Below are 57,671 nucleotides of genomic sequence, written 5' to 3' on the forward strand. Positions count from 1 at the left end.
CTCTGCAGCTCCGCGAGCCAGGGGCGGTCTGGCTGATCTCTACCAGCATCCGCACGCGACTCGTCGTCGACGACGTTCGCCTCGACCGAACCGGTGCAGTTCTCAGCGGACCAGTCGAGCTGCTGGGTGACGACGTCCGCCTGACGGTCATCGCACGCGCGCAGGGTACGGCGGGGACGTTCCGGATACGACCCGAGGCAGGTGCCGCGCGGTGGTCCGTGACCGTACCGTCGCACCGGGTTGCTCTGGGCCGCTGGGACCTTGTGGGCGAGTACGCGATCGGGGCTGCGACGGTCGAGGTCCCGGTCGTCACGGCACGGATGCAGCTCCCGCTTCCCGAACGATTCGACACGCTCCGCGTCCTCGGGGACCGGTCTCGCAACTGGCGGGTGGTCCTGGAACGTCGTCGCGCTGCGGCTTCGCGTGCGGCGCTGAAGGTCGTTCGGCAGGTCGTGCCTCGGCGCTGAAGCCCCTCTTGAACGGGCGGCCGCACGAGGGCGCGTTTCCGGTCAGGATCCCGGCGTCGCATCCGATTGGTCAGCGCGTGCCGTGAGCGCAGCTTCGAGTGCGTCTGCGAAGCGGACCGACACGTTCCACGGTGACAGTCGCCGTGAGAAGGCATCGTGCGTCGTGACCGGCGCGTAGGTGTCCGGCGACGCCAGAGCCGCTGCGATCCCTGACTCTGGTTCTTCGGGATCGTAGAACGCGATCCAGTCCTCGCCTTCGAACTCATCGCGAAGGTGGGGCTCGCCCGGCAGGAGCGCTCGGACCCCGAACGTCGCGGCGAGGTGGAGGCTCCCCGAGTTCAAGATCGCCCGGTAGGGGTACACGGCGACGTCGGCGGCTCGGAACCACCGGTCGACGTCCTCATCACGGATGAACGAGTGGTCCCGGACGACCCGCACCCGGCTGGGGAGCGAGTCCTCGACCACGGCGAGGTCTTCTGGACGCGTCCTGCCCGCAAGGAGCAGGACCGTCCTGTGGGCTTCGTCGTCAGGGAGTTCGTCGACGGCGGCGAAGAGTGCGTCGAGCCCCTTGTACGGTCGCATCTGCCCGAAGAAGAGCACTGCGCGGTCCGTCGGCCCGATGCCGAGCTCACGGCGAGCGGACCGTCGATCCGACGTGTTCGAGTAGACCCCTTGGTAGCTCGGGTGGGGGATCTGCACGACTCGCTCGGAGGGGAGCGCGTAGTGCTCGGCGGTCATGTCCACCGTCGCCGGCGACAGCGCGTGGATGACGTCGGCTCTGACTGCGAGTTGCCGACACAGCTCGATCTCGGAGTCGCGGAACTTCGCATCGTGGGGGAGGACGTTGTGGATCGTCCACACCAGCAACACCCCACGTCGCTGCGCTTCGTCGACGGCGGTGACGAACCGGGCAAGACGCGAGCGTGCGTCCTCCGCGTCCTCCGCGCGCTGCACGACCGGCGCAGTCCAGTGCAGGTGGAAGACGTCGCCGGCCCCGAGACGCTCGAGGAGCGCGACACCGCTCGCGAACGCGGTCGCGTGCAGCATGTCGAAGCCACGGGTGCGTGGGGCGAGGTACAGGTAGTTAAGGTACGGGTTGTCCTCCCACGCGGGGAAGACGCCGATCCGGCGGGTGCTCAGCATTGCGCTCCTCGGTGGACTTCAGTTGGCGAACAAGACGAGCGACAGCAGTCTGCCGACACTGGGCCCGGCAGCCGCCAACGGCTCTCGTCGGTCGACCAGGTGCCACCGCGCGTTCGCCAACAGTGGTTCGTAGGACGGCAGCAGCTCATCAGGGAGAACGCCGACCAGGTCTCGCATGAGCTCCACGAGGACTTCGCGGTTCTCGATCGAGGAGCCCAGGCCCCGTGCCGCAGCGATGCTGGCAGAGAGTTCGGTCGACGCCGTGGCGGGGCCACCGCTCCCCAACACACTGAGAGCGGGGACCTCCGAATCCTGCAACGGACCACCGAGTTCCGTGAGCGTGAGCGCGGCACGCCCTGCCGCAGCGGGATCCGTCGTCTGTGCGCCACGAGAGCGGAGCACCGTCTCGAGGACATCGAGTCCGTCGGCGCCGTCGAAGTGGGCGCTCGTCGTCGCCACCGCGGCGGAACTCAGCGTGTGCAACGGATGGACAGCGGGACGGCCCGAACGCGCCGCGGAGACGTACCGAGGGGCTCGGAAGGCGACGTAGTGCTGCTGCGACGACGACGGGGACGTCGGATCACCGCCGATCGATCGCAGCCCCTTCTTCACCTGTGCGACGTAGGCCTCCGCAGCTGCACCCTCCAGACCCGATTCGGCCTGCATGCCCTCAGCCGACTCCGCGCCCCAGATGCGTCGGGCGATGGCGTTCCCGGCGGAGTCCACCGTCACCGTCGTTGCTTCGTGCGCAGCCTGGGTCGAAGGTGCCACGACGTCGTACAGTCCCAAACCGGTGGCTGCCCAGCCCGACAACGCCGCAGCGTCCGAGATCTCCGGCACGGCCTCGATCGCCCGGCCGCCTGCCCTGCCGTGCAGTTGCTCGACCGCACCGGCGTCGGCTTGCAGCGTGACTGCTCCCTCGGTGCCCGCGAGGTCGAGTGCGCCTTGCAGCACGGCGTCGCCGTCCGGGGACAGGTGGACGGACGTCGGCAGGGTGCCAGGGACCTCGCGGAGCACCGATGCGAGGAACCCGGCAGACCGTCGGGCTGCATCGACGGGAGCGGAACTCGATTCGAGAAGCGTGCCGAGCGATGTCTCGTCCGTGTCGACGAGGAGCGGCCGACTGCACTGCACCGTCACGCCGCGTCCCGGGGCGACCATGGTGATCTCCCGCACGACCGTCTCGGTGGACAAGTTCTGGGCTGTTCGCCAGGACAGGCCGGTTCGGGCGAGCAGTGCCTCAGCATTCGGCGAGTTGACGAGCCCGAAGCGATCCCTCAGGTCCGTGAGCACCAACAGGGAGTCCGAGAACGCGACGAATCCGGGTCCGTGCGCCTGCAACACCGGAACGGTCCCGAAGAGGTCGTTGCCGAGGCGCAGCTCGTGACGGGTCCAGGAGGCCTGCACGAAGGCGCCGGACGGGGTCGCTCCGCCGCGTGGTCGCGCACGGTCCGATCGCTGCCAGCCGGCACTGCCGAACGCCACGAACGAGGCGGCCTCGGACATCGCGACACCCGTGAAGAAGGATCTGCCTCGAATGGCCGAGGCGACGTCCGGGCTCACGATCCGGACGGAGAAGGTCCCGTTCAAGCGTGTCGACCACTGTTCGGACGCGGGGGACTTCCTGAGTCTCAGCCAATCGTCGATCGAAGCTGTGGCTGAGTCGTCGTGCACGACGATGAGGTATCTCGACACCAGACGATCCTACGGGCCGTCGGAGAGCGGGAGTGGCGTCGCCGTGCCGCGATGCCATCAGGACTTGAGCAATGCGCTATTCTCACGCAGTGTCGCATCGTCGTTCTGTGAGGATCGAGATCCAGGCCCTCCGCGCTGCGGCAGTGCTCTCGGTCGTCCTCTACCACCTCTGGCCGAATCGACTGCCGGGGGGTTTCGTCGGCGTCGACGTGTTCTTCGCCATCTCGGGATTCCTGATCACCGGGCACCTGCTCGGCGAGGTCGCGCGGACCGGACGGATCGCCGTGGGCACGTTCTGGGCGCGTCGGGTCCGACGCCTCTTGCCGGCCTCGTTGCTCGTGCTCCTCGCGACGGCTGTGGCAGTGCTGCTCGTCGTGCCGAGGACATACTGGACACAGTTCTCCCACGCGATCCTGGGCAGCACGCTCTACGCCGAGAACTGGGTGCTCGCCTCTCAGGCTGTCGACTACCTCGCCGCGGACAACACCGTCACGCCCGTCCAGCACTTCTGGTCCCTCGGGGTTGAAGAGCAGTTCTACCTCGTGTGGCCGGTACTGCTGCTCCTGACGGTCCTCGTTGCACGCCGTCACGCGCACCGGGGCGTCGTGGTGGTGCTCTCGGTGCTCTTCGCGGGCTCGCTCGCCCTCTCGGTGTACACCACGGCGACCAACCCGAGCCTGGCGTACTTCGGGACGCACATCCGGGTGTGGGAGTTCGCAGCAGGTGGGCTCGTGGCAGCGGTGCAACCCGGGGTGCTGCGTGTCGACGTCCGCGTGCGCTCGGCGCTCTCCTGGTTGGGCTGGGCGGGGATCGCCGCAACCCTGTTGCTGTTCACCGGGGAGACCCCGTTCCCGAGCGCCACCGCGCTGCTCCCGGTTCTGGCGACCTTGGCAGTGATCGTTGCAGGTGCGCCCGCCGCCGGAGACGAACGGATCGACCGTTGGACTCCGACCGGGTTCATGGGCTTCGGGCCTGTGCAGGTGCTCGGGGACCTGTCGTACTCCTTGTACCTCTGGCACTGGCCGTTGATCGTCATCGTCCCGTTCGCGACGGGTCGCCCTCTCGGCTTCGTCGACAAGGTCGTGATCCTCGTCGCCGGGGTGCTGCTCGCGGCCCTCACGAAGCGATTCGTCGAGGACACGACCCGGAACGCGATGCCGAGCGCGCGCCGCCGCAACGTGCTCACGTTCGGAGCAGCGGGCCTCGCGATGGCGCTCGTCGCCGCGGTCCCGCTCGGGACCGTTCAGTACACGCAGACCATTCAGGCTCGGAGTGCGGCAGCAGCCGACAAGCTGGCCTCGAGCGGTTCAGATTGCTTCGGCGCACCCGCGATGCTGTCGACCAACACGTGCGCCGATCGCCCCACGGCCGCTGCGCTGCTGCCGGACCGGGCGAGCTTGTTCGACGACACCGGGGGCGCTTTCTCCTGCTACCGCCCAGCGGGCCAGGCAACCCTCCAACGCTGTTCCTTCGGAGCGGAGGCAACCGACGCGAAGAAGGTCGCGCTGGTCGGTGACTCCCACGCAGCGATGCTCATCCCCGGGCTCCGCGACCGCGCCGCCCGAGCCGGGTGGCACGTGGACACGTTCGTCGGGAACGGCGGTGTCTGGCGCCTACCCGACTCGGTTCCGGCGGGAAGTGACCGGGACTACCTCCAGGCGCTCCAAGACGCTCTGGTCGGGGGCGGGTACGACATGATCCTGACAACCGCCCATCGAGACCTGCAGACGACCGACTCGCGACAGCGCACGATCGTCCCGGCGATCGACGGCGCCTGGCGGGTTGCTCAGGAGGCCGGGAGCAAGGTCGTTCCGATCCTGGACAACCCGGAGATCACGACGGAAGCACTTTCCTGCGTCTCAGATGCCCCGGCCGATCAACGGTCCTTCGACTCGTGCTCGGTTCCCGAGCAGCAGGGACTCGGGGGTGCTGATTACAACGGCCTGGCGGCCGACGCGGCGGGGATCGCAGCTGTGGACCTCCACCAGTACTTCTGTCGTGACGACGCCTGCCCGGTCGTCATCGGCGGGGTCATCGTCTACCGTGACGCCCACCACATGACGGCCACCTACAGCAAGACGCTCGCGCCGTTCCTCGTGGAGGCCGCCGAGCGGGACGTCGATTAGTGCGCGTTCGTTTCGTCGTCGCCGGACTCGTTGTGCTCGTCCTGTCCGCTGCGGCGGTCATCGCGGTTCCCATCGTCCTGGCCGCCACGCCACAGCATTCGGACGGGCGGATCGCCGCTTCGACAACGGCCTCGTCGGTGCCGTCCGCTGGAGCTCCGACGAGCACGCCCACGCTCGCACCGACGGGCGCACCGATCCGGGTTGCGGTTGTCGGAGACTCGCTCAGCGCCGGGGCGTCGGGGTACCTCGGCAACGGCCTCGACTCCGGCAGCTGGATGACCTACGCGCAGGGCGGTCGGATCGAGTACGCGGGCGGCTGGGCTCACGCGGGAGCGACCCCCGAGGAGATGGCAGCTGCCGTCCGACCGCTGAGCGACGTGGACGTCCTGGTGATCATCGCGGGAACCAATGCAGTCCGGGTCGGAGTGTCGTTCGAGCAGGAGCGATCCGCGTACGACCAGATCGTCAGGACGATCAAGCCTCGGCAGGTGATCGTCTCCTCGATCCCTCCCTACGTCCCCAATCCACGCGGCGGAGTCCGGTACAACCGGGAGCTTCGCGCCTACGTGCAGACCAGGGGGTGGGACTGGTTCGACGCGTGGGACTTCGCGCGTGACGGCAACGGTTGGAAGACCGGATTCTCCATCGACGGCGTCCACCCCGGTTCGATCGATGGCTACCGCGCTCTCGGCAGGAACCTTCGCTGGCACATCCTCGACACCGCCGGCTGACCGACGGCGTCAGATACTCCGAACGGCGTGCTCGACCTCGTGCAGGACGCAGCAGAAGGACTCGCCGTCGACCACGAAGGCATCACGTCGGGGAATCGGGTCTCCGCATTCGGCGCAGTGCACCACGGAGCGGTGTGTGATGCGTCCGAGGTGATCGACGAGTGACATGCCGCGACGGTACGCTGCGACCCAGTGCTCACGCCTCGGACAGGCTGGCAGAACGGACAGGCACCACCGTGAGCTGGCCGCGAGGCCGGGTTCACGGTCTCAGCCAAGCGCCCGGACGACCCGCGCGGCTCCGGCATCCGCCGAAACCGCCTCGGCGAAGTCCCCGTCCGCCACGACCTGCCCCGCCGCGAGCCACACGACGTTCCGCGCGCCCGGCTGCGGCACGAACGGCGGGACTCCCGCTCCCGAACCGCCAGCGACCAGCACCGTGACGTCGTCCAGTCCGCTCGACCCCCGGTACCAGGACGTCGGCAGGTCGACCTGCACGGAGTGACCGGCGGCCTCGAGCGCAGACACGAGCGCGCTGACGTCCGCCACCCGGGTCCCGTCGTGCTTCACCGCGACCCGGAGACCGGCCGCGCCGGCAGCACAGGCAGCACCGGAAGCGCCGGCAGCACCGGAAGCGCCGGCAGCACCGGAAGCGCCGGCAGCACCGGCCCGGTCTCGCGCCAGGATCGGCCGCGACGACCGCACCATCACGGCGTGCCCCTTCGGCAGCCCCGGCTCGACCCCGAGCCACCGCAGTCCGGCGGCCTCGTAGTGCCCTGCTGCGTCCGCCGCCGGGTACCGCCCGCGCCAGCGCTCGTCGAACACGCGCCGGTTGTCCACGCGGGCGTCGTCGCGACCGGGGGTGCGGCTCTCGTGGTGCACGACGACCGAGGACGGCACGACCGCGAAGGCCGAGCCGTCCGGTGACGCGGCGAGGGCCCGGAGGCACAGGTCGACGTCCTCGAGCCCGTTCGCGAACACCGGGTCGAACCCGTGCCAGCGGATCAGGTCGGCGGCCCGGAACGCAGCGGCAGCAGCAGTGATCGCCGAGAAGCGGCGACCACCGGCAGCACCCAGCCGGGCGGTGTCGGTCCCGGAACCCGCCAACGCCCGCGAAGCGTCGTACCGCGGGTGGTCGCCGAGGAAGTGCCACGGCAGCACCTTGTCCCCGCCGAACACCGTGCCCGCTGCCTGCACGACCCCGTCCGGGTACACGAGCAGCGGTTGCGCGCCGAGCACCGTCGGGTCGTCCAGCGCGGCGACGAGCGGCCGCAGCCACCCGGTCGTGACCTCGGTGTCGTTGTTGAGCATGACGACGGTGCCGCCGGTGGACCGGGCCAGGCCGAGGTCGCTGCCCAGCCCGAAGTTCCGGTTCCGGTCCTCGCGCTGCAGCAGGACCCGCGGCTCGTCGCCGAACCAGGCTCCGAGCACGGCGGACACCGAGCGGGGGGACCCGTTGTCGATCAGCACGACCTCGACCCGGTCGCCTTCGTGGTCGGCGGCGTGCAGCACGGCGTCCACGGCGCGCCGGGTCATCGTCCAGTCGCGGAACACCGGCACGACGACGGAGACCAGCTCGGCGTCGCGCGTCGGTACGGCGTCGGCGAGGGCGTCCCAGTCGATGCGGTGGCGGGCGAGGGCGACCTCCTGCCACGACGCGGGCTGCGCGGAGGAGAGCCGTCGAGGGTCGCGGACGTTGTCGTAGTCGACGCCGATGACGGGCACGTACGCGGGCACGCCGGAGCGCTTCCCGATGCGCAGTAGCCACTCCCAGTCGATCCAGCGGCGCAGGGTCTCGTCGAACGGCCCGGCGGCGGCGGCGACGTCACGACGCACGACGAGCGCGTTCAAGTCGATGAAGTTGCCGGCGAGCAGGTCGTCGAGCGTGCCGTCCTCGCCGCGGTACGTCTCGGCGGGGGCGGTGGAGTCGTCGGCGTTGTTCGCGCCGATCATCCGGACGCCGGTGTGCACGCCGGGTCCGTCCGTCTCGAGCAGCCCGGCGAGTGCGGCGGACAGGTGCTCGGGCCGCCAGGTGTTGTCGGCGTCGAGGAACGCGACGAAGTCGCCGCGGGCGGCCGCGAGTCCGGTGTTGCGCGCGGCTCCGGCCCCGCCGTTCTCCCGCTCGACCAGACGGACGCGCGGCTCGTCGGCGGCCATGCGCCGCACGACGTCGGCGGTCTCGTCGCCGGATCCGTCGTCGACGACGAGGAGCTCCCAGTTCGCGTGCTGCTGCGCGCGCACCGATGCGATCGCCGCGCCGACCACGTCGGCACGCCGGTACACCGGCATCACGACCGACACGAGCGGTTGCTCCGCGTCACGCCGTGCGACACCACGCGGGTACCGGGCGAGTGCCTCGGCGACGTCGGGTCCGTCCCACGTGGCCCGGTAGCGGCGCCGGGTCCGGTGCTGCGCGTCGGCGAAGGCGCGGGCAGCGGAGACGGCTGCGTCGCGTGCGGCGCCCCAGGTGGGTGCGTGGCCACGGCGGCCGGGAGGCACGGGGAGCGCGGTCGCGTCGGTCGCGTTCCGCAGGAAGTCACGGAGCGCATCGAGCGTGGACGCCGGGCGGTCGGCCTCCGGCACCGAGGCGGCGTACACGCCGGCGTCGAAGAGCGGTCCGGTCTGGAAGAGCTCCGGTCCCTCCTGGTGCAGGGCGTCGTACCAGGACATCGCGGGGACGGGCTGGTGCTCGCGCATCCACTCGTGCTCGATGAGCGGGTGCAGCGAGAGCCCTCGCTGCCCGTCGTTGTGCACGTAGAAGGCGATGGCCTCGACGTCGCTGTCGAACGTCCGTCCGGTCTGTGCTTCGAGGTACGCGCGGTCGAGGACACCGAACTCGGCGATCCGCCGGGCCCAACGGTCGAGCCGGTCCGTGACGGTCAACGGCTTCTCGGGGCCACGGAACGGACGCGCCAGGCGTCGCGCGACGCGGCCGAGGCCCTTCGCCTCGGCCATCAGCGGCGACCCGGCAATCGTGCGGCGACCTTGGCGATCGCCTGGCCGGTGCGGAACGAGCGGCTCGCGCGCAGGTCGTCGAGCTCGCGGCGGAGTCGGGTGACCTCGTCGGAGGCGTTCCCCGCTGCGACCTCGGCGGCGGTGAGGTCGAGGGGGAGCAGTGCTGCCCAGCGGCCCTCGAGGGCCTCGGAGCGCGACGCGAGCGGCGCGGTCAGGCGACGGTCGAGCTGCTCGCGCGCCGCGACGAGTTCGCCGCGGGTCGTGGCGACGACGTGCGGGTCCAGCAGGGCGGCGACCTGGTCGGCTCCGGCCCGGTGCGCTCGTGACGACCACGGTGTCGCGGCCTGCTCGGTCCGGACGACGACGAGCTCGAGCGACCGCCGGTTGGCGGCGACGACCTCGGCGGGCGTGGGGTCCACGAGGACGGTGACGGTGACGAGGTCGTCCGGGTTCGGGGCGTCGGAGGTGACCGTCCACCCGCCGGGGGCCGACGTGCCGGGGGCGAGCCGGGCCTCCAGGTCGAAGCCGTCCGCGAAGGCCGCGTCGATCTCGACGACCAGGCCACCGGCGTCCGCGACGTGCCGCAGGTCGACGGCGAGGCGGGGCGGGGGACCCGCGGGCACCAGGGTGTCGGCGAAGCGCTCCGTCGCCGTCGAGCCGTGCCGCTGGTAGGCGGCGACGGCGTCCGGCAGGAACGGGTAGCGGCGCTCGAGTTCGCGCTGGTGGGCCGCCCGCAGGGCGTTGCGGTTGCCCGAGAAGCTCTTGCCGCCGGCGTGCAGGACCAGCGCGCGGTTGGCGATCCGCGACGTCCAGCCGTGCTCGGCGAGGCGCAGGCAGTAGTCGTTCTCCTCGCCGTACCCGGGGGCGAAGGCGTCGTCGAACAGCCCGTGCTCCGCGATCAGCTCACGGCGGGTGAGGAAGCAGAAGCCCATCGCGACCGGCAGCACCTGCGAGACCGGCAGGAGCGGGGCGACCGCGCCCCAGACGGCCCGCGTGCGCTCCTCGGTGCGTGCGGCGCCGCGGTTCGTCAGACGGTAGGGGATGCTCGCGATCGTGGCGTTGTCGCTGCGCGCCGTGACGACGCCGGTGCGGTCCTCGTCGAGCACGTCGAGCATGGCGTCCAGGAAGCCCGCGGTGGGGACGGCGTCGCTGTTGAGCAGCAGGACTGCCTCGCCGGCGTCGTCGGTGCCGCGGGTGTCGTCGGTGCCGCGGTCGAGTTCGAGGACGGCGCGGTTGCAGGTGCCCACGAACCCGAGGTTGCGGTCGTTGCGCTCGTACCGGAACCCGGGGCGGTCGTCGATCCGCTCGAGCAGGGCGCGCTCGATCGCATCGGCGTCGGGGCCGCAGTCGTTGACGAGCAGCACGCGGTGCACGGACGTGTCGAGGTGCTCGACGAGCCCGTCCACGCAGCGCAGCAGGGACTCGAGGTCCCCGTAGACGGGGACGACGACGAGGGTGGTGCGGGTCATCGGGTGGACTCCTCGTGGTGGTGCTGGCCGTCGTGCTCGATCGCGGTGGCGAGTGCGTCGACTGCTGCGTCGAGCGGACCGCCGAGCGCGTGCTCGGCGAGCGGGGCGAAGCCGGTGGGGCCCTCGGCCGCGGCGCGGCGGACGGCGTCGGCCACGGCCAGGCCGAGCGACCGGGCGTCGGCGGGGACCGCTGCCAGGTTGGGGTGCAGGTGCTCCCGGGTGCCGCGGAACTCGTTCGTGACCACGCGGGCACCGGAGATCGCGCCGTCGAACGGCGGGTGGCTCGGGTGCGGACTGTGCTGCAGCGAGAGCACGACGTTGGTCGAGGCGATGAAGCGGAAGTAGTCGTCCCACGGCATCGTGCCGTGGCTCACGAGCTTGACCTCGCCGCGCCCGCCGTCGAGCTCGACGTCGCCGTGCTGCTCGCCGGCCGAGTGGAACTCCACCCGGATGCCGTCGGCCGCGAGCTCCTGCACCGCGACGCGCAGGGCGGCGACGCCGAGCCGGAACAGGTTGCGGTGCTTGCTCGGGCGTCCGTAGAACAGCACCCGGACCACGTCCTCGTGCCGCCGGGCCGCCGCGACGCGCTCGAGCAGCTCGACGTCCAGGTGTGGTGCGAAGGTGCGCTCCGGCGGCACGTCCAGGTCCTCGACATCGGCCAGGTACTTCCGCAGGGGTTCCGAGTTGACGAGCATGCGGAAGCCGGCGCGGTAGGTCGAGGCGGCCACGGCGTACTCGGTCGACCACGGGCTGAAGCCGGGCTCGTAGTCCTGCACCAGGTACGCCACCCGGTCGTGGGGGACGACCCCGGCGGTGACCGCGACGTCGAGCGGGTGCGCGGTCTTCCAGTGCGTGGCGATCCAGACGTCGTCGCGGCCGAACTCGGTGTCCAGGACGTCCTCGCGACGGACCACGCGGACGCCCGGGCGGCCGTCGACCCGCGACTCCGGGAACCGGTCCGCCACGAGCGCCTCGGCCGCGGCGGCACTGTTGCCCGGCGTCGTCCAGCGGACCATGACCACCCGGACCGACCGGTCCAGTCGCGCACCGAGGGCGAGCGCGACGGCCAACGCCGTCTGGACACCCGCGAACGCCGCGCCCTCGCGGAGCTCGTCCACCACGAGCACCACCTCGGGCTCGCGGTCCACGGTCCGGATGCCCGCCAGGGCGAGGCTCGTCTCGACCAGCCCCTCGAACGGACGGGCGGCCAGTGGTGCTCGGTCGCGCTCGCGCCGTGCCACGCCGACGTCCACGCGGGACACCGTCCGCCCCAGCCGCTCGCGGACGTCGTTGCGGTAGTGGCCGTCCCGCGCGTACCGCTCGTTCACCCGGACGAGGTCGCTGACGAGGCGCCGTGCCTTCTCGAAGTTCATCGACCCTCACGTTACTGGGCGTGGGGGTGCACCTCGGTAGGCTTGTCCCCTGATGATGCAGCGAATCGACCTCCGTGGTGGCCTGCCCGCCCGTGCCGAACTCCTCCGACTCATGCCGCGCGCCGTGGGCGACGTCTCGCACGCGGTCGACGCCGCCCGCGAGCTCGTCGAGGACGTCCGACACCGCGGAGCGGACGCGCTGCACGACCAGGCCGAACGCTTCGACGGCGGCGCCCCGGCGAACGTCCGGGTGCCGGTCGCCGAGATCGCGGCAGCCGTCGCCGGGCTGACCCCCGAACTGCGGGACGCGCTCGACGAAGCCATCCGTCGTGTCCGTGCCGCGAGCGCCGCGCAGGTGCCCGCCGGCTCCGTCACCACGCTCGCCGACGGCGCCGAGGTGCACCAGCGCTGGCAGCCGATGCGCCGCGTCGGGCTCTACGTGCCCGGTGGCAAGGCCGTCTACCCGTCGAGCGTCGTCATGAACGTCGTCCCCGCCCAGGTCGCCGGTGTGCGTTCGATCGCGCTCGTGTCCCCGCCGCAGCGCGACCACGGCGGTGCGGTCCACCCGACCATCCTGGCCGCGGCCGGGCTGCTCGGCATCGACGAGGTCTACGCGATGGGCGGTGCCGGTGCCATCGGTGCGCTGGCGTACGGCGTCCCCGCGATCGACCTCGAGCCCGTCGACCTGGTCACGGGTCCGGGCAACAACTACGTGGCCGCGGCGAAGCGCCTGGTGCGCGGCGTCGTCGGCATCGACGCCGAGGCCGGCGCCACCGAGATCCTCGTGATCGCCGACGAGACCGCCGACCCCGGGTTCGTCGCCGCCGACCTCATCAGCCAGGCCGAGCACGACGAGCAGGCCGGCAGTGTGCTGGTGACGACGTCGGCGACGTTCGCCGATGCGGTGGAAGCCGCCATCCCGGAGCGCACGGCGGTGCTCGGGACGGCTGCGCGCCTCCAGACCGCCCTGGACGGACCGCAGTCCGCGATCGTGCTGGTGGACTCGCTCACCGACGCCGCGACCGTGAGCAACGCGTACGGACCGGAGCACCTGGAGATCCAGACCGCCGACGACGACGCGGTGCTCGCCGACATCGACGCCGCCGGAGCGGTGTTCGTCGGACCGAGCACGCCCGTCAGCCTGGGGGACTACCTGGCCGGCTCGAACCACGTGCTGCCGACCGGTGGTCAGGCGCGCTTCGGGTCCGGCCTGTCCGCGTCCACGTTCCTGCGGCCGCAGCAGGTCATCCGCTACTCGGCGTCGGCGCTCGACGGGGTCGCCGCGCACATCGTCGCCCTGTCGACCGAGGAGCAGCTCCCCGCGCACGGTGCCGCCGTGACGGAGCGCACGAACCGATAGCCTGGGCGACGACATGTTCTGCCCCTTCTGCCGCCACCCGGACTCCCGCGTCGTCGACTCACGGACGAGCGACGACGGAACCTCCATCCGCCGCCGTCGACAGTGCCCGAACTGCGGACGACGCTTCTCGACCACCGAGACCGCGTCGCTCAACGTCGTCAAGCGCAACGGCGTCACCGAACCCTTCAGTCGCGACAAGATCGTCTCCGGCGTCCGCAAGGCCTGCCAGGGGCGCCCGGTCACCGACGGCGACCTGGCCGTGCTCGCGCAGCGCGTCGAGGAGACCGTGCGGTCGTCCGGCTCGAGCCAGATCGACGCCAACGACATCGGACTCGCGATCCTCGCGCCGCTCCGGGAGCTCGACGAGGTCGCCTACCTGCGGTTCGCCAGCGTCTACCAGGCGTTCGACTCGCTCGAGGACTTCGAGGACGCCATCAGCCAGCTCCGCCGCGACCACCACGCTGCGGGCGCGTCGGCGGGTGCCGCCGATTCGGCTGCGGGGGCTGCCGGTCCGTCGGCCGGTGCCGGCGCGTCGGCGGGTGCCGCCGGCTCGTCGGCCGGTGCCGGCGCGTGAGCGGCATCGCGGAAGGCCTGGTCCGCTCCGGGTACGCCGTCGTCTTCCGGTCGGTCTTCGCCAAGATGGACCCCGAGCGGGCGCACCACCTGGCGTTCGCCGTCATCAAGGCCCTGCCGCACGTGCCGTTCGTGGGCGGTCTGGTCGAGCGCTACTCCCGCCCCTCGGCGGCCGACGGCATCACGACGATGGGCATCCACTTCCCGTCCCGCTTCGGCCTCGCCGCCGGGTTCGACAAGGACGCCCGCGGCATCGGCGGCCTCGGCCTGCTCGGCTTCGGGCACGTCGAGGTCGGCACGATCACCGCGAAGCCCCAGCCGGGCAACGAGCGTCCTCGCCTGTTCCGGCTCATCGAGGACCGCGCGCTCATCAACCGGATGGGCTTCAACAACCACGGCGCCGGTGCTGCGGCCCGACGCCTCGAGCGCGCCCGCCGCAACCCGGGGCGGCCCGTCATCGGCGTGAACATCGGCAAGAGCCGCGTCGTCGCCGTCGACGACGCCATCGACGACTACCTGGAGTCGACGCGTCGCCTCGCCCCGTTCGCCGACTACCTGGCCGTCAACGTCAGCTCCCCGAACACGCCCGGCCTGCGCGGCCTGCAGGAACTCGACCAGCTCCGCCCGCTGCTGTCCGCCGTCCGCGACGCCGCCGGTGACACGCCCGTGCTGGTGAAGATCGCGCCGGACCTGACCGACGAGCAGGTCGACGCCATCGCCGACCTCGCGGTGTCGCTCGGGCTGTCCGGCATCATCGCCAACAACACGACGATCTCCCGTGAGGGGCTCACCGCGGATCCGGCCGACGTCGAGGCGATGGGTGCCGGGGGACTCTCCGGCGCGCCCGTCGCAGCGCGTTCGCTCGAGGTGCTGCGTCGCGTCCGTGCCGCGGTGCCGGCCGAGTTCTGCGTCATCGCCGTGGGCGGTGTGACGACCGAGCAGGACGTGCAGGACCGCATCGACGCCGGGGCCACCCTGGTGCAGGGCTACACTGCGTTCCTCTACGAGGGGCCGAGCTGGGCCACCCGCATCAACCGCTTGCGCCGCAAGCGGCTGCGCCGCGCCGCGCGCTGAGCGCGGGGGCGCGGGCGTGCCCGCTCGCCCGACTCCGTCGTCCTCCCGACTCCGCCGTCCGTCCGACTCCGTCGTCCCTCCAGGTTCCGAAATCTCGGCATCTCGCGGCCTGCAGCGGCCGTTCGTGGAACCCTGGCGACACGCACGCGGCGAGTCGTGGAACCTCGCCGACCACCCCTGGGACGGGAGGCACGGTGCGACCCCGCCCCGTGCCTCCCGTCCGCCGGTGCGTCGCCACGCCCGGATGCGGCCAGCGAGGTTCCGAGATTTCGGAACCTCGCCGCGCAAGCGGGGCCGCTGTGGAACCTCGGAGTCACGCACGCGGCGAGTCGTGGAACCTTGGCGGCACGCACGCGGCGGGTCGTGGAGCCCCGAGCCCCGAGCCCCGAGCCCCAACCCGAGCGGGGGGCCACGGAGCCGCGCGCTCCGGAACGACGAAGCGCCGCCCGGCGAGGCCGGACGGCGCTTCGGACAGCGGCGCTGGGGTCAGAGGGCGGGGTACTGCCCGCGCTTGACCTGGGGCTTCGGCAGGCGCAGGAACCGCAGCTGCCACGCCCGCGTCAGGATGTAGAGGAACGTGCCGCGCTGCATTTCGCCGAACTTGGTCGTGAGCTTGCGGCGCATCGAGAGCCAGAGCACCACGCAGTCGAGCACGAACAGGGCCACGAACGCCCAGACGAGCAGGAGCGAGTACGACGCGATCGCGGTCTGCGAGGCGGCGAACCCGACGATCAGGAACAGCACGAGCACGGGCATCATGATCTCGCCGACGTTCCAGCGCGCGTCGATCCAGTTGCGGACGAAGCGACGCTGCTCACCGCGGTCCTTCGCCGGCAGGTAGCGCTCCTCGCCGTTGGCCATGCCGACCCGGGCACGCTCGCGCTCGGAGTTGAGACGCGCGCGGGCGGCCTTCTTGTCGACCGGCGTGTTGCCGACGAGGGGACGGCGGTTCGCGGCCTCGCGCTCACGGCGGGACGGCGTCGGGCGGCCCTTGCCCTGCTCGAGGAGTTCTTCCTCGGTCGGGTTGACGGTCGTGTTGGTCTTGGGGGCTGCCTTCGCCACGGTGCGTTCCTAACGGCGTTGTGCGTGCGGGATCGTCCTCTAGATTACCGGGCATGACCGACACCGCACAGCCCAGCTCCGCGACCGACCCCGCGCTCCTCGACGCCCTGCGCGAACAGGTGCAGGGTGCACTGCCCACGACGATCGCCGATCTGTCCGCCCTGGTGCGTCTGCCGTCGGTGTCGTGGTCGGCGTTCGACCCGGCGAACGTGCGGGCGAGCGCCGAGGCCGTGGCGGACCTGGCGCGGTCCACCGGTGTGTTCGGCGCCGACGACGTCCGGATCGTGCGGTCGGCCGTCGACGGGGACACGGCCGACGCCGAGACCTCCGGCGCTGAGCTCGGCCAGCCCGCGGTGCTCGCCGTCCGCCCGGCCCGGAACGGCAAGCCGACCGTGATGCTCTACGCACACCACGACGTGCAGCCGCAGGGCGACGACGCACTCTGGGAGACACCGCCGTTCGAGCCGACCCTCCGTGGCGACCGTCTGTACGGGCGCGGCGCCTCGGACGACAAGGCCGGCGTGATGACCCACATCGCGTCGCTGCGGGCGATCCACGCGCAGTTCGGTGACGACCTCGACCTCGGCGTCGTGCTGTTCGTCGAGGGCGAGGAGGAGTTCGGCTCCCGGTCCTTCCGCACCTTCCTGCGCGAGCAGAAGGAGCACCTGGCCGCCGACGTCATCGTGGTGGCCGACAGCGACAACTGGTCGGTGGACGTGCCGTCGATCACGGTCTCCCTCCGTGGCAACGTCACGTTCAAGCTCACCCTGACGACCCTCGAGCACGCGAGCCACAGCGGCATGTTCGGGGGAGCGGCCCCGGACGCGATGATCCCGATGGTGAAGCTGCTCGCGTCGCTGCACGACGACGCCGGTTCCGTCGCGGTGGAGGGGCTCACCTCGTACGAGGCCGACGTCCCGTCGCGCACCGACGACGAGCTCGCCGTCGACGCGGCCCTCGTTGCGGGCGTCCGGCCGATCGGCACCGGCGAGGTCCTGTCCCGCATGTGGTTCCAGCCGTCCATCACCGTGACCGGCATGGACGTGCCGAGCGTCGCGAACGCCTCGAACACGCTGCTGCCGTCCGTCTCGGCCCGCGTCTCGGTCCGGGTCGCGCCCGGCCAGGACGCGCGCGAGGCGTACGCAGCCGTCGAGCGGCACCTGCGGGCACACGTGCCCTTCGGTGCCCGCATGGAGATCACAGAACCGGACAGCGGCGACGGGTTCCTCGTCGACACGGCCGGTTGGGCCGTCCAGGAGGCACGCACGGCCATGCGGGAGGGCTGGGGTGCCGAGGCGGTCGAGCAGGGCATCGGCGGCTCGATCCCGTTCGTCTCGGACCTCGCCGCGGAGTTCCCGGAGGCCCAGATCCTGGTCACCGGGGTCGAGGACCCGGACACCCGCGCCCACAGCCCGAACGAGTCGCAGCACCTCGGCGTCCTGCACCGGGCCATCGCGTCCGAGGCGATCCTGCTCGCCAGGCTCGCGACGCGCAGCTGACGGTGCTTACAATCGACGCCAGGCGCGGTGAACCGCACCGCCCGGAGGGAGACGCGCGATGAGCGACACCATCACCACCGACGCACCGGCGACCGAGGCAGCCTCGCACGGCGTCCTCCTGAGCGACGCCGCGGCCGGCAAGGTGGCGAGTCTCCTCGAGCAGGAGGGCCGCGACGACCTCCGCCTGCGCCTCGCCGTCCAGCCCGGGGGCTGCTCGGGCCTGATCTACCAGCTGTACTTCGACGAGCGCCTGCTCGACGGTGACGTCACCGCCGAGTTCGACGGGGTCGAGGTCGTCGTCGACAAGATGAGCGTCCCGTACCTCGACGGCGCGACGATCGACTTCGAGGACACCATCCAGAAGCAGGGCTTCACGATCGACAACCCCAACGCGCAGGGCAGCTGCGCGTGCGGTGACAGCTTCCACTGATCACCAGCCGATCCGACACGCGAGCGGGGAGCGACCGACACGGTCGCTCCCCGCTCGCGTTCGTCGGTGCACCTGGTCGCAGCGTGACCGGGGAAAACGGCCGGTCAGGAGTGCGGATCGCGGCGATGAGCGTGTCGGGTGTGCACGAGCGGTGGCGAGCTGCGAGTAAGCTAGGAGTGTTCCAATCAAGCTGGGAGCCAGCCAAGTGTCGCCTTCGTGCGGCTCGGCGGGTTCGGCTCCGAGCTCACGTCTTTGCGAGAGGTAACAGTGCGTTCGAATCGCCGTATACGTTGGGCGGCCGTCCCGGTGGCCGTCGGTCTGGTCATCGCACTGGCTGGCTGCACGCAGCAGCAGATGAACGGATGGCTCCCCGGCACGGAGGAGACGAAGAACGTCACCAACCACACGAGCCGCATCGTCGGCCTGTGGACCACCAGCTGGGTGGTGCTCCTCGCCGTCGGTCTCATCGTCTGGGGCCTGATCATCTGGGCCGCGATCGTGTACCGCCGCCGGAAGGGCCAGACCGGCCTGCCCGTGCAGATGCGCTACAACATGCCGCTCGAGATCTTCTACACGATCGTGCCGCTCATCCTCGTGCTCGGCTTCTTCGCCTTCACCGCGAAGGACCAGGCCGCGATCGAGAAGCCGTTCGACGACCCCGACGCCACCGTGCACGTGTACGGCAAGCGCTGGGCGTGGGACTTCAACTACATCAACAAGGACAACCCCGAGGACAGCGTCTACTACCAGGGCATCCAGGCCCAGGAAGAAGAGAACGCCAAGGGCGCCATCGACGAGTCGCAGCTGCCGACCCTCTACCTGCCGCAGGGCAAGAAGGTCGCGATCGAGCTCTCCTCGCGCGACGTCGACCACTCCTTCTGGATCATCGACTTCCTGTACAAGAAGGACATGCTCCCCGGCAAGACGAACTGGGAGTACTTCATCCCGGAGAAGCTCGGGACGTACCAGGGCAAGTGCGCGGAGCTCTGCGGTGAGTACCACTCGCTCATGCTCTTCCAGGTGAAGGTCGTCACGCCGGCGCAGTACCAGGACTACCTCGACACCCTGAAGGACCAGGGCAAGGTCGGGCTCCTCGGCGACGAGTACAACACCAACACGAACGAACCGAACAACAAGGCGCCGGTCGAGGCGTCCAGCGAGAACAAGTAGGGGCTCGTCAGATGACAACGTCTTTCGTCGGCCAACCGACCCAGACTGCTTCGCCGGACTTCCAGGCGTCGAAGGTGGGCCGGAAGGGCAACATCATCGTCCGGTGGATCACCTCCACCGACCACAAGACCATCGGGTACATGTACCTGATCGCGTCGTTCGTCTTCTTCCTGCTCGCAGGTGTGATGGCCCTGGTCATCCGCGCCCAGCTGTTCGAGCCCGGCCTGCACGTGGTCGCGACGAAGGAGCAGTACAACCAGCTCTTCACGATGCACGGCACGATCATGCTGCTGATGTTCGCGACGCCGCTGTTCTCGGGCTTCGCGAACGCGATCATGCCGCTCCAGATCGGTGCTCCCGACGTCGCCTTCCCGCGACTCAACGGCTTCGCGTTCTGGCTCTACCTGTTCGGCTCGCTCATCGCGGTCGGTGGCTTCCTCACCCCGCAGGGTGCGGCCTCGTTCGGGTGGTTCGCCTACGCGCCACTGAGTGACACGACGTTCACACCAGGGCTCGGCGGCACACTCTGGGTCTTCGGACTCGGCATGACCGGCTTCTCGACGATCCTCGGCGCGGTGAACTTCATCACCACCATCATCACGATGCGTGCCCCGGGTCTGACCATGTTCCGCATGTCGATCTTCACGTGGAACACCCTCGTGACGGCCCTGCTCGTGCTGATGGCCTTCCCGGTGCTCGCCACCGCGCTGTTCGGCCTCGGTCTCGACCGCGTGTTCGATGCGCAGATCTTCAACCCGGCCAACGGCGGAGCCCTGCTCTGGCAGCACCTGTTCTGGTTCTTCGGGCACCCCGAGGTGTACATCATCGCGCTGCCGTTCTTCGGCATCGTGTCCGAGGTCTTCCCGGTCTTCAGCCGCAAGCCGATCTTCGGGTACAAGACCCTCGTCTACGCGACCATCGCGATCGCGGCCCTGTCGGTCACGGTCTGGGCGCACCACATGTACGTCACCGGTGGCGTCCTCTTGCCCTGGTTCTCGCTCATGACGATGCTCATCGCGGTCCCGACCGGCGTGAAGATCTTCAACTGGGTCGGCACGATGTGGCGCGGTTCGGTGACCTTCGAGACCCCGCTGCTGTGGGCCGTCGGCTTCCTGATCACGTTCACGTTCGGTGGTCTCACCGGTGTGATCCTGGCGTCGCCGCCGCTCGACTTCCACGTGTCCGACTCGTACTTCGTCGTCGCGCACTTCCACTACGTGGTCTTCGGGACCGTCGTCTTCGCGATGTTCTCCGGCTTCTACTTCTGGTGGCCGAAGTGGACGGGCAAGATGCTCAACGAGCGCCTCGGCAAGATCCACTTCTGGCTCCTGTTCATCGGGTTCCACACAACGTTCCTCATCCAGCACTGGCTGGGCGTCATCGGCATGCCGCGTCGTTACGCGACCTACCTGCCGAACGACGGTTTCACCTGGATGAACCAGCTGTCGACGATCGGCTCGATGATCCTCGCGATCTCGTTCCTGCCGTTCATCTTCAACGTCTACGTGACGGCCCGGAACGCACCGAAGGTCGCCGTGAACGACCCGTGGGGCTACGGCCGCTCGCTCGAGTGGGCCACCAGCTGCCCGCCGCCCCGCCACAACTTCACGTCGATCCCGCGGATCCGTTCCGAGTCCCCGGCCTTCGACCTGAACCACCCCGAGGCAGGTGTGCCGATCGGTGTCGGCCCCGCGAAGGACGCCCCGGATGCCCCGACCTACGACGCCGCGAAGGGCGAGGTGAAGTAAGCCGATGCGCGCGAACACCAACCTGTTCTGGATCCTCTTCGGGTTCTTCGTCCTCGCGGACGCCGCGTACACGATCTGGGCGCTGCTCTACTACGGGCGCCCGGAGTGGGTCGGCACCGTTGCGATCGGCCTGACCGGCATCATGTCGGCGTTCATCGCCTTCTACCTCGGCAAGGTCATGGCGTCCCAGGGCGGCGTGCTGCCAGAGGACCGCCCCGACGCCAACATCGAGGACGGCGACGCCGAGCTCGGGCACTTCAGCCCCTGGTCGTGGTGGCCGATCCTGCTGGCAGCAGCGGTCGCCGTCTGCTTCCTCGGCGTCGCAGCCGGTCTGTGGATCGTCCCGATCGGCCTCGCCCTGGTGGCGGTCACCCTGGTCGGCTGGGTCTACGAGTACTACCGCGGCAACTTCGGGCACTGACCTGACGCTGCAACGCACCTGACACTTCGGGCGGCACCACATCCGGTGCCGCCCGAAGTGCGTCCAGGCGCTGCACACCGCAGCACACGACCCGGCGCTGCACACCACGGCACACGACCCGGCGCTGCACACCACGGCACACGACCCGCGCTGCACGCCGCAGCGCCCCACGAACTCCGGTCCCCGATCCGGAACAAACGGGCCCGCCCGCGGCTTGACTGGAGCGGACCTCCCCACCACAGCGAAAGGAGTCACCTCAGGTGACCGACAAGCGCACCCTCATCATCTTCGGCGCGACGGGCGACCTCGCCTCCCGCCTGCTGCTGCCGGGCCTCGGCACGTTCCTGCAGAGCGGTCGAGCGGTTCCCGTCCAGCTCATCGGCACGGGCCGCAGCGCCCGCAGCGCGGAGCAGTGGAAGGACATCGTCACGAAGTCCTTCGCGTCGCAGGACGTCAAGGGACCCGAGGTCGACGCCACGCTCGCGTCGACCCAGTTCATCCAGGGCGACCCCACCGACCCGGAGCACCTCAAGGCCCTGCTGGACGCGGCCGAGGCCGAGCCGATCCTGTACTTCGCCCTGCCGCCGCAGATCGCCTCCGACATCTGCGAGGCGCTCGAGCACGTGGAGCTCCCGGCGGGCACCACGCTGGCCTTCGAGAAGCCGTTCGGCACCGACGTCGCGAGCGCCAGGGCCCTCAACGAGACGGTGCTGAAGCTCGTCCCCGAAGAGCGCGTGCACCGCACCGACCACTTCCTCGGACGCACCACGGTCCTCAACATCATCGGTCTGCGCTTCGCGAACCGCCTGTTCGAGCCGATCTGGAACGCCGACAACATCGAGAAGGTCGACGTCTTCTACGACGAGACCCTCGGGCTCGAGAACCGCGCCCAGTACTACGACGAGGCCGGCGCGATGGTGGACATGATCCAGTCGCACCTGCTGCAGATCCTCGGCATCGTGACGATGGACGCCCCGGCGGACATCGATTCGGTCGAGTTCCGCTCGTCCCTGGCCCGGGTGCTCCGTTCGACCGAGCTCAAGGGCGGCGACCCGAAGATCGCGTCGCGTCGCGCCGTCTACACGGCCGGCACGATCGACGGCAAGGAGCTGCCGTCCTACCAGGACGAGGACGGCGTCGACAAGTCGCGGAGCACCGAGACGCTCGCCGAGATCTCGGTCGAGGTCGACACCGCCCGCTGGAAGGGCGTCCCGTTCACGTTGCGGTCCGGCAAGGCACTCGGCAACAGCCGGAAAGAGGTGCTGATCACCTTCAAGCCGGTGACCCGACTGCCCTCCGGCCTGAGCGGTCGCCCGAAGGCGGACACGCTGCGCATCGTCCTGAACCCGGACGAGATCGAGCTGACCGTGTCGGCCAACGGCGGTGGCAACCCGTTCGAGATGGGCCAGGTCACCCTGTCGTCGTCGTTCAGCGACGGCGAGCTGACCCCCTACGGCGAGGTCCTGAACGGCATCTTCCACGACGACCCGCTGCTCTCGATCCGCGGCGACGTGGCCGAGCGCTGCTGGGAGATCGTCGAGCCGGTCGTCAAGGCCTGGAAGGCCGACGAGGTCCCGCTCGAGGAGTACCGCGCCGGTTCGCGCGGGCCGGCGGACTGGGAGTCGTCGTCCTGACGGACGTGACAGTCGCGCCCTGAACGGGCGGAACGGCGGACGGGAGGCACGGTGCCAGCTGGCACCGTGCCTCCCGTCCGTTTCGTGGTCAGGACCACCGCATCAGGCGGGCCCGCCGGCGCGCTCGCCTTCGCCGGTCCACGAGCGGGTGCCACCGTCGTGCACGGGCAGCCGCGTGCGGTGCCCGGTCGACGCGCCCCGCGCCCGGGCGATGGCGTCCGACGCGGACACGAGCGTCAGGTGCGACAGCACCTGCGGCGTGTTGCCGACGTGGTGGCCGGTGGTGACGTCGACCTCCTCGGACAGCATCCCGACGTCGTTCGCGTACCCGACGAGCACGTCCATGAGGCGTTCGGCGTCGTCGATCCGTCCCGAGGCCGCGTACTGCTCGACGAGCCAGAACGAGCACGCCAGGAACGGGTGCTCTGCGCCGGTGAGGCCGTCGAACCCGGACGACGTCCGGTACCGCAGCACGAGGCCGTCGGAGCCGGTCGACAGGTCCTGCTCGATGGCGGCGACGGTGCCCGCCATCCGGGCGTCGTGGGCGGAGACGTACCCGATCTGCGGCAGCACGAGCAGGCTCGCGTCGACCTCGTCGGTGTCGTAGTGCTGCCGGTAGCTGCCACGGGCGGCGTTCCAGCCGTGCTCCTCGATCTCGGCCCGCACCTGGTCGCGCAGGGTGCGCCAGCGGTCGACGGGCCCTTCGAGACCGAACTCCTCGACCGCCGCGACCCCACGGTCGAACGCGGCCCAGATCATCGCGCGCGAGTGCGTGAAGTGCCGGCGCGGGCCGCGCATCTCCCAGATGCCGTTGTCGGGCTCCTGCCAGTGCTCCTCGACGTAGCCGAGCAGGGCGCGCTGCAGGGCCCACGAGTCGGCGTTCTCCTCGACCCCGAGCTCGCGGGCGTCGTGCAGCGCTGCCAGGACCTCGCCGAACACGTCGCCCTGGTACTGCGTGTACGCGCCGTTGCCGACCCGGACGGGCGTCGAGCCGGCGTACCCGGGCAGGTGCGGGAGCTCGCGTTCCGGCAGCTCGCGCTCCCCGGCGATGCCGTACATGATCTGCACGTCGGCGGGGTCGCCGGCGATGGCGCGGAGCAGCCAGCCGCGCCAGTGTGCCGCCTCGTCGCGGTAGCCGTGCGCGATGAGGGAGGCGAGTGCGAGGGAGGCGTCGCGGAGCCACACGTAGCGGTAGTCCCAGTTGCGTTCGCCGCCCGGGTCCTCCGGCAGGCTGGTGGTCACGGCGGCCACCACGCCGCCGGTCTCGCCGTGGGTCATGGCGCGGAGCAGCAGGAGGGAGCGGCGGGCGGCGTCGGCGTAGCGACCCTCGGTGCGCGCCGTCGCCATCCAGTCCGTCCACCACCCCACGGTGCGGTGGAGTTCGGCGTCGACGTCGACGGGCGCCGGGGGCTCGCGGTGCGAGGGGTACCAGGTGAGGACGGTGTCCAGCACGTCACCGTCGTGGATCGTCGCGGTGGCCGTGTGCCGGTGGTCCGATGCCCGGAACCGCGGGCCGCGCACGATGACCGACCCGGGCCCGGCGGTGGCGAGCAGTGCCGGGTCCTCGTCGCCGCCGATCTGGCGCACCCACGGCAGTGCGAGGGCGTAGTCGAACCGGATCCGCAAGGTCTGCTGCACCTCGACCGTCCCGCTCAGCCCGCGGACACGGCGGACGATGGACGGGCGGTGCGCGCCGACGGGCATGAACTCGGTCACCTCGACGACGCCGTCGGCCGTGGTCCAGACGGTCGACAGGACGAGCGTGTCGCCGTGGTACTTCCGGTGCGCGGTCGCCGTGGGGTCGGTCGGGCGGAGCGTCCAGTGCCCGTGGTCCTCGGTGCCGAGCAGCGAGGCGAACGTCGCGGTGCTGTCGAAGCGCGGCAGGCACGCCCAGTCGATCGTGCCGTCGCGACCGACGAGCGCGGCGGTCGAGGTGTCGCCGATGACGGCGTGGTCCTCGATGCGGTTCAGGGGAGTCGAGGGAGTCGCTGGTGGACGCTCGGCGTCGGCGGTCCGGTCCGGGTCCGTGTCGGTGCTCATGACCCGATCGAACACCCGGTAACCGAGCGCGGGGGATGAGCGGCCGGGTCGCCGGCCGTCTCTCGGCCGCGTGCCGTCGGTGTGCCTGAAACCTCGCTCAGGCCGGGTCGGAGGCGTCCGCCTCGGCGAGGCCGACGCGCGCGAGCTCGGACCAGAGTCCGGCGCCGTCCGGTGCGTAGACCCACGGCGCCGAGGTGTCGCGGGAGCGCTCCTGCGCCCGGGAGCGTCCACCGGCGAGGACCGCCTCGCTCGTGGACAGCTGTCGGATCGCGACGCCCGCGACGTTCTCGGGGTGCTCGCGGGCGAACTCGCCGTACAGCGACTCGTCGTGCTGGCCGTCGTCGCCCACGAGCAGCCACTGGACGTCCGGGAAGTCCTTCGCCAGACGTCGGAGGTTCTGCTGCTTGTGCAGTTGCCCGCTCCGGAAGAAGCGGTCGTGCGTGGGCCCCCAGTCGGTGAGCAGGAGTGTGCCCGACGGGTACATGTTGCGGGTCAGGAAGCGCTGCAGCGTCGGGGCGACGTTCCAGGCACCGGTGGACAGGTACACCGTCGGGGAGCCGGGGTGCTGCGCCTGCACGCGTTCGTACAGCACGGACATGCCCGGCACCGGGCGGCGGGCGTGCTCGGTGAGGACGAACGAGTTCCAGGCGGCCAGCATCGGGCGGGGGAGCGAGGTGACCATCACCGTGTCGTCGATGTCGGACAGCAGGCCGAAGCGGGTGTCGGGATGCACGACGAACACGTCGGCCTCGACGTCGCGGCCGCCGCCGGCCGACAGGCGCACGGTGCGCCAGCCCGGTTCGAGGTCGATCGGCACGATGGTGTCGACGACCCCACCGCGGTCGGTCTCGACGACGTGCGAGACCCCGCCGGCGGTGACGGTGACCTCGGCGTGGTCGACCGCGACGCTCGTGAAGCTCTTCCACCCGCGGACGCCGGCGTACGAGACGTCGGAGGCGAGACCGCGGCGGGTCAGCAGCACACGGCACAGGATCCGGACCCATCCGGGGGCGCCGTAGCCCGTGTAGGGGACGACGGTCGGGACCAGGCCACGGCTTCGGGCACGGTGCTCGCGGAACTCCTGGACGGCGTCCTCGATGCGGGCCGCGCGGTGCAGGAGCGGCTCGGCCAACGACGGCTCGTGGGGCGTCGGGTCGGGCATCGCCCCATCATCCCATGCACGACCCGGAAGTCCACGTCCCAGGGTGCCTGTGGTGAGTCGCAGCCACGTTCCAGCCGGTCTCTGCGAAAATCGTCCTCATCACACCAACCAACCGCGCTGGAGCGCAAGAGGAGAACACGTGCTCGTCACCGAGGTAACGAACGCTCTGCCGGGGGGATCATCACTGCTCAGGAACGAGCCGGTCCAAGCCCGCAGTTCGGCGCGCCTCGCGGGTCTGCTCGACGCTGCTGCCGCGGTGATCGACGAGATCGGGTTCGAGCGACTCACGACCGCGATGGTCGCCGAACGGGCCGGGGCGTCCATCGGCACCGTCTACCGCTACTTCCCGGACCGCATCGCCGTGGTCGAGGCACTCGCCATCCGCTGCACGCAGCGCCTCGCGGCGCGCTTCGTCGCGGCGCTCGACGCGAGCGGCGCGGAGACCTGGCAGCAGGCCTGCGACGCGCTGATCGACGAGACGGCGGAGCTCTACCGCACCGAGCCGGGCTTCCGCGCGATCCGCTTCGGCGACACCGCGGACACCGGGACCGGTGACGCCGAAGACCGCATGGGGGCGCTCGGCGCCGCCGTCGGGCAGATCATGCGCGACCGGTTCGGCCTGCCCGAGAACGAGCGCATCGCGCGGGCCTGGGTGGTGCTGGCCGAGTCCGGACACGCCGTGCTCGCGCGGGCGCACCGCGACCGTGCGAACCCCGACACCGCGCTCATCGCCGAGTACCGCGCGATGAGCCGTGCCCACATGGAGTCGGTGGTCGCCGCCGGCTGAACCCGGCGCGGAACCCGCCCCCATCCGACCCGCCCGTGCTCTCCGAACAGGAGGCGCGGGCGTCGTCGTCCGCGCTGGTTCCGTCGTGCGCTCGGTCCTGTCCACAGCGGTGCGCACCTGTCCGGGACGCGCCGCGTGCCCGAACGGGTGAACCACTGTCGGACCTGGCGGGTACTCTCATCCGGAGTCGGGCTACCTCCGAACAGAAGGGCACCCATGATCGAGTTCCGCTCGGTTCGCAAGACCTACCCGGACGGCACCACCGCGGTCGACGACTTCGACCTCGTGATCCCGTCCCGGACCACCACCGTCTTCGTCGGTTCGAGCGGGTGCGGCAAGACGACGCTGCTGCGCATGATCAACCGGATGGTCGACCCGACCTCGGGTTCCGTGCAGATCGACGGCTCCGACGTCTCCGGCGTCGACCCGGTCAAGCTCCGTCGGAGCATCGGCTACGTCATGCAGAACTCCGGGTTGCTGCCGCACCGCAAGGTCGTCGACAACATCGCGACCGTGCCCCTGCTGACGGGTGTGTCGAAGGCCGACGCCCGCGCTCGTGCGCTCGAGCTCATGGACACCGTGGGACTCGACCGGGCGTTCGCCGACCGGTACCCGTCCCAGTTGTCCGGCGGGCAGCAGCAGCGTGTCGGTGTGGCCCGCGGGCTGGCCGTCGACCCGAACATCCTGCTCATGGACGAGCCCTTCGGCGCCGTCGACCCGCTGGTCCGCAACGACCTGCAGGACGAGCTCATCCGCCTGCAGCGCGAACTCGGCAAGACCGTCGTGTTCGTCACGCACGACATCGACGAGGCGTTCAAGCTCGGCGACCAGGTCGTCATCCTGAAGAAGGGCGGCGAGATCGCTCAGCAGGGCACGCCGTCCGAGATCCTGGCCGAGCCGGCCGACGACTTCGTCGCGAACTTCATCGGCGTGGGTCGTGGGCGTCGGTCGCTGCGCGTCGAGCACACCCCCACGGGCCCGATCGTCGTCGACGGTGACGGGCGCGCCGCCGGGGTCCTCACCGGACCGGTCAACGTCGTCGACGCCGCCGCCGCGGTGCAGGCCGACCCCACCTCGAACCAGGCCGGAGCGTCGCAGGACGCCCCGGGCGCTCCGGCGCAGGGTGGAGGCACCCGGTGAAGTGGGTGCTGGCGAACCTCGACACGATCCGTGACGCCACGGTCGCGCACCTGGCCATCGCCATCCCGCCGATCATCATCGCCTTCCTGCTGTCCATCCCCATCGGCTGGCTCGTCGTCCGGCTCCAGCGCCCCGGCGGATCGCGGTTCGCCTCCGGCGTCGGCAGCGGCATCGTGACGTTCGCCGGACTCCTCTACGCGATCCCGTCGCTGGCGCTGTTCGTGGCACTGCCGGGCATCATCGGCACCGGTCTGCAGAGCCCGGTCAACGTGGTGATCGGCCTGACGCTGTACGGCCTCGCCCTCATGGTCCGGTCGACGGTCGACGGGCTCACGTCGGTGGACTCCGGGACGACGTCGGCGTCGACCGCCATGGGGTACTCGTCGGCGCAGCGGTTCTTCCGCGTCGAACTGCCGCTCGCCGGGCCGGTGCTCCTCGCCGGGCTGCGGGTGGTGTCGGTCTCCACCATCTCGCTCACCACCGTCGGCGCAGTCCTCGGCATCCAGAGCCTCGGGTCGCTGTTCACGGACGGACTCGGCCGCGGCATCTACGAGGAGATCATCTCCGGCATCGTCATGGTCCTCGTGCTGGCGTTCGTGCTCGACGGTCTCCTCGTGCTGCTCGGCCGCATCGTGATGCCGTGGACCCGGACGGCCTCGGTGTCGCGCCGACAGGCCCGCCGCGTGCTGCAGACCGCGGAGGTCTCCTCGTGATCATCGGACAGGCCTTCGCCTGGGTCTTCGACCCCACCAACTACTCCGGCTACAACGCGATCCCCGGACGGCTCTGGGAGCACGTCTGGATCACCCTGCTCGCCGTCGTGATCGCCTCGGTGATCGCGGTGCCGATCGGGTACGCCATCGGCCACACACGCCGCGCACGGGGCTTCTCGATCGCCGTGTCCGGTGGGATCCGAGCACTGCCGACGCTCGGCGTGCTCTCCCTGTTCGGACTCCTGCTCGGCATCGGACTGCAGGCGCCGCTCCTGGCGCTCGTCGTGCTGGCGATCCCCTCGGTGCTGGCCGGTGCCTACTCGGGCATCGAGTCGGTCGAGCCCGTGACGGTCGACGCCGCGAAGGCGCAGGGCATGACGGGCTGGCAGATCCTGTGGAAGGTCGAGGTCCCGCTCGGTCTGCCCCTGCTGATCGGCGGATTCCGCGCGGCCGTGCTGCAGGTCGTCGCGACGGCGACGCTCGCCGCCTACGTCGGTGCCGGCGGCCTCGGCGGCTACTTCTTCCTCGGTCTGAAGACCCAGGACTACGCCGAGATGCTCGGCGCCTCCATCCTCGTGATCGCACTCGCGATCGCGTTCGAGATCGTGTTCGCCGTGCTGCAGCGGGCGTCGGTGCCCAAGGGCACCGCCGACCCGTCGGCCCGGCAGCGCCAGGGATCGCGCGAGCGAGCCCGCAATCCCATCCCGGAAGGAAATCCATCGTGATCACAGCAAAGATCCGTGCGGGCGTCGCAGCAGCGCTCGCACTGGGCGTCGCCGCCGCCCTGACCGGCTGCGCGTCGAGCGACCCGCTCGACAGCGGCTCCAGCGCGTCGTCCGACTCCAAGACGATCGTCGTCGGCTCGCAGCAGTACTACTCGAACGAGATCATCGCCGAGCTCTACGCACAGGTCCTCGAGAAGAACGGCTTCGAGGTCAAGCGCAACTTCAACATCGGGCAGCGTGAGGTCTACATCCCGCAGCTCGAGAAGGGAGCGATCGACGTCATGCCCGAGTACAGCGGCAACCTGCTGCAGTACTTCGACAAGGACTCCAAGGCGAAGACCGCCGACGAGATCGACGACGGCCTCGAGACGGCGCTGCCGAAGGGCCTCCGGGTCCTCGACGAGGCCGAGGCGACCGACCAGGACAGCTACACCGTCACGAAGCAGTTCTCCGAGGACAACGACGTGACGAGCCTCGCCGACCTGAAGGACGTCAAGTCCAAGCTCACGGTCGGCGCGAACTCCGAGTTCCAGACCCGTCCGTACGGTCCGAAGGGCCTGAAGTCGGTCTACGGCGTCGACGTCGACTTCAAGGCGGTCGAGGACTCCGGCGGAGCCCTGACGGTCAAGGCGCTGAAGGACGGCACCGTCCAACTCGCCGACATCTACAGCGCCGACCCGAGCATCAAGGCGAACGACTTCGTCACGCTCGAGGACCCGGAGAACCTCATCCTGCCGCAGAACGTCATCCCCGTCGTCTCCGACAAGGTGAACGACAAGGCCGCGGACGCGATCGACTCGGTCAACGAGAAGCTGACCCCCGAGGCCCTGATCGAGCTCAACACCAAGAGCACGGCGGACAAGGAGAAGGCGTCCACCATCGCCAAGGAGTTCCTGACGGACGAGGGCCTGCTGTAACAGCAGTCTCCGCGAGTTAGACGACAGGCGTCGGGCAAATGCCCGGCGCCTGTCGTCGTTCCCGGCGATGCCGATCGGCACATCCGTGCCGCACAGTTGTGCCGATCACTGCCGTTGCACGTTCGTGCACGGAACATTTCTACAAGTTGTCGAAGTGGGTGGTGGCGCGGTACCGTTGAAGAGTCCCAACGGCTGTGACATCTGATGTATCCGTTCCACAGGAAGACACTGACGTGCACCGACTGCGCGCGGCGACCCGACTGGGAAGTGCCGCATGACCGACCTCCTCGATCCGCTCATCCTGTCGCGGTGGCAGTTCGGTCTGACGACCATCTACCACTTCCTCTTCGTCCCGTTGACGATCGGCATGGCCGCCGTGGTGGCCGTGTTCCAGACCGCCTGGTACCGGACCGGTCGAGCGCACTACCTGCAGCTGACCCGGTTCTTCGGACGGATCTTCCTGATCAACTTCGCGATGGGCGTCGTGACGGGCATCGTGCAGGAGTTCCAGTTCGGCATGAACTGGTCGAACTACTCGCGCTTCGTCGGTGACGTCTTCGGGGCGCCCCTCGCGCTCGAGGGGATCCTGGCGTTCTTCTTCGAAGCGGCGTTCATCGGCGTGTGGATCTTCGGCTGGGACCGTCTGCCGAAGGGACTGCACCTGGCGAGCATCTGGTGCGTCAGCGCGGGCACGATCATGTCGGCGTACTTCATCATCGCCGCGAACGCGTTCATGCAGCACCCGGTCGGGTTCTCGATGAACGAGGCCAAGGGGCGTGCCGAGCTGACCGACATCTGGGCGGTCCTGGGCAACAAGGTCGCCCTCGCGGCGTTCCCGCACACGTTGTTCGCGTGCTTCATGGTCGCCGCAGCGGTCATCATCTCGGTCGCCGCGTACCACCTGGCGCGCAACCAGAACCTCGAGACGATGATGCCGGCGCTGAAGTTCGGCATGTGGACCATGGTCGCTGCGGGCGCCCTGACCGTGCTCACCGGCGACCAGCTCGGCCTGACGATGGTCGACACGCAGCCGATGAAGATGGCTGCGGCCGAGGCGCTGTACAACACGGCGACCGGCAAGGACGCCTCGTTCTCGATCTTCACCCTCGGCACCCCCGACGGCGTGCACGAACTGTTCTCGATCCGGGTGCCCTACCTACTGTCGTTCCTGTCCACGCACACCTTCAACGGCACGGTCGAGGGCATCAACGACCTGCAGGCGCAGTACACGCAGGTGTACGGGCCCGGCGACTACAAGCCGATCATCTGGGTGACCTACTGGTCGTTCCGCTGGATGATCGCGCTCGGCGTCGGTGCGGTCGTGGTGTCGCTCGCCGGCCTCTGGCTGACCCGCAAGGGCCGCTTCCCGACGAAGCGCTGGATCTGGCGCGTCGCCACCTGGACCGTCCCGCTCCCGATGGCCGCGATGATCGTCGGCTGGATCTTCACCGAGATGGGTCGCCAGCCGTGGCTCGTGTTCGGGTTGCTCAAGACCAGCGACGGCGTCTCGCCGAACGTGACCGGGCTCGAGGTCCTCATCTCGCTCATCGTGTTCACCGTGATCTACGGCTCGCTGGCGGTGGTCGAGTTCAAGCTCATCAAGAAGGTCGCGCAAGAGGGCCCTGCCGCACCGGCAGCGGTCGACGAGGAGACCGGCGAGGTCAAGCACGAAGTGACGGTGTACTGAGATGGACCTCCCTGTTCTCTGGTTCGCGATCGTCGGCGTGTTCTTCGTCGGCTACTTCGTCCTCGACGGCTTCGACTTCGGCGTCGGCATGTCCCTGCCCTTCCTCGGCAAGGACGACACCGACCGCCGGGTGCTCATCAACACGATCGGCCCGGTCTGGGACCTCAACGAGACCTGGGTCATCGTCGCCGGCGCCTGCCTGTTCGCGGCGTTCCCCGAGTGGTACGCGACGATGTTCTCCGGCTTCTACCTCGCGCTGCTGCTCATCCTGGCGGCACTGATCCTGCGCGGCGTCTCGTTCGAGTACCGGCACCAGAACAAGCACCTCGAGTGGAAGCGCCGCTTCGACCTGATGATCATCGTCGGGTCCGCCGTGCCGTCGTTCCTCTGGGGCGTCGCGTTCGGCAACGTGGTGCGCGGGATCCCGATGGACTCCGGGCACAACTACACGGGCACGCTGTTCGACCTGCTCAACCCGTTCGCACTGCTCACCGGCGTGGCCACGCTGCTGGTGTTCTTCACGCACGGCGTCGTGTTCGTCGCGCTGAAGACCGAGGGCGAGATCCGCGAGCGCGCCAAGCGCCTGGCGACCCGGGCCGGCATCCTGACGATCCTCGTCGGCGCCGCGTTCCTGGTCTGGATGGCGTTCGTGCGGGCGACCCCGGCCTCGCTCGTGCTCTCCGTGGTCGCGGCGCTCGCGCTGGTCCTGGCCGTGCTCTGCAACGCCTGGGGCAAGGAGGGCCGTGCGTTCACGCTGATGGCCGTCACCATCGCCGCGATCGTGCTCGCCATGTTCACGGCGATCTTCCCGGACGTCATGCCCGCCACCAACGACCCGGCGAACAGCCTGAACGTGTACAACGCCTCGAGCGGCTCGTACACGCTGACGGTGATGAGCTGGGTGGCGCTGATCTTCGTCCCCCTCGTGTTCGCCTACCAGGCCTGGACCTACTGGGTGTTCCGCAAGCGTGTCTCGCGGGCCCAGGTCACCCAGGCCGCGCACTAGGCAGGCGACGGTGAAGCCGCTCGACCCGCGACTCCTGCGCCTGTCGCGGACGGCGCGCGGCTTCATCGTCGCGGCCGCCGGCACCGGCGTCCTCCGCACGGTCGCGACCATCGCGATCGCGTGGGGGATCGCCGCCGCCGTGACGCTCGGCATCGACGCGGTCCACGTCGGCCGTGTCCCGGACACCCTCGGGCAGGCCCTCGCACTGCTCGGCGGAGCGTTCGTGCTCCGTGCCGTTGCGGCGTGGGCGACCGACGACCTGGCGGCACGCGCCGCGGCGAAGGTGAAGAGCGAGATGCGCACGACGGTGCTCGCCCGCGCGGCCGAGCGCGGTCCGTCCTGGCTGGCAGGCCGCTCGAGCGCGGGCTTCGCCACCACCCTCGGGCCGGGGCTCGACGCGCTCGACGCCTACTTCGGCCGCTACCTGCCGCAGCTCGCGCTGACCGCGAGCGCCACGCCGCTGCTGCTGGTCGCGATCGGTCTCGGTGACCTGACGAGCGGGCTGATCATCCTGTTCGCCCTGCCGGTCATCCCGGTGTTCATGATCCTGATCGGGCTCGCGACCCAGGCGTTGCAGCGGAAGCAGTCCGATGCCCTCGCGAAGCTCGGCGGCGCCTTCCTCGAGGCCGTCGAGGGCCTGTCCACGCTCAAGGTCTTCGGTCGTGCCCGCCGCCAGGTCGGCCGCATCGGTGCCGTCACGGACGAGTACCGTCGCGGCACGCTCGGGGTGCTCCGGCTGTCCTTCGTGAGCGGGTTCGCCCTCGAGCTCGCCGCGAGCCTGTCCGTCGCCCTCGTCGCGGTGTCGATCGGCATCCGGTTGGTCGACGGCTCGCTCGGGCTCGGGGCGGCGATGTTCGTCCTGGTCCTCGCTCCCGAGGCGTTCGCCCCCATCCGTCAGGTCGGCGCGGACTTCCACGCCGCCCAGGACGGCGTCGAGGCATCGGCAGCGGTGCTCGACGTCCTCGCCGACGACACGGACCCCGCGCCGCACGACCGTCCGGACACCGTCGGCAGGCAGGCCGAGGGCGCGGACACCGCGGCGGCCGCCCCGGCGGCGACGGCGTTGGCCGTGCACGGACTGACCGTCCGCCGGCCGGACGTGGTGATCGGCCCGCTCGACCTGCACGCCGGTCCCGGCACCGTCGTCGTCCTCGCCGGGCCGAGCGGCTCCGGCAAGTCGAGCGTGATCGCCGCGCTCCGCGGCGTCCTGCCGCACGACGGCACCGTCGTCGTGCCCGGTGCCGCCGGTACGACCGTCACCGAGCGCACCACCTGGGCCGACCAGCGCCCCCGCCTCGTGCGCGGGACCGTCGCCGAGAACGTCGCGCTCAGCGCGACCCCCGACGCCGCGGACGTGCGGACCGCGTTGCGCGACGCCGGGCTGGAGGTCGACCCGGGCCTCCCGATCGGCGCCGGGGGCAGCGGCCTGTCCGGCGGGCAGGCGCAGCGCGTCGCCGTCGCGCGGGCGTTGTACCGCGCCCGCCGGGTCGGCACGCCGTTGGTGCTGCTCGACGAGCCCACGTCGGCGCTCGACGCCGAGGCCGAGGCCCGTGTCGTCGCCGCGCTCCGCGGCCTCGCAGCCGACGGAGCCGTCGTCGTGGTCGCCAGCCACCGACCGGCGGTCGTCGCCGCGGCCGACGTCCGCGTCGACATCGGCACCGGGGGCTCGGTCACCGTCCGGACGGGGGCGCGCGCATGAGCCCGCAGCGGGGGTCGTCCCGGCAGCGGGCGCTGTCCCGGCAGCGGCCGCTGTCCCGGGAGGCCCGTGGGGGCTCCGTCCTGCGCCTCGCGTTGCCGCACGGGTCGGGATGGGCGAAGGCCGTCGCCGCCGGCGCGCTCAGCGCGGTCTGCGCCGTGGCACTCCTCGCCGCGAGCGGCTACCTCATCACCCGTGCCGCCGAGCACCCGCCGATCCTGTACCTGACCCTCGTGATGGTCGGCGTGCGGGCGTTCGCCCTCGGCCGGGCGGCGCTGCGCTACGTCGACCGGCTCGCCGGGCACGACGCGTCCTTCCGGCAGCTCGCGGTGGTGCGGACCGAGATGTACCGGCGGCTCGCCTCGGTCGCGCCGGCGGGGCTGGGGAGCACCGGCCGCGGCGACCTGATGACCCGACTGGTCACCGACACGGACCGGCTGCAGGACCTGCCCATCCGCGTCGTCGGACCGCTGGTGTCCGCCGGGGTCGTCGCCGTGCTGTCCGTCGTCGCCGTGGCGTTCGTGTCGGTGCCGGCAGCCGTCGTGCTCGTGCTGGCCCTGGCGGTCGCGGCGCTGCTCGGGTCGGTCGTGACGCGCTCGATCGCCGAGCGCTCCGATCGCGAGACCGCGGCGGACCGCGGCCGGGTCGCCGACCTCGTGCTCGACACCGTCCGCACGCTCGACGTCTTCGCCGCCTACGGCACCCTCGACGAGCGCCTGGCGCACATCGCCCGTCTCGACGCCGGCGTCACCCGAGCGGTGCGTCGTCGCAGCACGGTCGAGTCGCTCGTCGGCGCCCTGGTCGGGCTGCTCGGCGGCGCGGCGGTCATCGGGATCCTGGCCGTCGGTGCACCCGCCGTGGTGGCCGGGGCGCTCGACGGCCCGCTCTGGGCGCTGACGGTGTTCGTGCCGCTCGCCCTGTTCGAGGTCATCGGGGGCGTACCGCTCGCCGTCCTCACGCTCCGCCGGGTGCGTGCCGCCGCCGAGCGGGTCGAGCAGGTCGTCCCGGCAGAGGTACCCGCGGGCATCGTGCCGGAACCCGAGCAGGACGCCGACCCCGCCGAACTGGCGGTGTCCGGGCCGGTCACCGTGGCGCTGCGCGACCTGACCGTGCAGTGGCCAGGAGCCCCGGCGCCCGCGGTCGACGGGGTCTCGCTCGACCTGCGGCCCGGCGAGGTCGTCGTGCTCGAGGGGCCGAGCGGCGCGGGGAAGTCCACCCTCGTCGACGCGCTCGTCCGCTTCGTCGACCACCGGGGCTCGTACACGCTCGACGGGATCTCGGCGAAGGACATGCACCCCGACGCCGTCCGTGCCCGCATCGGTCTCATCGAGCAGGACCCGTTCGTCTTCGACCAGTCCGTGCGGCAGAACCTGCTGTTCGCCCGCGAGACCGCCACCGACGACGAGCTGCTCGCGGTGCTCGACCGGGTCGGCCTCGGCGAGTGGGTCGGACGTCGCGGTGGGCTCGACGCGTCGGTGGGGGAGCGCGGCGGTCTGGTGTCCGGCGGTCAGGCGCACCGCCTCGCCCTGGCCCGCGCTCTCCTGCACGCGTTCCCGGTGCTGGTGCTCGACGAACCCACGGCGGACATCGACCCGGACCTCGGCGACGCCGTCCTGCGCGACCTCGTGACGACGGCCCGCGCAGCGGGCCGCACGATCGTGATCGTTTCGCACGTGCCGGTCAGCACGGACCTGGTCGACCGCACCCTGCGGATGCGGGACGGGCGCCTGCTCGCCGGGTGAGCCGACGGGCGGACGCGGGACGGGCCTCCCGGCTTGTATCGTTGACGACCGTGACCACCGAGCAGCACGCCGAGGACCCGAACGCCTACGACTTCCGTCGTATCCAGGAGAAGTGGCAGCCCCGCTGGGAAGAGCTCGGGCTCTTCACCACCGACCTCGACGACACCCGTCCGCGCAAGTACATCCTCGAGATGTTCCCGTACCCGTCCGGCGACCTCCACATGGGGCACGCCGAGAACTGGGCGCTCGGTGACTTCGTCGCGCGCTACTGGCGCCAGCAGGGCTTCAACGTCCTGCACCCCATCGGCTGGGACTCGTTCGGCCTGCCCGCCGAGAACGCCGCGATCAAGCGCGGGGTGGACCCGAAGGACTGGACCTACGCGAACATCGCGCAGCAGAAGGCGTCCTTCAAGCGCTACGCGCCGTCGTTCGACTGGAGCACCGAGATCCACACCTCGGACCCCGAGTACTACAAGTGGAACCAGTGGTTGTTCCTCAAGATGTACGAGAAGGGGCTGGCGTACCGCAAGGACAGCTGGGTCAACTGGGACCCGGTGGACCAGACCGTGCTCGCGAACGAGCAGGTCCTGCCGGACGGCACCTCGGACCGCTCCGGCGCCGTCGTCGTCAAGAAGAAGCTCACGCAGTGGTACTTCAAGATCACGGAGTACGCCGACCGCCTGCTCGACGACCTCAACCAGCTCGAGGGCCGCTGGCCCGCCAAGGTCATCGCGCAGCAGCGGAACTGGATCGGTCGATCGGTCGGTGCCGACGTCGACTTCGTCATCGAGGGCCGGGACGAGCCCGTCACGGTCTTCACGACGCGACCCGACACGATCCACGGCGTGACGTTCCTGGTCGTGGCGCCGGACTCCGACCTGGCGGCTGAGCTCGTCTCGTCTGCTCCGGACGACGTCCGGGCTGCGTTCGATTCGTACCTGGTCGCCACCCAGAAGACCTCGGAGATCGACCGGCAGAACGCCGACCGGCCGAAGACCGGTGTGCCGCTCGGCCGCTTCGCGATCCACCCGCTCACGGGTGAGCGCCTGCCGATCTGGGCCGCCGACTACGTGCTCGCCGACTACGGGCACGGCGCGGTCATGGCCGTGCCGGCGCACGACCAGCGCGACCTCGACTTCGCGCGGGCCTTCGACCTGCCGGTGAAGGTCGTCGTCGACACCAACGCCGCCGTCACCGGTGCGATCCCGGTGATCACCGAGGACACCGAGCTGCCCGACCGCAACCCCGCCACGACGGGCGAGGCCCTGACAGGGCAGGGCCGGATGATCAACTCCGGGCCGCTCGACGGCATGTCGAAGCAGCACGCGATCACCGCCGCGATCTCGCTGCTCGAGGAGCGCGGGACCGGCCGCGCCGCCAAGACCTACCGCCTGCGCGACTGGCTCATCTCGCGCCAGCGTTTCTGGGGCACGCCGATCCCGATCATCCACGGTGCCGACGGCAGCGAGCACCCCGTCCCGCTCGACCAGCTGCCGGTGCGACTGCCCGACACCGAGGGGCTCGACCTCAAGCCGAAGGGCACCTCGCCGCTCGGCGGCGCGACCGACTGGGTCAACGTGCCGAACCCGGTCGACGGCACGCCGGCGCTCCGTGACACCGACACGATGGACACCTTCGTCGACTCGTCGTGGTACTTCCTGCGCTTCTTGGCGGCGAACGACGACACGCAGGCGTTCGACCCCGCGATCGCCCGCAAGTGGGCGCCGGTCGACCAGTACATCGGCGGGATCGAGCACGCGATCCTGCACCTGCTGTACGCACGCTTCGTCACCAAGGTGCTGTTCGACCTCGGCTACCTCGACTTCACCGAGCCGTTCTCGGCGCTGCTCAACCAGGGCATGGTGCTGTCCGGCGGCTCGAAGATGTCGAAGTCCAAGGGCGGCGTCTCGCTCGGGGACGAGCTCGACGCGAACGGCGTCGACGCGATCCGTCTGGTGATGGGCTTCGCCGGGCCGCCGGAGGACGACATCAACTGGGAGGACGTCTCCCCGTCCGCCTCGGCGCGCTTCCTGGCTCGCGCCTACCGCCTGGCGACCGACGTCACGTCGACTCCCGACGTCGTCTGGGCCGAGGGTGACCGCGCCCTGCGCCAGGTGACGCACCGGTTCCTGGCCGATGCGCCCGGCCTGATGGAGTCGTTCAAGTTCAACGTCGTGATCGCGCGGCTCATGGACCTGGTGAACGTGACCCGCAAGGCGATCGACAGCGGCCCCGGTGCCGCCGACCCTGCCGTGCGCGAAGCCGTCGAGACCGTCACGCTCGGCCTCGCCGTGTTCGCGCCGTACACCGGCGAGGAGATGTGGGAGCAGCTCGGGTACGAGGCCACCGTCGCGCTGCATGGCTGGCGGAAGGCCGACCCGACGCTGCTCGTGCAGGAGACCCTGACGGCCGTCGTGCAGGTCAACGGCAAGGTGCGCGACTCGTTCGAGGTGTCGAAGTCGATCGAGCCGTCGGAGCTCGAGGCGCTCGCGCGGGCCTCCGCGAACGTGCAGCGGTACATCGGTGACCGCGAGATCGTGAAGGTCATCGTGCGGGCGCCGAAGCTCGTGAACATCGCGATCAAGGGGTAGTCGGAGCGCGTCGCTGGCGGCCCACAGGGTGGGCGTGTTGCTGTCCACAGGGCGGACGGCCGGCATGCCTGTCCACAGACCAGCACTCCGGAGCCCGGCCGATCGGCCGGGCTCCGTAGCGTTCGGGGCATGTCGTCGCCCTCGTCGCCCTCGTCGCCCTCGTCGCCGGAGCCCCGGTCACCGCACGGCGCGCCGTCGTCGGGACGCATGCCGTGGTCCCGTCTGGCGCTGTCGCCGCGGGCCGCGGTGGTGCTGGCCGGGGTCGTCGTGACGGTCGCGCTCGTGGTGGTCCTGGTCGGGTCGCTGTCGGGGCGCGGTGGCGCCGGTGCGGGCGGGGTCGTGGTCAACGGGGCTCCGACCGTGTCGCCGACCGCCGCTCCGCCGGACGCCGGTGCGTCGGCCGCAGGGCCGGCAGCCGGTGGGGGGACGCTCACCACGGGGACGGCGCGTGTCGTGGTGCACGTGCTCGGGGCGGTCGAGCGCGACGGTGTGGTGCGCCTGGCGCCGTCGAGCCGGGTCACCGACGCGATCGAGCGAGCCGGCGGGGCGACGGCGGACGCCGACCTTGCCCGGTTGAACCTGGCCCGGGTGCTGACCGACGGGGAGCGGTTGTACGTGCCGCGGGTGGGCGAGGGCGAGGTCCCGTCGGCGCTCGATCCGGTGGACGGTGGCGCGGCCGCAGCGACCGGGGGCGGCGGGAGCGCGGACGACGGCGCGGGTGCGGGGGGAGCCGGCGGTGCCGCCGTCGTCGACCTGAACCGTGCCGACCAGGCGGCGCTCGAGACCCTGCCCGGCATCGGTCCGGGGTTGGCCGGCCGGATCCTGGCCTGGCGCGATGAACACGGTCGGTTCACCGCGGTCGAGGACCTGCTCGACGTCAGCGGCATCGGCGACGTCCGGTTCGCCGAGCTCCGCGATCGTGTGCGGGTGTGAGCGGTGCCGGTCACGAAGCCCGTACCCGTACAGCTGCGGCCGAGCGCGGCGGACCTGCGGGTGGCGGCGCCCGTCGCGACGGCCTGGATCGCCACGGCCGTGCTCGTCGGGGGACCGGGAGCGGCTCCCGTCGTCGCTGCCGTGGCCGCCGTGCTGGCCGGAGGGAGCGCGCTCGTGGCCGGCCGTCGTCGGCGGATGGCATCGGCCTGCGCCGGCCCCGTGCTCCTCGCAGCAGGGCTGACCGCGCTGCTGGCGGTCTCGGTCACCGTGGGGGAGACCCGCCGTGCACCGGAGCCGCTCCGGGCTCTCGCCTCCGGCTCGGGTGCCGTCCCGTTCGACGCGGTCCTGTCGCGCGACCTGGGCCCGGGTGACCGATCCGTGGTCGCGACGCTCGAGCGCGCCGACACCCTGGGCGCGCTCCGGGCACCGGTCCGGCTCGTGCCGGCGGGTGACGACCACGACAGGGTGCTGGCCGCTGGCACGCGGGTGACCGGTACCGGGACCCTCGAACCCGACGCCCCAGGAGCCGCGACCGCGTTCGTGCTCTTCGTCCGGGGTGCGCCGACCACTGAGCCTCTCGGCGGACTGCTCGGAGCGACCGACGCCGCTCGCCAGGCCTTCGTCCGCGCGACGGCCGGTCTGCCCGAGCCGGGGGCCGCGCTCCTGCGCGGCCTGGCGATCGGTGACCGCTCCGGACTCGACCCGGAGACCGAGGCGGCCATGGAGACGTCGGCGCTGACCCACCTGACCGCGGTGTCCGGGTCGAACTGCGCCGTGGTGGTCGGCCTGGTGGTGGTGGTCGGGCGGCTCTGCGGTGCTCCCCGTGGCATCCGGGCGGCGTCGGCCGTCGCCGTCCTGCTCGCCTTCGTGGTGCTCGTCCGGCCCGACCCGTCGATCGTCCGGGCCACGGTGATGGCGGTCGTCGTGCTGGTCGTGCACCTGTCCGGCCGCCCCGTGCGCGGTGTGCCGCTCGTCGCACTGGCCGCGATCGGCATGCTCGTGGTGGACCCCTGGTTCGCGCGATCGTTCGGGTTCGCGCTGTCCGTGCTCGCCACGTCCGGCATCGTGGTGCTCGGACCACCGCTCACAACGCTGTTCGCCCGACGGCTGTGGACCCCGATCGCCGTGTCACTGGCGGTGCCGGTGGCGGCGCAGGTCGCGTGCTGGCCCGTGACGATCCCGCTGTCGGCGACGCTGCCGACCTACGCGGTGCCGGCGAACCTGCTGGCCGAGCCCCTGGCGCCGATCGTCACCGTCGTCGGCCTCGGTGCGTGTCTGCTCGCACCGGTCTGGCCGTGGGGCGGGTCGGTGCTCGCAGCCGTCGCCTGGGTGCCCGCATCGGCGGTCGGTGGCATCGCCCACGGTGCCGCAGGACTGCCGTACGCGTCGGCTCCGTGGCCGGGCGGCACGGTCGGCGTGGGCGGCGCGGTGCTCGTCAGCGCGTGCCTCGCGGTCGCCGTGCTGAGCACACCGACGGTCAGGAACCGCCTGCTGCTCGTCGCGGGCGTGGTCGTCGTGGTCGGTGTCGCCGCCGTCGCGGTCCCGGTGCTGGTCGTGCGCGGCACCGTTCCGCGGGACTGGGCGGTCGCTGCGTGCGACGTCGGACAGGGGGACGCCGTGCTGGTCCGCGGCGGCGCCCGCACGGCGTTGATCGACACCGGGGACGACCCGGAGCGCCTGCGCGCCTGCCTCGAGCTGCTGCGGATCAGCCGGATCGACCTGCTCGTCCTCACGCACTTCGACCGCGACCACGTCGGTGCGGTGGACGAGGTCGCGGGCATGGTCGACACGGCACTGGTCGGACCCGTCGGTCGCGCATCGGACACCCGCGTCGTGCGGGACCTGCAGCGCGGTGGCGTCGACGTCCGGCGGGCCGACGACCGGGTGTCCGGTGTGCTCGGGCCGATCAGCTGGCGCGTCGTGTGGCCGCGTGCGGGCGACCCGGACGCCGGCAACGACGCCGGCATCGTGCTCGTGACCGAACCACCGCCGGGCGACGGCTGCTCCACGTGCCTGTCCGGGGTGTTCCTCGGCGACCTGGGCGAGACCGCGCAGCGTCGACTCCGTTCCGGTGGCGGGCTGCCCGCCGGCCCGCTCGACGTCGTGAAGGTCTCGCACCACGGTTCGGCGGACCAGGACCCACTGCTGTACCGACAGCTCGCGGCCCGTGTCGGACTCGTCGGCGTCGGCGCGGACAACACGTACGGCCACCCGACACGTTCGGCGCTGTCGATGCTCGCGTCGGCGGGGACCGCAGCGTACCGGACCGACGAACTCGGCACCGTCGCGGTCGGTCGGACGGGCGCGGACGACCTGCGGGTGTGGACGGAGCGCACGCCGTCGGCGGCCGCCCGTAGGATCGTCGGAGCACTCGTCGCACCGGCACCGTCCGGGGCGGCACCACCGGAAGGACCGCATGCCCGCCAAGAAGCCCGCGCGCGCCGCAGCGAAGATCGACCAGGTGCCCTGGTCGGGGATCCGACCGGCTCCCGTCGTGCTCGTGACCGGACCCGAGGCGTTCCTGGCGGACCGGGCCAGCAGCGTGCTCAAGGACCTGCTCGTGGGCGAGGACCCGGCGCTCGAGGTGCACGACCTCGAAGCCGACCAGTACGCCCCCGGCCTGCTCGCGACGCTCGCGAGCCCGTCGCTGTTCGGCGAGCCGCGACTGGTGCGGGTCACCAACGTCGAGAAGTGCACCGACGCCTTCATCACCGAGACCATCTCGTACCTGCAGGCTCCAGCCGACGACGTCACCCTGGTGCTCCGGCACGGTGGCGGTGTACGCGGCAAGAAGCTCCTCGACACGATCCGCAGCGGGGTCGGTGGTGGCGTCGAGGTCCTGTGCGACGAACTCAAGCGCGAGACCGACCGCATCGACTTCGTGAACGCCGAGTTCCGCGCCGCCCGACGCAAGATCGCGCCCTCGGCGGTCCGCACCCTCGTGGTGGCCTTCGCCGACGACCTGGCTGAACTCGCCGCCGCGTGCCGGCAGCTCCTGGCGGACGAGGCGCAGGAGATCACCGACAAGGTCGTCGACAAGTACTACGGCGGTCGCGTCGAGACGAACGCGTTCAAGGTGGCCGACATCGCCCTGGCCGGACGCTCCGCCCCGGCGATCGTCGAGCTGCGGCACGCACTGGCCACCGGCGAAGCGCCCGTGCCGATCGTCGCCGCGTTCGCGAGCAAGATCCGCACGATGGCGAAGGTCAGCGCGTTCCGCGGGCCGAGCGGTCAGGCGGCGTCGGCGCTCGGCATGGCGCCGTGGCAGGTGCAGCGCGCGCAGCGTGACGTCGCCGGGTGGTCCGAAGCCGGTCTCGCGAACGCGATCACGAGCATCGCCGAGGCGGACACCGCGGTGAAGGGCGGCTCGCGCGACGCGCACTACGCGCTCGAGGTCATGGTCCGCACCATCGCCCGACGCGGCGAGGCGCGCTGAGGCGACCCGCGCCTCCCGGTCGTCGCGCGTTCGCACCCGCGCACTTGGTGAGCAGCAATGGTCGAGTGCGGACTCGCCACCCGACCATTTCTGCTCACGATGTGGGCGGACCCGCCGCACACGACGCCCCGCCGCACACGACGCCCCGCCGCACACGACGCCCCGCCGCACACGACGCCCCCCGCACACGACGAAGGCCCCGCACCGAACGGTGCGGGGCCTTCGTGCAGCACTCAGGAGATCAGAGCGATGCAACCTTCTTCGCGATGGCCGACTTGCGGTTCGCGGCCTGGTTGCGGTGGATGACGCCCTTGCTCACGGCCTTGTCGAGCTTCTTCGACGCGGTGGCCAGGGCGGCAACGGCCTTGTCCTTGTCGCCAGCGGCAACGGCCTCGTTGGTGTGACGGATGAACGTCTTGAGCTCCGACTTGTAGGCCTTGTTGCGCTCGGTGGCCTTGAGGTTGGTCTTGATGCGCTTGATCTGCGACTTGATGTTCGCCATGTGTAGCTCCTGCTTCGTCTCGTACGGGTGGGCGCGACCGCGGGGTAGAGGGGCCCTCGGTCGCATCGCGTTCCACCCGTGGGCGGGGAACGCGCAAGCCAGCCACCAACATTACCAGGCGAACGGCCCGCCACCAAAGCACGAAACACCGCCGGATCGGCGTGATCTCGCGGCAACATGCACCGGATACGGTGACGGACATGCCATCCCTCGCACCTCGGATCGACACCGTGCCCGCCTCCGGCATCCGGAGGGTCTTCGAGCAGGCAGCGCTGCTGCAGTCCGCCGGGACCGCGGTCACGATGCTCGTGATCGGCGAACCGGACGTCCCGGTGGCACCGCACATCGGCGACGCCGCCCGTCGCGCCTGGACCGAGGACCGCACCGACTACACGCCGAACGGCGGCATCGCACCCCTGCGCGAGGCGGTCCGCGACAAGCTCCGCCGCGAGAACCGCATCGAGGCGGACCTCGAACAGATCTGGATGACGATCGGCGCGACCCAGGCGCTGTTCCAGGCGATGACGCTGACACTGAGCCCCGGCGACGAGGTCCTGGTGCCGGACCCGGGCTACACGACCTTCACGATGAACGCGCACATCCTCGGGGCCACGCCGGTGCCGTACCGGCTCGAGCCGCAGCACGGGTTCGAACCCGACCTCGAGGCGCTCGAGGCGAGCATCACCGAGCGGACCCGCGTGCTCGTGGTGAACTCCCCGTCGAACCCGCTCGGCGCGGTGTTCGGCGAGGACACCCTCCGTGCGCTCCTGGCCGTCGCGAAGCGCCACGACCTGTGGGTCATCAGCGACGAGGTCTACGAGTACTTCACCTACGGCACCCGCCATGTCAGCCTGGCCGCGCTCGACGAGGACGACCGGGTCTTCTCCGCGTTCTCGCTCAGCAAGACGTACGCCATGACGGGTGTCCGTGTCGGGTACCTCGTCACCCCGAAGGGCCTCGGGCCGACGATGCGCACGACACAGGAGGCGATGATCAGCTGCGTCGCCGAACCGGACCAGTACGCGGCACTGGCGGCGATCGTGGGGGACCACTCCGCGGTGCGCGACGCCCGGGAGCACTACCGCGCGAACCTCGAGGTCGCGAAGGAGGTGCTGGACGCCGCCGGCATCCGGTACCTCGACCCGCGTGGCGCGTTCTACCTGTGGATCGACGTGTCGCACGCCTCGGACGGCGACGTCGCGGCGTGGGCGCTCGGCCTCCTGCAGCGCGAGGCCGTCGCGGTCGCGCCGGGCAGCGCCTTCGGCCGCTCCGGCGAGGGCTGGATCCGCGTGTGCCTGGCCGCCACCCCCGACGACCTGCGGCGCGGCCTGGGCGCGCTGCCCGCACCGGCGCACGCCTCCGTCTGACGGCGGCGACCGTCCGGACCGGGGCGGGTGACGCCCGGGAGGCGCGCCCCGCGTTCCGCATCGCACGTCGCCCAGTCGCGCCGTGCCTCCAGAGCCGGTGAAGCATGGGAGACTGGGCCGACCGTCCGACCCACCTGAGGAACCGTGAGCCCACAAGCATCCGCTCCGCTCGAGCCCGCCGCGACCCCGGCCGGCGCGATCCGCAACTTCTGCATCATCGCGCACATCGACCACGGCAAGTCCACGCTGGCCGACCGCATGCTGCAGATGACCGGCGTCGTCGAGGAGCGCGCGATGCGCGCGCAGTACCTCGACCGCATGGACATCGAGCGCGAGCGCGGCATCACGATCAAGTCGCAGGCCGTGCGCATGCCGTGGGAACTCGACGGTGAGACCTTCGCGCTCAACATGATCGACACCCCCGGACACGTCGACTTCTCGTACGAGGTCTCCCGTTCCCTGGCGGCGTGCGAGGGCGCGATCCTGCTCGTCGACGCCGCCCAGGGCATCGAGGCGCAGACGCTGGCCAACCTGTACCTGGCGCTCGAGAACGACCTCGAGATCATCCCGGTGCTCAACAAGATCGACCTGCCGGCAGCGGAACCCGAGAAGTACGCGGCCGAGCTCGCGCAGCTCATCGGCGGCAAGCCGGAGGACGTCCTGCGCGTCTCCGGCAAGACCGGTGTCGGCGTGCCCGAACTCCTCGACCTGGTGGTCCGGCGTGTGCCGGCCCCCGTCGGCGACGTCGAGGCCGCGCCCCGCGCGATGATCTTCGACTCGGTCTACGACAGCTACCGCGGCGTCGTGACGTACATCCGGATGATCGACGGCTCCATCAAGCCGCGCGAGAAGGTCCAGATGATGTCGACGAAGTCGACGCACGAGATCCTCGAGATCGGGGTGTCGAGCCCCGAGCCGATCCCGACGAAGGGGCTCTCCGTCGGCGAGGTCGGGTACCTCATCACCGGCGTCAAGGACGTCCGCCAGTCCAAGGTCGGCGACACGGTCACGAGCGCGCAGAAGCCCGCGACCGACGCCCTGCCCGGGTACACGGACCCGAAGCCGATGGTGTTCTCGGGCCTGTACCCGATCGACGGGTCGGACTACCCGGACCTGCGTGACGCGCTCGACAAGCTCAAGCTGTCCGACGCGGCCCTGGTGTACGAACCCGAGACGTCGGTGGCGCTCGGCTTCGGCTTCCGCTGCGGGTTCCTCGGCCTGCTCCACCTCGAGATCATCACCGAGCGCCTGTCGCGCGAGTTCGGCCTCGACCTCATCACGACCGCGCCCAGCGTGATCTACGAGGTCACGAACGAGGACAACTCCGTGACCGAGGTCACGAACCCGTCCGAGTTCCCCGGCGGCCGCATCGTCGAGGTCCGCGAACCCATGGTCCGCGCAGCGATCCTCGCCCCGAAGGACTACGTCGGCGCGATCATGGAGCTGTGCCAGTCGCGCCGCGGCTCCCTGCTCGGCATGGAGTACCTCGGCGAGGACCGCGTCGAGATCCGCTACGAGATGCCCCTCGGTGAGATCGTGTTCGACTTCTTCGACCAGCTGAAGAGCAAGACGCAGGGCTACGCCTCGCTCGACTACGAGCCCATCGGCGACCAGGCGGCCGACCTCGTCAAGGTCGACATCCTGCTGCAGGGCGACCAGGTCGACGCGTTCAGCGCGATCGTGCACCGCGACAAGGCGTACGCCTACGGCACCCTGATGACCGAGCGGCTGCGCAAGCTCATCCCGCGCCAGCAGTTCGAGGTGCCGATCCAGGCCGCCATCGGTGCCCGCATCATCGCCCGCGAGAGCATCCGTGCGATGCGCAAGGACGTCCTGGCGAAGTGCTACGGCGGTGACATCACCCGCAAGCGCAAGCTCCTCGAGAAGCAGAAGGAGGGCAAGAAGCGCATGAAGACCATCGGCCGGGTCGAGGTCCCGCAGGAGGCCTTCATCGCTGCGCTGTCCGGCGACGTCGAGGAAAAGAAGAAGTAGCGCCGAGGAGAAGAAGGAGCGACGGGTCAGCGGGCCCGTGCGGCCCGCGCCCGCAGCACGGCCAGGCAGAGGGCCGGGAGGCTCGCAGCGGCCAGTCCCGCCAGTGCGGTCCGCAGGATGACCAGCCCGGCAGCCGCACCGAAGTCGGTCTGCTGGGTCGCGGCGGCGCCGGACACCACGGCCCCGAGGGCCAGGACGACCGTCACGGCGCCGAGCCACTGCGGCACCCGCGTGGCCCGGTGCCGCCGTACCGCGGACACGAGGGTGGCCCCGAACAGCAGGACCCCCGCTCCGGCGCAGCACGCACCGACCGCCGCGATCGCGTTCGCGGTGTCGAAGGCGTCCCACTGTGCCTGTGGCACCGCGACGTAGCGTGCGGACGAGCCGATGCCGGCGGTCGTCGCGTCGACCAGGACACGCGCGAGCGCGGCGGCGCCGAAGGCGACGAGCGTGAACGCGGCGAGGGTCGCGGTCCGACGGTCGACGGACCGCCAGGGCGCGGGGGTGGAGCGGGGCACGCTGCAACGATAGGGGCGTGGCGGCCGCGGGTCGGGCCTCCAGTTCGGGGTGCACGTGAACCGGACGACCACTCGGTTCGATCCGACGGGGCAGGCCCAAGTAGGCTGGCGGCATGAGCATCCGCGGGAGCTACCGGACCGCCCTGACCTACGGCGCGGTGGGGGCGACCCAGGCGTCGGACCTCATGACGTACCCGCCCGAGGGGTTCACCCCCAGTGAGTCGCGTGCGCGGATCGGGCACGGCGACCAGCGGTTCGAGACCGCGGTGACGCAGGCCCTGACGTGGCAGATCCAGGAGCGCAGCGGGATCCGCGTGCGTGTCGAGGAACAGCCCGACGACGACGAGGTGCGGTACAACCCGGTGACCTTCGACGACGACGGCGTCCCGATCGCGCCGGCCTCGATCGGCACGCCCCGGGTCGAGAAGTTCGCGCCCGACGGCACTCCGCTGGTGACCGCGGGCACCTCGGCGACCCTCACGATGCACGCCTTCGGCCGGACCGTGCAGGCGCCCGTCCGGGTCGTGTCGATCATCGACGAGCACGACCGCAAGGGCTTCGCGTACGGCACGCTCGAGGGGCACCCGCTGTCCGGCGAGGAATCGTTCGTCGTCGAACGCACGCCCGACGGCTCCGTGTGGCTGCAGATCCGGCAGTTCTCGCAGCCGTCGAGCCGGAAGTGGCAGTTCGTCGCGCCGCTGCTGCGTCGGCAGCAGAAGGTGATGGCGGAGCAGTACCTGGCGGCGCTGCGGGGCGACTAGCGGCGCGTTCGCGGGCGCGGGCGCGGGCGCGGGCGTGCGTGTGCGCGCCTGGGCGTGTGCGTGCACGTTCGTACGCGAGCCCGTTAGCGCGCGTGTGCGCGTGGTCAGCGCAACGGCGGCAGCGCCGCGATGGCGTCCTCGATCAGGCCGGCGTCGACCCGGCAGTCCCGCGCGACCGTGACCGCGTTCGTCGCTCGTAGCGCCTCGACGTCGAACACCCCGGTGGCGACCGCCAAGAAGGGGATGCCGGCGGCGTCCGCGGCCTCGCCGTCACGCGGGGTGTCGCCGACGATCACGGCCCGGGTGCCGGCGAGTTCCGCCGCCGCACGGGTGGTGACGTCGGCTCGCTCGACCTCGGTGTCGCCGAAGTAGGAGTGGTCCCAGTCGAACAGGCCCTCGTCGAAGCCGGCACCGGCCAGCTTGACGCGGGCTCGGTACTCCGAGTTGCCGGTGAGCAGGCCGTTCCGCCACCCGAGCTCCGCGAACCGGGTGAGCAGCGCGGTGGCGCCGGGGACGGGTGAGCGGTGGTCGCCCGAGGCGTGCCGCTCGGCGGTGAGGTCGCGCAGGTGGCCGCTCACCGTCGGGATGATGGTGTCGTCGAACGCGTGGGCACGGACGTGCTCGGCGATGAGCCCGGCGTCCGTCCGACCGTGCTGGTGTCCGACGCGCAGGGCGAGGTCGCGGCCGACCGCCCGCTCGAGCGCGAGGTGGTAGAGGTTGCCCGGGGACGACGCGTTCATCACGAGGGTGCCGTCGATGTCCCACAGGACCGTGGTGGGGACGGGATGGTGCTCCATGACTCCCATCATGACGGAGAATGGAGCCCATGCCGAGTGCTCTCCCGATCGCCGATCCAGCCCCCGCGGACGGCCTGATCACGCCGTGGGCGGCGGCGGGGTCCGACGGTGCTCCCGCTGCCGGCGACGTCCCCTTCGGCGTGTACGTGCACGTGCCGTTCTGCCGCGTGCGCTGCGGCTACTGCGACTTCAACACCTACACGGCGTCCGAGCTCCGCGGCGTCCGTCGCGACGACTACGCCGGGCACGCCGTGCGGGAGATCGAGTGGGCCGCGACCGTGCTCGACCGCTCCGGCGTGCCGCGTCGGCCGGTGTCGACGGTCTTCTTCGGCGGCGGGACCCCGACCATGTTGCCGGCGTCCGACCTGGCGATGATCCTGCGGGCCATCGACGACACGTGGGGGATCCTGCCCGGCGCCGAGGTCACGACCGAGGCGAACCCGGACTCGGTCGACGCGTCGTCGTTGCAGACCCTGCGCGAGGGCGGCTTCAACCGGATCAGCTACGGCATGCAGTCCGCGGTGCCGCACGTGCTCGCGACGCTCGACCGCACCCACGACCCACTGCGCGTGCCCGTCGTCGTCGACCTCGCGAAGCAGCAGGGCCTCGACGTCTCGCTCGACCTCATCTACTCGACGCCGGGGGAGTCCCTCGCCGACTGGCGGACCTCGCTCGACGCCGCGATCGCCTGCGAGCCCGACCACGTGTCGGCGTACTCGCTCATCGTCGAGGACGGCACCGCGATGGGCCGCATGGTCGCCCGCGGCGAGCTCCCCGCCCCCGACGACGACCTGGCCGCCGACATGTACGAGCTCGCCGACCAGGTGCTCGGCGACGCCGGGTACTCCTGGTACGAGGTGTCGAACTGGGCACGCGGCGACACGCACGCGAGTCGCCACAACCTGTCGTACTGGAGGGGCCATGACTGGTGGGGTGTCGGCCCCGGCGCCCACTCCGCCGTCGCCGGCACCCGGTGGTGGAACGTGAAGCACCCGGCCGCGTACGCGAACCGGGTGCTGGCCGGCGAGTCGCCGGCCGCCGGGCGCGAGGTCATCGACGACGAGACCCGGTACGTCGAGCGGCTGCTCCTCGCCGCCCGCGTCCGCGGGGAGCTCGCGACGAGCGAGATCCGCCAGGAGGCCCGTGGCCGGGTCGCGGGACTCATCGCACGGGGTCTCGTGGACGGGTCGGCCGCGGTGCGGGGACGGATCGACCTGACCCTGCAGGGTCGCCTGCTCGCCGACGCGGTGGTGCGGGAGCTGCTCGACTGACCGGCGGCCGCCGGTCGCCTGCTGGCCCTACTGCTTGATGAACTCGATCGACAGCGGGTAGCGGTAGAACTGGCCCTGGTTCGCGGCGACGGCCGCCATGATGCCGAAGACGATCGTCAGCACGGCCACGATCGGGAACAGCACCAGGCCGATGACCACGACGCTCAGGACGCCGCACGCGACGTACGCGATCGCGACGGTGATGTGGAAGTTCAGGGCGACCCGGGTGTGCTCGCGGATGAAGCCGCCGCGGTCGCGGAGCACCAGGTACGCCACGAGCGGGGCGACGAAGTTGAAGAAGATCCCGCCGATGTGCGTGAGCGTTGCCCAGAGGCGCTGGTCCTCCGGGCTCATCGGCTGCGGCGGGGTGTACCCGCTCGGGTACTGGGGCCCGTTCGGGTTCTGCGGGCCACCGGGCTGCTGTCCGTAGGTCATGCCGGAAGCGTATCGGGGGTGCAGTCACGCGGGCGTAGGATCAGCAGTCGACACGTCCGAGTGCCAGATCGACCAGGAAGGAGCGCTCGTGGTCAGTGAACGCAGCCTCGAGGTCCTGAAGGCGATCGTGCGCGACTACGTGGCGTCCCGCGAACCGGTCGGCTCGAAGACGATCGTCGAGCGGCACGCCTTCGGTGTCAGTGCCGCCACGATCCGCAACGACATGGCCCTGCTCGAGGACGAGCAGCTCATCGTCGCCCCGCACACCTCGTCCGGTCGCGTGCCGACCGACAAGGGCTACCGCCTCTTCGTCGACCACCTGGCCGCGGCCCGGCCGCTGACGAGCGCCCAGCGGCACGCCATCGAGACCTTCCTCGGCGCACCGAACGACCTCGACGAGGTCCTCGGCCGCACCGTGCGCCTGCTCAGCCAGCTCACGAACCAGGTCGCCCTGGTGCAGTACCCGTCGATGGTGCGCGCCCGGGTGCAGCACGTCGAACTCGTGCGACTCGGCGACGCCCGGCTGATGGTGGTGCTCATCACCGACACCGCCCGGGTCGAGCAGCGCGTCGTCGAGACCGACGTCGCGCTCGACGAGCCGCTGCTGACCGAACTCCGCACCGTGCTGAACGGTGCGGCCGTGGGGCTCCTGCTGCAGGACGTGCCCACCGCGCTCCGTGCGGTGCCGCAACAGCTCCGCCCCGAGGCCCAGACGCTCGGCGGGGTCGTCGTGGCGACCCTCATCGAGCAGGTCGCGGCGAACCGACAGGACCGCCTGCTGATGGCCGGCGCCGCGAACCTGGCGAAGAGCGAGCAGGACTTCTCCGGCGGCCTCTTCCCGGTGCTCGAAGCGATCGAGGAACAAGTCACCCTGCTCCGCTTGTTCGGGGAGATGCAGGTGGACGACATCGCGGTGGCGGCCAGCATCGGCGTCGAGAACGCCGAGTACGGGCTCGACGCCACGAGCATCGTCGCCGGCGGGTACCTCGCCGGTGGCGGCGAGGTGGCACGCCTGGGCGTCCTCGGACCGACCCGGATGGACTACGGCACGAACATGGCGGCCGTCCGGGCCGTCGCACGGTACCTGTCCAAGCTCCTGGGCGAACACTGATCGACTGCAACACCGACCGACCGACCGAACACAACCGACTGAGGGATACGTGGCAGACCACTACGACGTCCTCGGCGTCCAGCGAGACGCCTCCGATGCCGACATCAAGAAGGCCTACCGCCGCCTGGCGCGTGAGCTCCACCCGGACGTGAACCCGGCCCCCGAGGCCGCCGAGCGGTTCAAGGACGTCACGCACGCGTACGACGTCCTGAGCGACCCCGAGCAGCGGCGCCGGTACGACGCCGGGCCACAGGCCGACAGCCCCTTCGGTGGCGGCGCCGGCGGGTTCAGCGACATCTTCGACGCCTTCTTCGGCGGCGGCGGTGGTGGCGGTGGCCGGGGCAGCGGTCCGCGCAGCCGTGCCGAGCGGGGGCAGGACGCCCTGCTCCGCATCGACGTCGACCTCGACGAGGTCGTCTTCGGGACCCACAAGGACGTCGAGGTCGACACCGCCGTCCTGTGCGAGACCTGTCACGGGTCGTGCTGCGCACCCGGCACGAGCCCGCGCACCTGCGACATCTGCGGCGGCTCCGGCAGCATCCAGCGCCAGGTCCGCTCGCTCCTGGGCAACGTCGTGACGAGCGCCCCGTGCGGCACCTGCCGCGGGTACGGCACCGTCATCCCGAGCCCCTGCCCGACGTGCCAGGGTCAGGGCCGCGTCCGTGCCCGCCGCACGGTTCCGGTCGACGTCCCGGCCGGCGTCGACTCGGGCCTGCGCCTGCAGATGCCCGGCCAGGGCGAGGTCGGCCCCGCCGGCGGCCCCTCCGGCGACCTGTACCTGGAGATCCGGGTGCGGCACGACGACGTCTTCAGCCGCGACGGCGACGACCTGCTCGCCACGCTCGAGGTCGCGATGACCGACGCCGTGCTCGGCACGACCACGACGATCGACGGACTCGACGGGCCCGTCGAGCTCGAGATCCGTCCCGGGGTGCAGAGCGCCGACGTCCTGGTCATCAAGGACCGCGGCATCACGAAGCTGCGCGGGAGCGGCCGCGGCGACCTCCGGGTCGGCGTGCAGGTCGTCACCCCGACGAAGCTGTCGCACAAGGAGCGGCAGCTGGTCGAGCAGCTCGCGAAGTCGCACAAGGCCTCGGCGCCGCAGCTCGCCCGGTTCCAGCAGGGCATGTTCGGCAAGCTCCGCGACCGCTTCTTCAACTTCTGATGGCATCGCTCTACGTCGTGGAGTCGCTCGACGGGGTCGCCGTCGGTGGCTCCGTGACGCTCGACGGGGCAGAGGGGCGGCACGCCGTGACCGTCTCGCGCGTGCGGGTCGGCGAGACGCTGCGGCTCTCGGACGGACGGGGGACCGTCGTGACCGGTGCGGTGGACGCCGTCGACCGCGATTCGCTGGTGTTGTCCGTCGCGTCGCTGTCCGTCGATCCGCTGCCGGTCCCGTCGCTGACGCTCGTGCAGGCCCTGGCCAAGGGCGGCCGCGACGAGATGGCGGTGCAGGCGTCGACGGAGATCGGCGTGGACCGGATCGTGCCGTGGTCGGCCGCGCGCAGTGTCTCCCGGTGGGAGGGCCCGAAGGTCGAGAAGGGCCGATCGCGCTGGACGTCCATCGCGCACGAGGCCGCGAAGCAGGCGATCCGGTCGCGGGTGCCCGAGGTCGGGCCGCTCGTCACGACGGCGCAGCTCGTCCCCGCGCTCGGTGCCGGTGCCGCGGTGCTCGTGCTCGACCCCACCGCGACCGTGCGGCTCGCGACCTGGGAACCGCCGGCGGACCTCCACGAGATCGCACTCGTGGTGGGGCCGGAGGGCGGCATCGACGGCTCCGAGCTCGACCGGCTCGAGGCCGCGGGAGCGATCAGGGTCCGGCTCGGCGACAGCGTGCTGCGGACCTCGACCGCCGGTCCCGCGGCACTCGCGATCCTGCAGGCCGGACTCGGTCGCTGGTGAGGGAAGGCCCGAGGTCGGTCCCGCGTTCTACGATGGAGTCATGAGCACCAGCACGCCCAGCGTCTTCAGCAAGATCATCGCGCGCGAGATCCCGGCGACCGTCGTCGCCGAGGACGACCGTGTGATCGCGATCGAGGACATCGCCCCGAAGGCACCCGTCCACGTGCTGGTCATCCCCAAGACCGAGCAGTACGCGAACGTCGCCCAGCTCGCGGCCGGTGACCCCGACCTCCTCGCCCACCTGGTCGCCACCGCGCAGCGCATCGCCGACGAGCGCGCCGGTGGCCAGTTCCGTCTCGTCTTCAACACCGGCGAAGCCGCCGGTCAGACCGTGTTCCACGTGCACGCGCACGTACTCGCAGGTGAACTGCAGGAAGGCACCCTTGCCGGCTAACGAACCAGCACAGCCCACCACCGACGACGACCAGGTCGTCTCCGTCGCCCTCCAGGTCGACGGCATCGCCATGGTCCAGCTGCTCGGTCCCCAGGACCGGCTCCTGAAGACCGTCGAACGGCAGTACCCGGGCGTCAAGGTCGTCGTCCGCGGCAACGAGGTCACGCTCACCGGACCTGAACGCGAGGTCGCGCGGGCGAAGGCGCTCGTCGACGAGCTCGTCGGCATGGTCAAGCGCGGGCAGGACATCGGCCCCTCGGACATCCCGATGTCGGCGCGCATCCTCGACGACGACCGCAAGCCGTCCGACACCTTCGGCACGCCGATCGTGTCGAGCCGCGGCAAGTCCGTCCGGCCGAAGACCGACGGGCAGCGCGCGTACGTCGACGCCATCGACGAACACACCATCACGTTCGGGATCGGTCCCGCCGGCACCGGCAAGACCTACCTGGCGATGGCGAAGGCCGTGCAGGCCCTGCAGCGGCGCGAGGTCACCCGGATCATCCTGACCCGTCCAGCGGTCGAGGCCGGCGAGCGGCTCGGGTTCCTGCCGGGCACGCTCACCGACAAGATCGACCCGTACCTGCGGCCGCTCTACGACGCCCTGAACGAGATGATGGACCCCGAGCTGGTCCCGAAGCTGCTCGCTGCGGGCACGGTCGAGGTCGCGCCGCTCGCGTACATGCGCGGCCGGACGCTCAACGACTCGTTCGTCGTCCTCGACGAGGCGCAGAACACGACCCCCGAGCAGATGAAGATGTTCCTGACCCGTCTCGGGTTCGGCTCGAAGATGGTCGTCACGGGTGACATCACCCAGGTCGACCTGCCGGGCAACGTGTCCGGGCTCCGGCTCGTGACGCGCATCCTCGAGACGGTCGAGGACATCCACTTCGCCCGACTCGGCAGCGAGGACGTCGTGCGGCACACGCTCGTCGGCCGCATCGTCGACGCCTACACCGTCTACGACGAGGAACGCCTCGCCGAGCAGGCCGGTCACCGTCCCGGTGGCCGTGGCACCGCGCCGGTCGGCAACCCCGACAGCGCCAACCGCGCCGAGCGCCGGGGGCGGCCGCCGCAGGACCGTCAGCGACCCCCGTACCCCCAGAACGACGCCCGAGGAGGCAACCGGTGAGCATCGAGCTCAACAACGAGTCAGGGGTCGAGGTGGACGAGGCAGCGATCCAGCGCCTCGCCGCGTTCGCCCTCGATGCGATGCACGTGCACGCGGACGCCGAACTCGCCATCGTCCTGGTCGACGAGGGCGCGATGGAGCAGCTGCACGTGCGGTGGATGGACGAGCCCGGCCCGACCGACGTCCTGAGCTTCCCGATGGACGAACTCCGACCGGGTACCGAGGACGACCCCACGCCCGCCGGACTGCTCGGCGACATCGTGCTCTGCCCGCAGGTGGCCGAGGAACAGGCGAAGACCGCCGGGCACTCGAGCACCGACGAGATGCTGCTGCTCACCTGCCACGGCATCCTGCACCTGCTCGGGTTCGACCACGCCGAGCCGGACGAGAAGGCCGAGATGTTCGGGCTGCAGGGCGAGATCCTGACGGCCTTCGCGGCCCAGCGCCGGGGTCGGTAGCCGATGCTCGTCGTCGTCGGGCTGCTCGCGGTGGCGCTGGGGCTCGTCGTGCTCGGCGGACTCCTCGCCGCGAGCGACGCCGCACTCTCCGTGGTGTCCCGTGCCGACCTCGACGAGATCGCCCGCGGCAACAAGCGGCGTCGCGCGCTCGAGGCGATCGCGGACGACGTCGGTGCGCACGTCAACGCGCTCAACTTCTTCCGGGTCCTCGCCGAGACCGCCGCGGCCGTGCTCGTCACGATCGCCCTGGTGCGGGCGTTCGACAGCTGGTGGGTGGCGCTCATCGTCTCCGCCGCGATCATGACGGCCGTGTCGTTCGTGCTCGTCGGGTCGAGTCCGCGCAGCGTCGGACGGGCGCACGCCGAGCGACTGCTGGCGTCCACCGGCGGCCTGGTCCGTGCCGTCCGGATCGTGCTCGGTCCGCTCGCCGGTCTGCTCGTCCGCATCGGTGACCGCGTCACCCCGGGCCGCGGCCGGAGTGCCTCGACGGTGTCGAGCGAAGAACAACTGCTGTCCCTCGTCGACGAGGCCACCGAGAGCAACGTGCTCGAGGACGAGGACCGCGAGCTCATCCACTCGGTCTTCGAGTTCAGCGACACCCTCGTGCGCGAGGTGATGGTGCCGCGCACCGACATGCTCACCGTCGACGGCTCGGACACGCTCGCCGCCGGCATGGAGCAGTTCCTGGCCGCCGGGGTGTCCCGCATGCCCGTCACCGGCAAGGACAGCGACGACGTGCTCGGCGTGCTGTACCTGCGCGACGTGTCGCGGGCGCTGTACGAGCGTCCGGGGTCCGGCAGCGAGCGGGTCACGCGCCTGCTGCGTCCGGCCGAGTTCGTGCCGGAGTCGAAGGCCGCCGACGACACCCTGCGGCACATGCAGGTCGCGAAGAACCACCTGGTCCTGGTCGTCGACGAGTACGGCGGCGTCGCTGGTCTCGTCACGATGGAGGACCTCATCGAGGAACTCGTCGGGGACATCTCCGACGAGTACGACCGCGCCGTGGTCGACCGGGTCGAGGTCGAACCCGGCGTCTGGCGGATCTCCGCCCGACTGCCCGTCGACGAGCTCGGCGACCTGTTCGGGATCGAGCTCGACGACGACGACGTCGACACCGCCGGCGGCCTGCTCACCAAGGAGCTCGGCCACCTGGCGATCTCCGGCGACACCGTCACGGTGTCCGGCGTCGTCCTGACGGCCGACCGGGTCGAGGGCAAGCGCCGCCACCTCATCACCGTGCTCGCCGAGCGCACCGATGCCCTCGCGGGTGTCGAGGACGCCTTCGACGACGCCACCACCACGACGGGAACCACGCACGCATGACCGACTCCGACTCCACCCCCACCGCCTCGGGCACGCCGTACCGTGCGGGCTTCGTCTCGTTCGTCGGGCGCCCGAACGTCGGCAAGTCGACGCTGACGAACGCGCTGGTGGGCCAGAAGGTCGCGATCACCTCGTCGAAGCCGCAGACCACCCGCCGTGCGATCCGCGGCATCGTGCACCGTCCCGACGGCCAGGTCATCATCGTC

Annotated in this window: 48 protein-coding genes and 1 pseudogene (2 of these 49 only partly in view); 37 read left to right on the top strand and 12 right to left on the bottom strand. The window is 70.9% G+C overall.

Translation table 11 applies throughout. From position 1 onward, the window contains the following. A protein-coding gene (locus ACXKZB_RS08425; protein WP_488825873.1) for a glycosyltransferase family 2 protein crosses the window boundary here: on the top strand, positions 1-467 show its 3' end. The gene continues 1,234 nt to the left of window position 1, outside the view; only the last 467 of its 1,701 coding nucleotides appear in the window; the start codon falls outside the window, past its left edge; it ends in the stop codon at positions 465-467. A gap of 42 nt (positions 468-509) precedes the next feature. Here ACXKZB_RS08425 and ACXKZB_RS08430 read toward each other — a convergent pair whose 3' ends face one another. Both ACXKZB_RS08430 and ACXKZB_RS08435 read right to left on the bottom strand, forming a co-directional pair. Further along, on the bottom strand, positions 510-1,610 hold the full coding sequence (locus tag ACXKZB_RS08430; RefSeq protein ID WP_488825671.1) for a glycosyltransferase: 1,101 nt from the start codon (positions 1,608-1,610) through the stop codon (positions 510-512). Between the two features lie 18 nt (positions 1,611-1,628). After that, entirely contained in the window at positions 1,629-3,116 is a 1,488-nt protein-coding gene (locus ACXKZB_RS08435) for a hypothetical protein (protein WP_488825672.1), read from the bottom strand. Between the two features lie 296 nt (positions 3,117-3,412). On the opposite strand from ACXKZB_RS08435, the gene ACXKZB_RS08440 reads away from it, so the two are divergent. Then, positions 3,413-5,431: an acyltransferase family protein gene (locus tag ACXKZB_RS08440; RefSeq protein ID WP_488825673.1), complete on the top strand. Its 2,019-nt coding sequence runs from the start codon at positions 3,413-3,415 to the stop codon at positions 5,429-5,431. Next, on the top strand, positions 5,431-6,162 hold the full coding sequence (locus tag ACXKZB_RS08445; RefSeq protein ID WP_488825674.1) for an SGNH/GDSL hydrolase family protein: 732 nt from the start codon (positions 5,431-5,433) through the stop codon (positions 6,160-6,162). Before ACXKZB_RS08440 ends, ACXKZB_RS08445 begins: the two co-directional genes overlap by 1 nt. A 267-nt stretch (positions 6,163-6,429) precedes the next feature. Here the strand turns inward: ACXKZB_RS08445 and ACXKZB_RS08450 are convergent, their stop codons facing one another. The 3 genes from ACXKZB_RS08450 to ACXKZB_RS08460 are packed head-to-tail and all read right to left on the bottom strand — an operon-like array spanning position 6,430 to position 11,956. Continuing rightward, the gene (locus ACXKZB_RS08450) at positions 6,430-9,114 is read right to left on the bottom strand and encodes a glycosyltransferase (RefSeq protein WP_488825675.1); all 2,685 of its coding nucleotides are present in this window, start codon (positions 9,112-9,114) and stop codon (positions 6,430-6,432) included. After that, positions 9,114-10,583: a glycosyltransferase family 2 protein gene (locus ACXKZB_RS08455; protein ID WP_488825676.1), complete on the bottom strand. Its 1,470-nt coding sequence runs from the start codon at positions 10,581-10,583 to the stop codon at positions 9,114-9,116. The genes ACXKZB_RS08450 and ACXKZB_RS08455 overlap by 1 nt, the downstream gene beginning before the upstream one ends. Next, entirely contained in the window at positions 10,580-11,956 is a 1,377-nt protein-coding gene (locus ACXKZB_RS08460; protein ID WP_488825677.1) for a rhamnosyltransferase WsaF family glycosyltransferase, read from the bottom strand. The genes ACXKZB_RS08455 and ACXKZB_RS08460 overlap by 4 nt, the downstream gene beginning before the upstream one ends. Before the next feature lie 52 nt (positions 11,957-12,008). Between ACXKZB_RS08460 and hisD the strand changes: the two genes are divergently transcribed. From hisD to ACXKZB_RS08475, 3 genes are read left to right on the top strand one after another with little or no spacing between them, the layout of a single operon-like run. Then, positions 12,009-13,316: a histidinol dehydrogenase gene (gene hisD / locus ACXKZB_RS08465; protein ID WP_488825679.1), complete on the top strand. Its 1,308-nt coding sequence runs from the start codon at positions 12,009-12,011 to the stop codon at positions 13,314-13,316. Positions 13,317-13,329: 13 nt separating this feature from the next. Then, entirely contained in the window at positions 13,330-13,890 is a 561-nt protein-coding gene (gene nrdR, locus ACXKZB_RS08470) for a transcriptional regulator NrdR (protein ID WP_488825681.1), read from the top strand. 5 nt (positions 13,891-13,895) lie between these two features. Further along, positions 13,896-14,963 carry a quinone-dependent dihydroorotate dehydrogenase gene (locus tag ACXKZB_RS08475; protein ID WP_488825875.1) on the top strand — a complete coding sequence of 356 codons (1,068 nt, stop codon included), beginning with the start codon at positions 13,896-13,898 and terminating at the stop codon, positions 14,961-14,963. 486 nt (positions 14,964-15,449) lie between these two features. Here ACXKZB_RS08475 and ACXKZB_RS08480 read toward each other — a convergent pair whose 3' ends face one another. Then, positions 15,450-16,025, bottom strand: coding sequence for a DUF3043 domain-containing protein (locus ACXKZB_RS08480; protein WP_123312925.1), 576 nt, complete (start codon positions 16,023-16,025; stop codon positions 15,450-15,452). 53 nt (positions 16,026-16,078) lie between these two features. Between ACXKZB_RS08480 and ACXKZB_RS08485 the strand changes: the two genes are divergently transcribed. The 6 genes from ACXKZB_RS08485 to ACXKZB_RS08510 all read left to right on the top strand — a co-directional run bounded on the left by ACXKZB_RS08485 (position 16,079) and on the right by ACXKZB_RS08510 (position 22,927). Beyond that, complete coding sequence (locus tag ACXKZB_RS08485) at positions 16,079-17,524, top strand: dipeptidase (RefSeq protein WP_222660767.1); 1,446 nt, start codon at positions 16,079-16,081, stop codon at positions 17,522-17,524. 58 nt (positions 17,525-17,582) lie between these two features. Continuing rightward, positions 17,583-17,954: a HesB/IscA family protein gene (locus tag ACXKZB_RS08490; protein WP_123312923.1), complete on the top strand. Its 372-nt coding sequence runs from the start codon at positions 17,583-17,585 to the stop codon at positions 17,952-17,954. A 267-nt stretch (positions 17,955-18,221) separates the two neighbouring features. Beyond that, entirely contained in the window at positions 18,222-19,124 is a 903-nt protein-coding gene (gene ctaC / locus ACXKZB_RS08495) for an aa3-type cytochrome oxidase subunit II (RefSeq protein ID WP_222661289.1), read from the top strand. Between the two features lie 11 nt (positions 19,125-19,135). Then, positions 19,136-20,872, top strand: coding sequence for an aa3-type cytochrome oxidase subunit I (gene ctaD, locus ACXKZB_RS08500; RefSeq protein ID WP_173168381.1), 1,737 nt, complete (start codon positions 19,136-19,138; stop codon positions 20,870-20,872). 4 nt (positions 20,873-20,876) lie between these two features. Further along, positions 20,877-21,293 carry a cytochrome c oxidase subunit 4 gene (locus tag ACXKZB_RS08505; RefSeq protein WP_488825684.1) on the top strand — a complete coding sequence of 139 codons (417 nt, stop codon included), beginning with the start codon at positions 20,877-20,879 and terminating at the stop codon, positions 21,291-21,293. 260 nt (positions 21,294-21,553) lie between these two features. Next, positions 21,554-22,927, top strand: coding sequence for a glucose-6-phosphate dehydrogenase (locus ACXKZB_RS08510; RefSeq protein ID WP_488825686.1), 1,374 nt, complete (start codon positions 21,554-21,556; stop codon positions 22,925-22,927). 102 nt (positions 22,928-23,029) lie between these two features. On the opposite strand, the gene ACXKZB_RS08515 is transcribed toward ACXKZB_RS08510, so the two are convergent. Together ACXKZB_RS08515 and ACXKZB_RS08520 are read right to left on the bottom strand one after the other, a co-directional pair. Further along, positions 23,030-24,967 carry a glycoside hydrolase family 15 protein gene (locus tag ACXKZB_RS08515; protein ID WP_488825688.1) on the bottom strand — a complete coding sequence of 646 codons (1,938 nt, stop codon included), beginning with the start codon at positions 24,965-24,967 and terminating at the stop codon, positions 23,030-23,032. A 97-nt stretch (positions 24,968-25,064) separates the two neighbouring features. Beyond that, positions 25,065-26,129, bottom strand: a complete 1,065-nt coding sequence (locus tag ACXKZB_RS08520) for an App1 family protein phosphatidate phosphatase (protein ID WP_111085765.1) — start codon at positions 26,127-26,129, stop codon at positions 25,065-25,067. A 256-nt stretch (positions 26,130-26,385) separates the two neighbouring features. Here ACXKZB_RS08520 and ACXKZB_RS08525 point away from each other — a divergent pair, with 256 nt between their 5' ends. From ACXKZB_RS08525 to holA, 13 genes and pseudogenes are all read left to right on the top strand, one after another. Further along, complete coding sequence (locus ACXKZB_RS08525) at positions 26,386-26,916, top strand: TetR/AcrR family transcriptional regulator (RefSeq protein WP_488825689.1); 531 nt, start codon at positions 26,386-26,388, stop codon at positions 26,914-26,916. A 216-nt stretch (positions 26,917-27,132) separates the two neighbouring features. Next, complete coding sequence (locus ACXKZB_RS08530; protein ID WP_488825691.1) at positions 27,133-28,056, top strand: ABC transporter ATP-binding protein; 924 nt, start codon at positions 27,133-27,135, stop codon at positions 28,054-28,056. Next, complete coding sequence (locus tag ACXKZB_RS08535) at positions 28,053-28,769, top strand: ABC transporter permease (RefSeq protein WP_488825692.1); 717 nt, start codon at positions 28,053-28,055, stop codon at positions 28,767-28,769. Before ACXKZB_RS08530 ends, ACXKZB_RS08535 begins: the two co-directional genes overlap by 4 nt. After that, a complete protein-coding gene (locus ACXKZB_RS08540; protein WP_123313146.1) occupies positions 28,766-29,494 on the top strand; it encodes an ABC transporter permease in 729 nt (242 codons plus the stop codon). The genes ACXKZB_RS08535 and ACXKZB_RS08540 overlap by 4 nt, the downstream gene beginning before the upstream one ends. After that, entirely contained in the window at positions 29,491-30,411 is a 921-nt protein-coding gene (locus tag ACXKZB_RS08545; protein ID WP_123312917.1) for an ABC transporter substrate-binding protein, read from the top strand. The genes ACXKZB_RS08540 and ACXKZB_RS08545 overlap by 4 nt, the downstream gene beginning before the upstream one ends. A gap of 274 nt (positions 30,412-30,685) precedes the next feature. Continuing rightward, the gene (locus tag ACXKZB_RS08550) at positions 30,686-32,098 is read left to right on the top strand and encodes a cytochrome ubiquinol oxidase subunit I (RefSeq protein WP_222660775.1); all 1,413 of its coding nucleotides are present in this window, start codon (positions 30,686-30,688) and stop codon (positions 32,096-32,098) included. Between the two features lies 1 nt (position 32,099). Beyond that, positions 32,100-33,104, top strand: coding sequence for a cytochrome d ubiquinol oxidase subunit II (gene cydB, locus ACXKZB_RS08555; protein WP_340196989.1), 1,005 nt, complete (start codon positions 32,100-32,102; stop codon positions 33,102-33,104). A 10-nt stretch (positions 33,105-33,114) separates the two neighbouring features. After that, positions 33,115-34,803, top strand: coding sequence for a thiol reductant ABC exporter subunit CydD (gene cydD, locus ACXKZB_RS08560; protein WP_488825694.1), 1,689 nt, complete (start codon positions 33,115-33,117; stop codon positions 34,801-34,803). After that, positions 34,800-36,542, top strand: coding sequence for a thiol reductant ABC exporter subunit CydC (gene cydC / locus ACXKZB_RS08565; RefSeq protein WP_488825695.1), 1,743 nt, complete (start codon positions 34,800-34,802; stop codon positions 36,540-36,542). Before cydD ends, cydC begins: the two co-directional genes overlap by 4 nt. A 50-nt stretch (positions 36,543-36,592) precedes the next feature. Continuing rightward, positions 36,593-39,133, top strand: coding sequence for a leucine--tRNA ligase (gene leuS, locus ACXKZB_RS08570; protein ID WP_488825696.1), 2,541 nt, complete (start codon positions 36,593-36,595; stop codon positions 39,131-39,133). Positions 39,134-39,262: 129 nt separating this feature from the next. Further along, on the top strand, positions 39,263-40,066 hold the full coding sequence (locus ACXKZB_RS08575) for a helix-hairpin-helix domain-containing protein (RefSeq protein WP_488825697.1): 804 nt from the start codon (positions 39,263-39,265) through the stop codon (positions 40,064-40,066). Positions 40,067-40,261: 195 nt separating this feature from the next. Further along, positions 40,262-42,187 (top strand): annotated as a pseudogene (locus ACXKZB_RS08580) (ComEC/Rec2 family competence protein); the annotation flags it as partial. 295 nt (positions 42,188-42,482) lie between these two features. Beyond that, a complete protein-coding gene (holA, locus tag ACXKZB_RS08585; RefSeq protein ID WP_123312911.1) occupies positions 42,483-43,502 on the top strand; it encodes a DNA polymerase III subunit delta in 1,020 nt (339 codons plus the stop codon). Between the two features lie 241 nt (positions 43,503-43,743). Here holA and rpsT read toward each other — a convergent pair whose 3' ends face one another. Next, entirely contained in the window at positions 43,744-44,004 is a 261-nt protein-coding gene (gene rpsT / locus ACXKZB_RS08590) for a 30S ribosomal protein S20 (protein ID WP_123312910.1), read from the bottom strand. A gap of 200 nt (positions 44,005-44,204) precedes the next feature. Here rpsT and ACXKZB_RS08595 point away from each other — a divergent pair, with 200 nt between their 5' ends. After that, positions 44,205-45,371 (top strand): pyridoxal phosphate-dependent aminotransferase, encoded by a 1,167-nt coding sequence (locus tag ACXKZB_RS08595; protein WP_488825699.1) that lies wholly within the window; start codon positions 44,205-44,207, stop codon positions 45,369-45,371. A 144-nt stretch (positions 45,372-45,515) separates the two neighbouring features. After that, positions 45,516-47,363 carry a translation elongation factor 4 gene (gene lepA / locus ACXKZB_RS08600; protein ID WP_111085750.1) on the top strand — a complete coding sequence of 616 codons (1,848 nt, stop codon included), beginning with the start codon at positions 45,516-45,518 and terminating at the stop codon, positions 47,361-47,363. 26 nt (positions 47,364-47,389) lie between these two features. Here lepA and ACXKZB_RS08605 read toward each other — a convergent pair whose 3' ends face one another. Further along, positions 47,390-47,881 (bottom strand): hypothetical protein, encoded by a 492-nt coding sequence (locus ACXKZB_RS08605; RefSeq protein ID WP_488825701.1) that lies wholly within the window; start codon positions 47,879-47,881, stop codon positions 47,390-47,392. A gap of 113 nt (positions 47,882-47,994) precedes the next feature. Here ACXKZB_RS08605 and ACXKZB_RS08610 point away from each other — a divergent pair, with 113 nt between their 5' ends. After that, positions 47,995-48,642, top strand: coding sequence for a DUF1990 domain-containing protein (locus ACXKZB_RS08610; RefSeq protein WP_123312906.1), 648 nt, complete (start codon positions 47,995-47,997; stop codon positions 48,640-48,642). A gap of 104 nt (positions 48,643-48,746) precedes the next feature. On the opposite strand, the gene ACXKZB_RS08615 is transcribed toward ACXKZB_RS08610, so the two are convergent. Continuing rightward, the gene (locus tag ACXKZB_RS08615; RefSeq protein ID WP_488825702.1) at positions 48,747-49,439 is read right to left on the bottom strand and encodes an HAD family hydrolase; all 693 of its coding nucleotides are present in this window, start codon (positions 49,437-49,439) and stop codon (positions 48,747-48,749) included. 29 nt (positions 49,440-49,468) lie between these two features. Between ACXKZB_RS08615 and hemW the strand changes: the two genes are divergently transcribed. Continuing rightward, complete coding sequence (hemW, locus tag ACXKZB_RS08620) at positions 49,469-50,710, top strand: radical SAM family heme chaperone HemW (protein ID WP_488825703.1); 1,242 nt, start codon at positions 49,469-49,471, stop codon at positions 50,708-50,710. 27 nt (positions 50,711-50,737) lie between these two features. Here the strand turns inward: hemW and ACXKZB_RS08625 are convergent, their stop codons facing one another. Then, positions 50,738-51,145, bottom strand: coding sequence for a DUF4870 domain-containing protein (locus ACXKZB_RS08625; RefSeq protein WP_488825705.1), 408 nt, complete (start codon positions 51,143-51,145; stop codon positions 50,738-50,740). An 88-nt stretch (positions 51,146-51,233) separates the two neighbouring features. On the opposite strand from ACXKZB_RS08625, the gene hrcA reads away from it, so the two are divergent. The 8 genes in view from hrcA to era are tightly spaced (at most 49 nt apart) and all read left to right on the top strand, a layout consistent with a single transcriptional unit that may run on beyond the window. After that, positions 51,234-52,256, top strand: coding sequence for a heat-inducible transcriptional repressor HrcA (gene hrcA / locus ACXKZB_RS08630; protein ID WP_123312903.1), 1,023 nt, complete (start codon positions 51,234-51,236; stop codon positions 52,254-52,256). A gap of 49 nt (positions 52,257-52,305) precedes the next feature. Beyond that, complete coding sequence (gene dnaJ, locus ACXKZB_RS08635; RefSeq protein WP_222660801.1) at positions 52,306-53,421, top strand: molecular chaperone DnaJ; 1,116 nt, start codon at positions 52,306-52,308, stop codon at positions 53,419-53,421. Continuing rightward, the gene (locus ACXKZB_RS08640) at positions 53,421-54,158 is read left to right on the top strand and encodes a 16S rRNA (uracil(1498)-N(3))-methyltransferase (protein ID WP_488825706.1); all 738 of its coding nucleotides are present in this window, start codon (positions 53,421-53,423) and stop codon (positions 54,156-54,158) included. The genes dnaJ and ACXKZB_RS08640 overlap by 1 nt, the downstream gene beginning before the upstream one ends. Before the next feature lie 40 nt (positions 54,159-54,198). After that, the gene (locus ACXKZB_RS08645; RefSeq protein ID WP_396290993.1) at positions 54,199-54,552 is read left to right on the top strand and encodes a histidine triad nucleotide-binding protein; all 354 of its coding nucleotides are present in this window, start codon (positions 54,199-54,201) and stop codon (positions 54,550-54,552) included. Beyond that, positions 54,542-55,684, top strand: coding sequence for a PhoH family protein (locus ACXKZB_RS08650; RefSeq protein WP_488825707.1), 1,143 nt, complete (start codon positions 54,542-54,544; stop codon positions 55,682-55,684). Before ACXKZB_RS08645 ends, ACXKZB_RS08650 begins: the two co-directional genes overlap by 11 nt. After that, positions 55,681-56,142 (top strand): rRNA maturation RNase YbeY, encoded by a 462-nt coding sequence (gene ybeY / locus ACXKZB_RS08655; protein WP_123312898.1) that lies wholly within the window; start codon positions 55,681-55,683, stop codon positions 56,140-56,142. Before ACXKZB_RS08650 ends, ybeY begins: the two co-directional genes overlap by 4 nt. Before the next feature lie 3 nt (positions 56,143-56,145). Then, positions 56,146-57,465 carry a hemolysin family protein gene (locus ACXKZB_RS08660; RefSeq protein WP_340196977.1) on the top strand — a complete coding sequence of 440 codons (1,320 nt, stop codon included), beginning with the start codon at positions 56,146-56,148 and terminating at the stop codon, positions 57,463-57,465. Next, positions 57,462-57,671 carry the beginning of a GTPase Era gene (era, locus tag ACXKZB_RS08665; RefSeq protein WP_123312896.1) on the top strand. 729 nt of this gene lie beyond the right edge of the window, so only the first 210 of its 939 coding nucleotides appear in the window; the start codon lies at positions 57,462-57,464; its stop codon lies beyond the right edge, outside the window. Before ACXKZB_RS08660 ends, era begins: the two co-directional genes overlap by 4 nt.

This window comes from Curtobacterium sp. ABR8, assembly GCF_057812125.1.

What these genes read in the sequence shown, in the direction of transcription:
- ACXKZB_RS08505 (WP_488825684.1), top strand. Translation starts at nt 20,877, where the DNA reads ATGCGCGCGAACACCAACCTGTTCTGGATCCTCTTCGGGTTCTTCGTC.
- hemW (WP_488825703.1), top strand. Translation starts at nt 49,469, where the DNA reads ATGCCGAGTGCTCTCCCGATCGCCGATCCAGCCCCCGCGGACGGCCTG.
- rpsT (WP_123312910.1), bottom strand. Translation starts at nt 44,004, where the DNA reads ATGGCGAACATCAAGTCGCAGATCAAGCGCATCAAGACCAACCTCAAG.
- ACXKZB_RS08530 (WP_488825691.1), top strand. Translation starts at nt 27,133, where the DNA reads ATGATCGAGTTCCGCTCGGTTCGCAAGACCTACCCGGACGGCACCACC.
- cydC (WP_488825695.1), top strand. Translation starts at nt 34,800, where the DNA reads ATGAGCCCGCAGCGGGGGTCGTCCCGGCAGCGGGCGCTGTCCCGGCAG.
- cydB (WP_340196989.1), top strand. Translation starts at nt 32,100, where the DNA reads ATGGACCTCCCTGTTCTCTGGTTCGCGATCGTCGGCGTGTTCTTCGTC.
- nrdR (WP_488825681.1), top strand. Translation starts at nt 13,330, where the DNA reads ATGTTCTGCCCCTTCTGCCGCCACCCGGACTCCCGCGTCGTCGACTCA.
- ACXKZB_RS08490 (WP_123312923.1), top strand. Translation starts at nt 17,583, where the DNA reads ATGAGCGACACCATCACCACCGACGCACCGGCGACCGAGGCAGCCTCG.
- ACXKZB_RS08430 (WP_488825671.1), bottom strand. Translation starts at nt 1,610, where the DNA reads ATGCTGAGCACCCGCCGGATCGGCGTCTTCCCCGCGTGGGAGGACAAC.
- ACXKZB_RS08640 (WP_488825706.1), top strand. Translation starts at nt 53,421, where the DNA reads ATGGCATCGCTCTACGTCGTGGAGTCGCTCGACGGGGTCGCCGTCGGT.
- ACXKZB_RS08460 (WP_488825677.1), bottom strand. Translation starts at nt 11,956, where the DNA reads ATGAACTTCGAGAAGGCACGGCGCCTCGTCAGCGACCTCGTCCGGGTG.
- ACXKZB_RS08455 (WP_488825676.1), bottom strand. Translation starts at nt 10,583, where the DNA reads ATGACCCGCACCACCCTCGTCGTCGTCCCCGTCTACGGGGACCTCGAG.
- ACXKZB_RS08435 (WP_488825672.1), bottom strand. Translation starts at nt 3,116, where the DNA reads ATGTCCGAGGCCGCCTCGTTCGTGGCGTTCGGCAGTGCCGGCTGGCAG.
- ACXKZB_RS08595 (WP_488825699.1), top strand. Translation starts at nt 44,205, where the DNA reads ATGCCATCCCTCGCACCTCGGATCGACACCGTGCCCGCCTCCGGCATC.
- holA (WP_123312911.1), top strand. Translation starts at nt 42,483, where the DNA reads ATGCCCGCCAAGAAGCCCGCGCGCGCCGCAGCGAAGATCGACCAGGTG.
- ACXKZB_RS08610 (WP_123312906.1), top strand. Translation starts at nt 47,995, where the DNA reads ATGAGCATCCGCGGGAGCTACCGGACCGCCCTGACCTACGGCGCGGTG.
- ACXKZB_RS08615 (WP_488825702.1), bottom strand. Translation starts at nt 49,439, where the DNA reads ATGGAGCACCATCCCGTCCCCACCACGGTCCTGTGGGACATCGACGGC.
- hisD (WP_488825679.1), top strand. Translation starts at nt 12,009, where the DNA reads ATGATGCAGCGAATCGACCTCCGTGGTGGCCTGCCCGCCCGTGCCGAA.
- ACXKZB_RS08575 (WP_488825697.1), top strand. Translation starts at nt 39,263, where the DNA reads ATGTCGTCGCCCTCGTCGCCCTCGTCGCCCTCGTCGCCGGAGCCCCGG.
- ACXKZB_RS08645 (WP_396290993.1), top strand. Translation starts at nt 54,199, where the DNA reads ATGAGCACCAGCACGCCCAGCGTCTTCAGCAAGATCATCGCGCGCGAG.
- ACXKZB_RS08550 (WP_222660775.1), top strand. Translation starts at nt 30,686, where the DNA reads ATGACCGACCTCCTCGATCCGCTCATCCTGTCGCGGTGGCAGTTCGGT.
- ctaD (WP_173168381.1), top strand. Translation starts at nt 19,136, where the DNA reads ATGACAACGTCTTTCGTCGGCCAACCGACCCAGACTGCTTCGCCGGAC.
- ACXKZB_RS08450 (WP_488825675.1), bottom strand. Translation starts at nt 9,114, where the DNA reads ATGGCCGAGGCGAAGGGCCTCGGCCGCGTCGCGCGACGCCTGGCGCGT.
- ACXKZB_RS08485 (WP_222660767.1), top strand. Translation starts at nt 16,079, where the DNA reads ATGACCGACACCGCACAGCCCAGCTCCGCGACCGACCCCGCGCTCCTC.
- ACXKZB_RS08660 (WP_340196977.1), top strand. Translation starts at nt 56,146, where the DNA reads ATGCTCGTCGTCGTCGGGCTGCTCGCGGTGGCGCTGGGGCTCGTCGTG.
- ACXKZB_RS08625 (WP_488825705.1), bottom strand. Translation starts at nt 51,145, where the DNA reads ATGACCTACGGACAGCAGCCCGGTGGCCCGCAGAACCCGAACGGGCCC.
- ACXKZB_RS08520 (WP_111085765.1), bottom strand. Translation starts at nt 26,129, where the DNA reads ATGCCCGACCCGACGCCCCACGAGCCGTCGTTGGCCGAGCCGCTCCTG.
- ACXKZB_RS08515 (WP_488825688.1), bottom strand. Translation starts at nt 24,967, where the DNA reads ATGAGCACCGACACGGACCCGGACCGGACCGCCGACGCCGAGCGTCCA.